General features: G+C 61.6%; 62 protein-coding genes and 1 pseudogene (1 of these 63 cut by a window edge). 23 read left to right on the top strand and 40 right to left on the bottom strand.

The genetic code is table 11. From position 1 onward, the window contains the following. Positions 1-235: the 5' end (the start) of a peptidoglycan-binding protein gene (locus ASF70_RS10970; protein WP_062579662.1), read on the bottom strand. The gene continues 947 nt to the left of window position 1, outside the view; the window shows 235 of its 1182 coding nt (coding positions 1-235); the start codon lies at positions 233-235; the stop codon falls past the left edge of the window. Further along, the gene (locus ASF70_RS10965; protein WP_244474009.1) at positions 207-1793 is read right to left on the bottom strand and encodes a HAMP domain-containing sensor histidine kinase; all 1587 of its coding nucleotides are present in this window, start codon (positions 1791-1793) and stop codon (positions 207-209) included. Before ASF70_RS10965 ends, ASF70_RS10970 begins: the two co-directional genes overlap by 29 nt. Before the next feature lie 477 nt (positions 1794-2270). Between ASF70_RS10965 and ASF70_RS10960 the strand changes: the two genes are divergently transcribed. The 3 genes from ASF70_RS10960 (at position 2271) to ASF70_RS10950 (ending at position 4463) form a co-directional block, all read left to right on the top strand. Beyond that, the gene (locus ASF70_RS10960) at positions 2271-2708 is read left to right on the top strand and encodes a DUF5330 domain-containing protein (protein WP_062453479.1); all 438 of its coding nucleotides are present in this window, start codon (positions 2271-2273) and stop codon (positions 2706-2708) included. 181 nt (positions 2709-2889) lie between these two features. Then, positions 2890-3312, top strand: a complete 423-nt coding sequence (locus ASF70_RS10955) for a SufE family protein (RefSeq protein ID WP_062579654.1) — start codon at positions 2890-2892, stop codon at positions 3310-3312. Positions 3313-3446: 134 nt separating this feature from the next. After that, a complete protein-coding gene (locus ASF70_RS10950; RefSeq protein WP_062579652.1) occupies positions 3447-4463 on the top strand; it encodes an acyltransferase in 1017 nt (338 codons plus the stop codon). Between the two features lie 5 nt (positions 4464-4468). Here the strand turns inward: ASF70_RS10950 and ASF70_RS10945 are convergent, their stop codons facing one another. From ASF70_RS10945 to ASF70_RS10890, 10 genes and pseudogenes are all read right to left on the bottom strand, one after another. After that, entirely contained in the window at positions 4469-4999 is a 531-nt protein-coding gene (locus ASF70_RS10945) for a DUF6456 domain-containing protein (RefSeq protein WP_200943536.1), read from the bottom strand. A gap of 260 nt (positions 5000-5259) precedes the next feature. Next, positions 5260-5700 carry a helix-turn-helix domain-containing protein gene (locus tag ASF70_RS24610; protein ID WP_082471862.1) on the bottom strand — a complete coding sequence of 147 codons (441 nt, stop codon included), beginning with the start codon at positions 5698-5700 and terminating at the stop codon, positions 5260-5262. Between the two features lie 210 nt (positions 5701-5910). Beyond that, the gene (locus ASF70_RS10930) at positions 5911-6342 is read right to left on the bottom strand and encodes a MucR family transcriptional regulator (protein WP_062453483.1); all 432 of its coding nucleotides are present in this window, start codon (positions 6340-6342) and stop codon (positions 5911-5913) included. A 414-nt stretch (positions 6343-6756) separates the two neighbouring features. Next, positions 6757-7101 (bottom strand): monovalent cation/H(+) antiporter subunit G, encoded by a 345-nt coding sequence (mnhG, locus tag ASF70_RS10925; RefSeq protein WP_244474029.1) that lies wholly within the window; start codon positions 7099-7101, stop codon positions 6757-6759. Next, a complete protein-coding gene (locus ASF70_RS10920; RefSeq protein ID WP_062579644.1) occupies positions 7098-7451 on the bottom strand; it encodes a cation:proton antiporter in 354 nt (117 codons plus the stop codon). Before ASF70_RS10920 ends, mnhG begins: the two co-directional genes overlap by 4 nt. Next, complete coding sequence (locus ASF70_RS10915) at positions 7448-7921, bottom strand: Na+/H+ antiporter subunit E (RefSeq protein WP_062453485.1); 474 nt, start codon at positions 7919-7921, stop codon at positions 7448-7450. Before ASF70_RS10915 ends, ASF70_RS10920 begins: the two co-directional genes overlap by 4 nt. Next, positions 7918-9534 (bottom strand): Na+/H+ antiporter subunit D, encoded by a 1617-nt coding sequence (locus ASF70_RS10910; RefSeq protein WP_062579642.1) that lies wholly within the window; start codon positions 9532-9534, stop codon positions 7918-7920. Before ASF70_RS10910 ends, ASF70_RS10915 begins: the two co-directional genes overlap by 4 nt. A 9-nt stretch (positions 9535-9543) precedes the next feature. Beyond that, complete coding sequence (locus ASF70_RS10905) at positions 9544-9921, bottom strand: Na+/H+ antiporter subunit C (RefSeq protein WP_062453487.1); 378 nt, start codon at positions 9919-9921, stop codon at positions 9544-9546. A 134-nt stretch (positions 9922-10055) separates the two neighbouring features. After that, a pseudogene (locus ASF70_RS10900) lies at positions 10056-10463 on the bottom strand (Na+/H+ antiporter subunit B); the annotation flags it as partial. A 295-nt stretch (positions 10464-10758) separates the two neighbouring features. Further along, complete coding sequence (locus ASF70_RS10890; RefSeq protein WP_082471860.1) at positions 10759-13191, bottom strand: putative monovalent cation/H+ antiporter subunit A; 2433 nt, start codon at positions 13189-13191, stop codon at positions 10759-10761. Between the two features lie 173 nt (positions 13192-13364). Here ASF70_RS10890 and msrB point away from each other — a divergent pair, with 173 nt between their 5' ends. Beyond that, a complete protein-coding gene (gene msrB, locus ASF70_RS10885; protein WP_062454782.1) occupies positions 13365-13775 on the top strand; it encodes a peptide-methionine (R)-S-oxide reductase MsrB in 411 nt (136 codons plus the stop codon). Between the two features lie 76 nt (positions 13776-13851). On the opposite strand, the gene ASF70_RS10880 is transcribed toward msrB, so the two are convergent. The 4 genes from ASF70_RS10880 to ASF70_RS10865 form a co-directional block, all read right to left on the bottom strand. Next, positions 13852-14736: an aldose 1-epimerase family protein gene (locus tag ASF70_RS10880; RefSeq protein ID WP_062579638.1), complete on the bottom strand. Its 885-nt coding sequence runs from the start codon at positions 14734-14736 to the stop codon at positions 13852-13854. 69 nt (positions 14737-14805) lie between these two features. Next, on the bottom strand, positions 14806-15216 hold the full coding sequence (locus ASF70_RS10875) for a cupin domain-containing protein (protein ID WP_062580205.1): 411 nt from the start codon (positions 15214-15216) through the stop codon (positions 14806-14808). Positions 15217-15311: 95 nt separating this feature from the next. After that, positions 15312-15812, bottom strand: a complete 501-nt coding sequence (locus ASF70_RS10870) for a GNAT family N-acetyltransferase (RefSeq protein ID WP_062579636.1) — start codon at positions 15810-15812, stop codon at positions 15312-15314. Positions 15813-15901: 89 nt separating this feature from the next. Continuing rightward, positions 15902-16567 (bottom strand): hemolysin III family protein, encoded by a 666-nt coding sequence (locus ASF70_RS10865; protein WP_062453491.1) that lies wholly within the window; start codon positions 16565-16567, stop codon positions 15902-15904. Positions 16568-16889: 322 nt separating this feature from the next. On the opposite strand from ASF70_RS10865, the gene ASF70_RS10860 reads away from it, so the two are divergent. Next, entirely contained in the window at positions 16890-17753 is an 864-nt protein-coding gene (locus ASF70_RS10860; RefSeq protein ID WP_062579634.1) for a VOC family protein, read from the top strand. A gap of 104 nt (positions 17754-17857) precedes the next feature. Then, a complete protein-coding gene (locus ASF70_RS10855) occupies positions 17858-19030 on the top strand; it encodes an AI-2E family transporter (RefSeq protein ID WP_062453493.1) in 1173 nt (390 codons plus the stop codon). Between the two features lie 23 nt (positions 19031-19053). On the opposite strand, the gene ASF70_RS10850 is transcribed toward ASF70_RS10855, so the two are convergent. After that, positions 19054-19431, bottom strand: coding sequence for a DUF930 domain-containing protein (locus ASF70_RS10850; RefSeq protein ID WP_062454786.1), 378 nt, complete (start codon positions 19429-19431; stop codon positions 19054-19056). A 405-nt stretch (positions 19432-19836) separates the two neighbouring features. Between ASF70_RS10850 and ASF70_RS10845 the strand changes: the two genes are divergently transcribed. The 3 genes from ASF70_RS10845 (at position 19837) to ASF70_RS10835 (ending at position 23074) form a co-directional block, all read left to right on the top strand. Continuing rightward, the gene (locus ASF70_RS10845) at positions 19837-21927 is read left to right on the top strand and encodes a S9 family peptidase (protein WP_062579633.1); all 2091 of its coding nucleotides are present in this window, start codon (positions 19837-19839) and stop codon (positions 21925-21927) included. Positions 21928-22225: 298 nt separating this feature from the next. Continuing rightward, positions 22226-22501 (top strand): hypothetical protein, encoded by a 276-nt coding sequence (locus tag ASF70_RS10840; RefSeq protein WP_062579631.1) that lies wholly within the window; start codon positions 22226-22228, stop codon positions 22499-22501. A 156-nt stretch (positions 22502-22657) separates the two neighbouring features. Continuing rightward, entirely contained in the window at positions 22658-23074 is a 417-nt protein-coding gene (locus ASF70_RS10835; RefSeq protein WP_062453496.1) for a helix-turn-helix domain-containing protein, read from the top strand. Between the two features lie 4 nt (positions 23075-23078). Here ASF70_RS10835 and ASF70_RS10830 read toward each other — a convergent pair whose 3' ends face one another. Beyond that, on the bottom strand, positions 23079-23396 hold the full coding sequence (locus ASF70_RS10830; RefSeq protein ID WP_062453497.1) for a type II toxin-antitoxin system RelE/ParE family toxin: 318 nt from the start codon (positions 23394-23396) through the stop codon (positions 23079-23081). 5 nt (positions 23397-23401) lie between these two features. Next, positions 23402-23689: a type II toxin-antitoxin system ParD family antitoxin gene (locus ASF70_RS10825; RefSeq protein WP_062579630.1), complete on the bottom strand. Its 288-nt coding sequence runs from the start codon at positions 23687-23689 to the stop codon at positions 23402-23404. Between the two features lie 183 nt (positions 23690-23872). On the opposite strand from ASF70_RS10825, the gene ASF70_RS10820 reads away from it, so the two are divergent. Further along, the gene (locus ASF70_RS10820; protein WP_082471858.1) at positions 23873-24454 is read left to right on the top strand and encodes a GNAT family N-acetyltransferase; all 582 of its coding nucleotides are present in this window, start codon (positions 23873-23875) and stop codon (positions 24452-24454) included. A gap of 67 nt (positions 24455-24521) precedes the next feature. Here ASF70_RS10820 and ASF70_RS10815 read toward each other — a convergent pair whose 3' ends face one another. The 5 genes from ASF70_RS10815 to ASF70_RS10795 form a co-directional block, all read right to left on the bottom strand. Next, positions 24522-24890: a type II toxin-antitoxin system PemK/MazF family toxin gene (locus tag ASF70_RS10815; protein ID WP_092661631.1), complete on the bottom strand. Its 369-nt coding sequence runs from the start codon at positions 24888-24890 to the stop codon at positions 24522-24524. Further along, on the bottom strand, positions 24887-25153 hold the full coding sequence (locus tag ASF70_RS10810; protein ID WP_062579626.1) for an AbrB/MazE/SpoVT family DNA-binding domain-containing protein: 267 nt from the start codon (positions 25151-25153) through the stop codon (positions 24887-24889). Before ASF70_RS10810 ends, ASF70_RS10815 begins: the two co-directional genes overlap by 4 nt. 61 nt (positions 25154-25214) lie before the next feature. After that, positions 25215-26129 carry a cytochrome c gene (locus ASF70_RS10805; protein ID WP_062579624.1) on the bottom strand — a complete coding sequence of 305 codons (915 nt, stop codon included), beginning with the start codon at positions 26127-26129 and terminating at the stop codon, positions 25215-25217. Positions 26130-26205: 76 nt separating this feature from the next. Continuing rightward, positions 26206-26643: a cytochrome c gene (locus tag ASF70_RS10800; RefSeq protein ID WP_062579617.1), complete on the bottom strand. Its 438-nt coding sequence runs from the start codon at positions 26641-26643 to the stop codon at positions 26206-26208. Between the two features lie 301 nt (positions 26644-26944). Continuing rightward, positions 26945-27547, bottom strand: a complete 603-nt coding sequence (locus ASF70_RS10795) for a superoxide dismutase (protein WP_062579615.1) — start codon at positions 27545-27547, stop codon at positions 26945-26947. A gap of 190 nt (positions 27548-27737) precedes the next feature. On the opposite strand from ASF70_RS10795, the gene ASF70_RS10790 reads away from it, so the two are divergent. The 4 genes from ASF70_RS10790 to ASF70_RS10775 all read left to right on the top strand — a co-directional run bounded on the left by ASF70_RS10790 (position 27738) and on the right by ASF70_RS10775 (position 30036). Continuing rightward, positions 27738-28061: a hypothetical protein gene (locus ASF70_RS10790; protein ID WP_062579613.1), complete on the top strand. Its 324-nt coding sequence runs from the start codon at positions 27738-27740 to the stop codon at positions 28059-28061. A gap of 115 nt (positions 28062-28176) precedes the next feature. Then, complete coding sequence (locus tag ASF70_RS10785) at positions 28177-28908, top strand: sulfite exporter TauE/SafE family protein (protein WP_062580201.1); 732 nt, start codon at positions 28177-28179, stop codon at positions 28906-28908. Positions 28909-28972: 64 nt separating this feature from the next. Then, entirely contained in the window at positions 28973-29254 is a 282-nt protein-coding gene (locus ASF70_RS10780; RefSeq protein ID WP_062579611.1) for a hypothetical protein, read from the top strand. A 152-nt stretch (positions 29255-29406) separates the two neighbouring features. Beyond that, positions 29407-30036 (top strand): dienelactone hydrolase family protein, encoded by a 630-nt coding sequence (locus tag ASF70_RS10775; protein ID WP_062579609.1) that lies wholly within the window; start codon positions 29407-29409, stop codon positions 30034-30036. 55 nt (positions 30037-30091) lie between these two features. Here the strand turns inward: ASF70_RS10775 and ASF70_RS10770 are convergent, their stop codons facing one another. Further along, positions 30092-30979 (bottom strand): branched-chain amino acid aminotransferase, encoded by an 888-nt coding sequence (locus ASF70_RS10770; RefSeq protein ID WP_062579607.1) that lies wholly within the window; start codon positions 30977-30979, stop codon positions 30092-30094. Positions 30980-31125: 146 nt separating this feature from the next. Then, positions 31126-31308 (bottom strand): hypothetical protein, encoded by a 183-nt coding sequence (locus tag ASF70_RS10765; protein WP_062453508.1) that lies wholly within the window; start codon positions 31306-31308, stop codon positions 31126-31128. A gap of 211 nt (positions 31309-31519) precedes the next feature. Between ASF70_RS10765 and ASF70_RS10760 the strand changes: the two genes are divergently transcribed. The 5 genes from ASF70_RS10760 to ASF70_RS10740 all read left to right on the top strand — a co-directional run bounded on the left by ASF70_RS10760 (position 31520) and on the right by ASF70_RS10740 (position 36714). Continuing rightward, positions 31520-32248 (top strand): gamma-glutamylcyclotransferase, encoded by a 729-nt coding sequence (locus ASF70_RS10760; RefSeq protein ID WP_244474008.1) that lies wholly within the window; start codon positions 31520-31522, stop codon positions 32246-32248. Positions 32249-32395: 147 nt separating this feature from the next. Then, positions 32396-32590, top strand: coding sequence for a hypothetical protein (locus tag ASF70_RS10755; protein WP_062453509.1), 195 nt, complete (start codon positions 32396-32398; stop codon positions 32588-32590). Positions 32591-32699: 109 nt separating this feature from the next. Continuing rightward, positions 32700-34214: a phospholipase D-like domain-containing protein gene (locus tag ASF70_RS10750; RefSeq protein ID WP_062579601.1), complete on the top strand. Its 1515-nt coding sequence runs from the start codon at positions 32700-32702 to the stop codon at positions 34212-34214. 168 nt (positions 34215-34382) lie between these two features. Then, complete coding sequence (locus tag ASF70_RS10745; RefSeq protein ID WP_062579599.1) at positions 34383-35207, top strand: aldo/keto reductase; 825 nt, start codon at positions 34383-34385, stop codon at positions 35205-35207. A 193-nt stretch (positions 35208-35400) separates the two neighbouring features. Next, positions 35401-36714: a hypothetical protein gene (locus ASF70_RS10740; RefSeq protein ID WP_062579597.1), complete on the top strand. Its 1314-nt coding sequence runs from the start codon at positions 35401-35403 to the stop codon at positions 36712-36714. A gap of 68 nt (positions 36715-36782) precedes the next feature. On the opposite strand, the gene ASF70_RS10735 is transcribed toward ASF70_RS10740, so the two are convergent. Then, on the bottom strand, positions 36783-37799 hold the full coding sequence (locus ASF70_RS10735) for a magnesium transporter CorA family protein (protein ID WP_062579595.1): 1017 nt from the start codon (positions 37797-37799) through the stop codon (positions 36783-36785). Between the two features lie 272 nt (positions 37800-38071). Here ASF70_RS10735 and ASF70_RS10730 point away from each other — a divergent pair, with 272 nt between their 5' ends. Then, the gene (locus ASF70_RS10730) at positions 38072-38755 is read left to right on the top strand and encodes a hypothetical protein (RefSeq protein ID WP_062579593.1); all 684 of its coding nucleotides are present in this window, start codon (positions 38072-38074) and stop codon (positions 38753-38755) included. A gap of 22 nt (positions 38756-38777) precedes the next feature. On the opposite strand, the gene ASF70_RS10725 is transcribed toward ASF70_RS10730, so the two are convergent. The 3 genes from ASF70_RS10725 to ASF70_RS10715 form a co-directional block, all read right to left on the bottom strand. Then, positions 38778-38957, bottom strand: coding sequence for a hypothetical protein (locus tag ASF70_RS10725; protein ID WP_062579592.1), 180 nt, complete (start codon positions 38955-38957; stop codon positions 38778-38780). A 78-nt stretch (positions 38958-39035) separates the two neighbouring features. Beyond that, positions 39036-39428 carry a hypothetical protein gene (locus ASF70_RS10720; RefSeq protein ID WP_062454796.1) on the bottom strand — a complete coding sequence of 131 codons (393 nt, stop codon included), beginning with the start codon at positions 39426-39428 and terminating at the stop codon, positions 39036-39038. 116 nt (positions 39429-39544) lie between these two features. Continuing rightward, the gene (locus ASF70_RS10715; protein ID WP_062453515.1) at positions 39545-40552 is read right to left on the bottom strand and encodes a YihY/virulence factor BrkB family protein; all 1008 of its coding nucleotides are present in this window, start codon (positions 40550-40552) and stop codon (positions 39545-39547) included. A gap of 132 nt (positions 40553-40684) precedes the next feature. On the opposite strand from ASF70_RS10715, the gene ASF70_RS10710 reads away from it, so the two are divergent. Further along, entirely contained in the window at positions 40685-42271 is a 1587-nt protein-coding gene (locus ASF70_RS10710; protein ID WP_062579590.1) for a helicase HerA-like C-terminal domain-containing protein, read from the top strand. A gap of 8 nt (positions 42272-42279) precedes the next feature. Further along, the gene (locus ASF70_RS10705; RefSeq protein WP_062579587.1) at positions 42280-42675 is read left to right on the top strand and encodes a cytochrome c family protein; all 396 of its coding nucleotides are present in this window, start codon (positions 42280-42282) and stop codon (positions 42673-42675) included. A 16-nt stretch (positions 42676-42691) separates the two neighbouring features. On the opposite strand, the gene ASF70_RS10700 is transcribed toward ASF70_RS10705, so the two are convergent. From ASF70_RS10700 to ASF70_RS10690, 3 genes are all read right to left on the bottom strand, one after another. Next, positions 42692-43492, bottom strand: a complete 801-nt coding sequence (locus ASF70_RS10700) for a hypothetical protein (RefSeq protein ID WP_062579585.1) — start codon at positions 43490-43492, stop codon at positions 42692-42694. A gap of 71 nt (positions 43493-43563) precedes the next feature. Next, positions 43564-44388 (bottom strand): VOC family protein, encoded by an 825-nt coding sequence (locus ASF70_RS10695; RefSeq protein WP_062579583.1) that lies wholly within the window; start codon positions 44386-44388, stop codon positions 43564-43566. 46 nt (positions 44389-44434) lie between these two features. After that, positions 44435-45187 (bottom strand): thioredoxin family protein, encoded by a 753-nt coding sequence (locus ASF70_RS10690; RefSeq protein WP_062579581.1) that lies wholly within the window; start codon positions 45185-45187, stop codon positions 44435-44437. Between the two features lie 54 nt (positions 45188-45241). On the opposite strand from ASF70_RS10690, the gene ASF70_RS10685 reads away from it, so the two are divergent. Further along, positions 45242-45688: a MarR family winged helix-turn-helix transcriptional regulator gene (locus ASF70_RS10685; protein WP_062580199.1), complete on the top strand. Its 447-nt coding sequence runs from the start codon at positions 45242-45244 to the stop codon at positions 45686-45688. A 110-nt stretch (positions 45689-45798) separates the two neighbouring features. Here ASF70_RS10685 and ASF70_RS10680 read toward each other — a convergent pair whose 3' ends face one another. The 7 genes from ASF70_RS10680 to ASF70_RS10650 form a co-directional block, all read right to left on the bottom strand. Continuing rightward, positions 45799-46221, bottom strand: a complete 423-nt coding sequence (locus ASF70_RS10680) for an organic hydroperoxide resistance protein (RefSeq protein ID WP_062453520.1) — start codon at positions 46219-46221, stop codon at positions 45799-45801. A gap of 267 nt (positions 46222-46488) precedes the next feature. Further along, positions 46489-47214 (bottom strand): L,D-transpeptidase, encoded by a 726-nt coding sequence (locus ASF70_RS10675; protein WP_062579579.1) that lies wholly within the window; start codon positions 47212-47214, stop codon positions 46489-46491. 285 nt (positions 47215-47499) lie between these two features. Further along, complete coding sequence (locus ASF70_RS10670; RefSeq protein ID WP_062579578.1) at positions 47500-48324, bottom strand: L,D-transpeptidase; 825 nt, start codon at positions 48322-48324, stop codon at positions 47500-47502. Positions 48325-48406: 82 nt separating this feature from the next. Then, a complete protein-coding gene (locus ASF70_RS10665; RefSeq protein WP_062579576.1) occupies positions 48407-49315 on the bottom strand; it encodes a prolyl oligopeptidase family serine peptidase in 909 nt (302 codons plus the stop codon). An 87-nt stretch (positions 49316-49402) separates the two neighbouring features. Continuing rightward, positions 49403-51040 (bottom strand): cisplatin damage response ATP-dependent DNA ligase, encoded by a 1638-nt coding sequence (locus ASF70_RS10660; protein WP_062579574.1) that lies wholly within the window; start codon positions 51038-51040, stop codon positions 49403-49405. 500 nt (positions 51041-51540) lie between these two features. Then, positions 51541-52551 carry a ligase-associated DNA damage response exonuclease gene (locus ASF70_RS10655; RefSeq protein ID WP_062579571.1) on the bottom strand — a complete coding sequence of 337 codons (1011 nt, stop codon included), beginning with the start codon at positions 52549-52551 and terminating at the stop codon, positions 51541-51543. A gap of 40 nt (positions 52552-52591) precedes the next feature. Then, the gene (locus ASF70_RS10650) at positions 52592-54130 is read right to left on the bottom strand and encodes an MDR family MFS transporter (protein ID WP_062579570.1); all 1539 of its coding nucleotides are present in this window, start codon (positions 54128-54130) and stop codon (positions 52592-52594) included. Between the last annotated feature and the right edge of the window lie 18 nt (positions 54131-54148).

Genomic DNA, 54148 nt, shown 5'->3' with positions numbered 1-54148 from the left:
TGGCAAGGAAGGGCGACGGATGTCCGCCCGGCTGATACCAGAGCGCATTGGCGGCGACGAAACTGAACAGAACGACAAAGCCTGCCGCGCCCAACACAGGACGCGGATGGCGTGTCAGGACGCCGCCCACGACGCCACCAACAATTCCCCCCGTCGCGGTCACCGCGCGAAGGGCAAGCGCCGGCCGTTTTGCCGGTTTGCGCCTCTCAGGCGATTTTCGCTTTCGCGGGGCCATCGGTAAAATCCTCTTCGTCCATCATGGTCGTAAGTATTTCGGGGGCGATGTGGGCTTGCTGCCTATTCGTGCCTGGCTTGTTGGATATCATGAGGCGCGGCGGAAATTCCACCCTCTCCTCACCGTCATCCACGGCTGCGCCTTCGATGCCGGATCCATCGGCTGGCAGGGCGATCGTGACGACGGTCCCCTCGCCGAGACGGCTTTCGATCGTGAAGCGGCCGCCGTGCAGGGCGATCAGGCCCTTGACCAGCGACAGGCCGAGGCCCGTGCCTTCATACTGGCGGCTCAAATCGTTTTCGATCTGCGTAAACGGCTGGCCAATCGTCGCAAGCTTGTCTGCGGCGATGCCGATACCGGTATCGCTGACCGTGATCACCAGCTTGCCGGCCACAACGGTGGCATCGATCGATACGACGCCGCCAGCCGGCGTGAACTTGATGGCGTTGCCGGCAAGGTTGATCAGGACCTGCTGCAGCGCGCGACGGTCGGCCACCACTTCGGCAAGGTTGCGGTTGGTGCGCGCCGTCAGCGTGACGCCCTTTTCGCGAGCCGAGTGATCGAGCATCGCACGGCAGGCTTCGACCGCTTCGCTGATATGGAAGGGTTCGGCGAGCAGCTCGTAACGGCCGGCCTCGATCTTCGACATGTCGAGCATGGTTGTGACGACCGACAGGAGGTGGCCGCCCGACTGGCGGATGAGGCCGACATATTCACGCTGGCGGTCATTGGCGAGCTTGCCGAAATATTCGCCGGCCAGAACATCGGAAAAGCCGAGGATCGCATTGAGCGGGGTGCGCAGCTCGTGGCTGACGGCGGCGAGGAAGCGCGACTTCGCCTCATGGGCCGACTGCGCCTCGATCGTGCGATTTTCGGCTTCGACCCGCAGGCGCTCTTCGGCACTGCGATCGAGCGCCTGGACGAAGATCTGGACCAGATCGCCTTCGCCGTCGCGGATGGCCGACATGTCGAACGACATATGCAGGAACTGCCGGCCGCCGACGGCGCTGAAGGGACGTTCGACACGGATGTCGACGATTGCGTTGCGGCCACCCTGGCGCAGCGTATCGACGGCCTGAAGAAGCGCCAGACGATCGGACACATGGACGATTTCGGCCAGCATTTCGCCAAGGCCGGCTTTGAGCTTGTCCGGAAACGCGGCGTGGTCGCGACCGCCAAGCTTGACCACCCGTCCCTGCGGATCGACGATGAGGGCGAGGCCGGGGCAGGCATGAAAGGCGATATCATCGACGGCTGGCGCGTTGGCGACCGGCCGGGCGACATTGCGGGGCCATGCAAAGGCAAGCGCTGCGAGAATCAGGAAGAGCGCCGAAACGACGGTTGCGCCAAGCGGCAGAGCCAGTGCCGGCTTCATAAAGACGGAGAGAAGAGCCGGCACGGCAACGAAGGCGACGCCACCGCAAAAGGCAAGCCGGCGCAGCGACGCGACGGCCGCGGCAGAGACGGTTTCGCCCTCGCCGATGCGTCGCAGCCAACGGGATGCAGCCCCGTCAACCAGCAGAACCGCCCTCTCGGCAATGTCACTCAATACGCGCACGCAAAACCTACTCAGTCTCATATTCGAGGCTTCACAATAGGGCTCGTGCGCTTAAGGAAACTATAAAGACAGGCTTCCGCAGCCCCGTCCAGGGCCCCGTTTTCCGGCTTTGGCACACATCCACGGCTTGTTTTCTGATTGTGGTTAACAGGGCGTAAGCGTCGGAATTGGTTTGATTTTTCCTGATACATTAACCATTGGGGCAGATCCGCGGACCGACAACCCTTGGCGCGTAGGCGGGCCGCCCCATTTATGCTTAATCCGGTTTGTTAAAATTGTCCGGAAGCATCCGTCCACCCCGCCGCCCGAGCAAGGAAAGGTCGTATTTTAATCGAATTTGCCGAAAACCCGAGCGAACCCGTCAAAGCGATGTTCGCTCCCCGCGGCTAGATTGACGCCAAGACCGGAACAGGCAAGCCAGACGACTGGAGCTTAGCCGGCACGCCCGAAAACGGGCAAAACAGGTGGACCAAGACGATGTGGTTTCTGATCAAGGGAAGTGTGTTCTTCGCAGCCGTTCTGGTGGTGCTGTCCTATTTCAGCGCCGAGCCGGCCTCCGATGACGCCAACATTTCGCCGCTCCAGGTGGCCGATGCGGTGTCTGCCGCAAGCGGCGCCTATCAGTATATCAGTGCGATCTGCAGCGAACGTCCCGAAGTCTGCGAGAAGGGCGCCGACACGCTTGCCGTGCTTGGTGTCCGCGCCAAGGAAGGTGCCCGTGTCGCCTACGAGCTTCTCGACAAGCAGTTCGGCGACGGCCAGCCGAAGCTTGCCATGAAGGCCGACCCAGAAGCCACCCCGATGCCATCAGGTTCGCTTTCCGACATCAGCATCGAGACCCCCCGCGGCGAGCAGGTTGCGACCGGCACGATCCCCCGCAACATTCCGGTGCCGATCAAGCGCCCGACGCTCTGACCGCTTCTCCAACGAATTTCAAAGCTTGCACCGGGTCTCGTGCCACGGTTCCCGGTGCCGGACTGCCTTAACTCTCATCAGCCTGTTGCTGACGCCGTGAGGACCAACATCCTCACGGCGATTTTTTGCTTTAATCGAGGCCCGGACCGCCTATATGAAGGCGCAAACGGGACCGCACGCCATGGCCAGCATCGAACAGATCATCGACGATTTCGCCTATCTCGAAGAGTGGGAGGATCGCTATCGCTATGTGATCGAGCTCGGCAAGGCCATGCCCGACCTTTCCGACGACAAGAAGACTGCGGAAAACAAGGTACAGGGCTGTGCCAGCCAGGTCTGGGTCGTCAGCCACGGCAGCGATGACAGCGCCGACCCCGTAATGACGTTCGAGGGCGACAGCGATGCGCATATCGTGCGCGGGCTCGTCGCGATCGTGCTGTCGGTCTATTCCGGCAAGCATGCGTCTGAAATCGCCTCCACGGATGCCATCGAGGTGTTCGACAAGATTGGCCTTGTGGAGCATCTTTCGGCACAGCGCGCGAATGGCCTGCGCTCGATGGTCAAGCGCATCCGTCAGGAAGCGGTGAAAATGCAGGCCGCCTGATCAAGACACGGATTTCCGGTATTAACCCTGTCGCACGATAGTAGTCCCGCTCACTCGGACGTGAAGGACTGCCGATCCTCGTTGTTATACTAATGCTCTACTCGCTTGTTTAAAAGCAACCACAGGGCAGCAGGATGCAGGACCAGGCAAACCGTATCGCATACCTGGACGGATGGCGCGGCATCGCGATCCTGTTCGTGATCGCCGACCATTTCTCAGGCGGGCTCCTGCCCTTCGGTTCACTCGGCGTCGAACTCTTCTTCGTCTTGAGCGGACGGCTGATGGCCGATATTCTGCTCGTCCGCAAGACCGACATTCCGACCTTCTTCCAGCGTCGGTTCTCCCGCATCTATCCGGCGCTCCTGGTGTTTGCCACGGCGATGCTCGCCGTCTCCGTCGTCGGCGGGCTTGCGGGCGCGCCGCTGCATCTCCTGCTGGAGCCTTCCGCCTTTCTTGCGGCGATCACCTTCACCACGAACTATTACGAGGCCTGGACCCACACGTCGTCGGTGCTGGGGCATGTCTGGTCGCTGTCGGTCGAGGAACACAGTTATGTTCTGCTCGCCCTTCTCGTCGTCGTCGTCATCCGCAATGCGAGGGCTGCGGCTTTCGTCAGCCTGGCAATTGCCATCGCCGCAATGGCAAACGGTGCGATCCGCACCAGTCTTGCCGAACCGGGCGCCATGAGCGTGTACTGGCTGAGCGATGTGCGGATGGCCTCGATCTTTGCATCGGTGGCGCTGTTCGTGCTCATCGACAAGGTTCGCGTCCCGGCTGCAGCTCCCATTGTCGCCGCCATCCTGGGTCTGTCGCTGTGGATCCTGCCGGCGCCGGATATGGCCCGCTATACGGTCGGGACTCTGCTTCTCGCCTTTGCCATCAACACGATCGATTTGGCGCCAAAGGCAGCGCTCGGCGCCCTGTCGTTCCAGCCGCTCGCCATGATCGGCATCTGGTCCTATTCGCTCTATCTGTGGAAGCAGCCCTTCTACAAGGTGGCCGAGATCGCTCCCTGGTGGGCGACGCCTATCCTTGTCGCCGCGATGTTTGTGGCAACGCTTGTGAGCTTCTACGGGGTGGAGCAGCCGGCCCGGAAATACATCAACGGCCTCAACCTGTTTCGCAGGCGCCAAGCCATAGCTGTGGTCTGACGTCGTCAGAGGATCGGCCGGTAATCGTCTGCTCCCCAACTGTGGCTGCGGCGGCGGGGATCCGGCCGCGGCGGATCGTAGTGCCGGCCGAGAGCAAGAAGTGCGGTGCGCAGCATCAGCTTGGCGGAGCGTGCCGGCCATTGCCGCTCCCGTTCGACCAGTTCCAGCCCTTTCGAAAAGCAGCAGACGTCGACGGCGACGCCCGACAGTTCCGGTCCCATCGCCTCCACGGCCGCACCAAACCGGCGTCGTGCGTCGATGGCGCTGCCGGCCACATCCGCCTGCCCGCCGCGGCCGCCATCAGCACGGCTGGACAGGCGCGGCTCCCACGAGGCGGTGATCTTCGGCTGCAACTGGCCGCGGGTGAAATCGGCAAGCAGCCGCTCGCCCGCCTCGACGGCGGCTGATGGCAGGAAGGCCGACCCGTCCCTGTCCTTCAGCCTTGCGACAGTGCCGAGCGGCGATTCGGCGAGATTGCGGCGGACCCGTCTGGCGTGTGCCCTCCACCACCAGCCCGACCTGTTCGATCTCGCCATGCTGAGCGGCAAACCCCTCCTCCTCCCGCTCCACCATCACCCGGCGCAGATAGGACATGGCCTCAGCCGACGCCGAAAGCCGGCCATCCTGCTGGACAGCAAGGCCGAGCGACACGGCCTGGTGCACGAGGTCGCGACCATGCGCCGTCTCGACATCCGAGATCGCGCCGTCGTTTTTCAAAAGCTGGCGCAGCAAGCGCACAAGACGCAGACGCTCTTTGCTCTTTTCATCCTTCATCGACCCGTCTCCTCTTTCAGCTTCAGCCCTCATCCGCTTCACCGAAGACGGAGGTGACCATCCGTTCGACGGCGGAAACGAAATCGTCAAAGGCCGGGTTGTCGCGACGGTCCTCGACCAGATGGCAGGCATGGGCGACGGTCGAGCGCTCCCGGCCGAAGCTTGCGGCGATGTCATCGACCGAGATCGACAGCGCCACGTGGCAGACATACATGGCGATCTGGCGGGAATGGGCGGCAAGCCTTCGGCGGTCGCGCCGGACCATGACCCGGTCTCCGAAGAGGAACACCATTTCGGAGACGAGCTGAAACACGATCAGGCATGTGGGTTTCGGCTTTCGACCGATTCGAAGCGTTACCCCGGAAGGCGCGGATGCGCCGGCGGCCATCCGTGCGGTGGAACGGCCGGAAACGCTGAGGCTGGGCGAAACGGGTATTGCCCCGGCGGACGGTTCGGCAGGCATGACAGCTCCTCCACTTCTAGGAATTAATTCACATACGGTAGCGGAGGAAGAGACGGATGGAAATACGAAATGCACCCTAGAGGCCGCCATCCGAGCTAAGCATCAGGAATCTAATTATGATTTTTTTCCTATCTCTAGACAACAAAAAACCGGGCATGCGCCCGGTTCTCTTGATTGGCAGTGTTACAACTGCCGTCTGTCAGAGGCTGATCAAGCCTTGGCGCGCTTGCGGCGCTGGCCGAGGCCCATTTCCTTTGCAAGACGCGAGCGGGCTTCCGCATAGGCGGGAGCGACCATCGGATAGTCGGACGGCAGGCCCCACTTTTCGCGGTATTCTTCCGGCGTCATGTTGTAATGGGTCATGAGGTGTCGCTTCAGCGACTTGAACTTCATGCCGTCTTCCAGGCAGATCAGGTAATCGTCCTCGATGGACTTCTTGATCGGGACCGGCGGCTTCGGCTTTTCAACCACGGCCACGACGGGCGTCGGCGATGCCGTGCCACTCAGTGCCGTATGAACGTCGGCAATCAGTCCTGAAAGGTCGCCGACCGGAACGACGTGGTTGCTCACATAGGCAGCCACGATATCTGCTGTCAGTTCCACCAGCAGGTCCGGGCCTTTGCCCAATGCGATTTCTGTCATTTTCGTCTCCTGTTCGTAATTCGCGGACGGTTGCGAGAGCCGACCAACACCCGCATCCTGCAGAACCACGATGGCATTCCACTGCCCGCGCACTGTCCGAAGACTGAAACCTACCCCTAAGTTTCGCGCGCAAAGCCGATCATAAATACCACCGGACATTGTTTACTTCGGACAATTCCCGCATAGGCACACAATTCTGAGACGTATTGTGCGTTTTACACGAGAAATAATCCGCAAGAGAACAATTTCAGGGTTCTACTGCACCTGAATTAGCATCCGGACCCCCAAAATCCAACTGCGAAATCTAGTAATGCCGATCGAATTCTGATGGTAAAGCCGGGGGAAGACCTGATAACTGATAGTGTATCGAAAAAAGACGCCTTTATGACGGGCTTATAGCTCGAATTGCGGCCTCTATATTGATTCTTCGTGCGCTTTCATCTCATCGTGGAGCGAATGTTCGCTCATCGGATAGCCGGCGCGGCGGGCAGCGACGGCCAGAAGATGCGCCGAAACCGGGGCCGTCAGGACGAAGAACAGAAAGCCTGCAATTGCGCGGGCAAGGACCGGCAGATCCTCGGCATAGACCCCGACAGCGAGCAGCAGCAGACCCGAACCGACCGTGCCGGCCTTCGAGGCTGCGTGCATGCGGGTATAGAGATCCGGCAGCCGGTTGATGCCGATTGCGGCAATCAGCGAAAAGCAGGCGCCGGCAAGGACGAGGACGGAGACGACAAGCGAAACGACGAGATCCATCAGCGTTTCCTCCTTTGCACGCGTGTCTTGCCGGATGTCGCTGGATCTTTCGCGGCATCGGTGACGCGCGGCATGATGAAGCGGGCAAAGGCGACGGTCGACAGGAAGCCGACGAGGCCGAGCGCGATGGCAATATCGATATAGAGGTTGAAGCCGGTTCGGATGGCAATCAGCGCGATAAAGCCGATGACGATGCCGACCAGCATGTCGAGGGCAAGCACACGGTCCGGCAGCGTCGGCCCCGCCACCACCCGCCGGATGGTCAACAGGAACGCGACCGACAGGACCGCCATGGCAATCCAGGTGGAGACAGACAGGATCGTCGCGGCCAGGGACGGATCGGACACGGTCATTCGAATGCCTCCAGGATCTTGCGCTCGAAACCGTCAGCGATTTCCCGCTTGGTCGCGTCGATATCGGAGGCGTCAAGCGCGTGCACGAAGAGGAACTTGCGGTCGGCCGAAACATCCACCGACAGGGTGCCCGGCGTGAGCGTGATGAGGTTGGCAAGCAGCGTGATCTCGAAATCGCGGCTGACCGTCAATGGAAAGGCGAAAATTCCGGGTTTGACGTCGAGCCTCGGCCTCGTGACAAGGACCGCGACCTTCCAGGCCGACATCGCCAGTTCCCTGATAAACAGGACGAGGAGCGAGAGCATCCGGCCTATCCGCATCTTACGGCTGGCGCGGTCGATCTCGCCACGCACGACCCAGAGCGCGAGCGCTGCGACGGCAAAGCCGAACACAAGGTTGAGGATGGTGGCGCTGCCCGTGATCGCCACCCAGATGACGGCAAAGACGCAAGCGCGGATGAATGACGTCATCTTATGCCTCCCGACGGCAGGGCGTCCGGAAAGACCGAACGGATATAGGCGGACGGGCCGGCAAGTCCCTCGGCGGCCGATTGCGTCAGCGACAGAAGATGTTCCGGAAACAGGCCGAACCCGGCGGCCAGGAGAACAAGCGCGCCAAGCGGTAGCGAAAGACGCCAGTCGCCGCGAACTGCGGTCTGTCGCTCAAGGCCGGCTTCCGGTTCGAGCCCCTGCCGCCAGTAGGCGAGAAGCACGATCCGGCCAAGCGTGAGGGTGACGAGAAAGGAAGAGACGAGAATGGCGGCGGCAAGCCACCATGCGTTGATGTCCATCGCGGCTTTCAGAAGCATGATCTTCGGCCACAGACCCGACAGCGGCGGCAGGCCGGCGACGGCGAGGAACACAAGAAGTGACACCGCCGTGAAACCCGGCGACGACCGGTAGAGCCCGCCGAGCGTATGCAGCGACCAGCGGTTTGCTTGGTTTTCGTCCCCGGAAAGCAGGCTTGCGCGGCGGGCCGCCTCGCCGACCACGAGATAGAGCGCCGTCATCGCCACCATCGAATGCAGCGCATAAAAGATGGCGCCGGAAATGGCGGCCGGAGACCCGATCGCCACGCCCGCCAGCATGTTGCCGATGCCGGCGATGACAAGGTAGCCGGCAAGTTTGCGGATATCGCTCTGCGCCAGCGCACCCAGGGCACCCGTTATCAGTGTCAGAATGGCGAGTGTGGCAATGGCGGGGCTCAGCACCTCTCGCTCCACCGGCAGAAGCATGACCGTGACGCGGATCAGCGCGTAGATGCCAACCTTGGTGAGGAGCGCGCCGAACAGCGCCGACACGACGATGCGCGGCGTGTGATAGGAGGCGGGCAGCCAGAAGTTGAGCGGAAAGGCTGCCGCCTTCATGGCAAAGGCAAAGGTAAACAGCGCCGTCAGCGTGACGAGCGGTGCCGTGCCCGAGAGGTCGCCGGCCTTCAGCGCAATATCGGCCATGTTGAGCGTGCCGAACAGCGAATAAAGATACCCGACCGAGATCAGGAACAGCGTCGTGGCGATCAGGTTCAGGACCGCGTATTTGAGCGCGCCATCGATCTGTTCGGGTCGTGATCCCAGGATCAGAAGGCCGAACGAGGAAATCAGCAGGACCTCGAACCAGACATAGAGGTTGAAGATGTCGCCGGTGAGGAAGGCACCCGAGACGCCCGCCATCAGCAGCATCAGGAAGGGATAAAAACCGTAGCGCCGTCCGGAGCCATCGATATCCCTGAGCGCGAAGATGCCGGCGGCGAGTGCCACAAGCGAGGCCGTCAGTGCCATCGTGGCACCGAACAGATCGGCCGTGAAGGCGATGCCGAACGGTGGCAGCCAGCGGCCCATGACCATCGTCACCGGGCCGTTTTCGATCACCCGCAAAAGCAGGCTTCCATTGACGAGGACGAGCAGAAGCAGCGCTGCAATGGCGATCCCGCCGTGGAGGCGGACGGACTTGCGCACCATCAGGAGGACTGCGCCGGCGCCGATCATCAGCACGACGGGCAGGATCACCAGCCAGTCGCCGAGCGGCGGCGGTGTGAGGACCAGGGCGGCTGCGAGATCAACGGGGGATGTTGCGGGGGATGCCATCAAACGTCCTCAATATCCCATCGGCGGCGATGGTTCGTCGCGGGGTTCCGCCAGTCGCATCTCGTCGGAATTGTCGCTGCCGAGATCCTGAAAAGCGCGGTAGGTGAGCACGAGGAGAAAAGCGAAGAACGAAAACGAAATCACGATAGCCGTCAGGATCAGCGCCTGCGGCAGCGGGTTGGCGGCGGTATGGGACAGCGTGTCTGCGCCCGCCGGAATGATCGCCGGGACCGAGCGCGTCAGGCCGCCGGCGGTAAACAGCAGCAGGTTGACGCCATTGCCGAGCAGCACGACGCCAAGGAGAATACGGACGGTGAATTTCGACAGCATGAGATAGATCGCGGCCGAAAAGAAGAGGCCGATCAGGATCGCGAGCGGCGTTTCCATCAGCGTTTTCCTCCCGATTTGCGGCGCTTCTTCTTTGTCACCGGATCTGGCGCGCCCTCTCTTGCGGACGCAGCCGTTTCGGCGCGCCGCGACGTCGTGCCGCGCAGTGCCGGAGCGGGAAACTCAGGACCGGGTTCCTGTTCCAGCGCCAGCACGATCGAGGTGATGGCGCCGAGCACGACGAGGTAAACGCCGAGATCGAAGGATATGACCGTCGACAGCGGAATGTCCGTGCCGAACAGGCTCGGCGTGATCCACAGCCCGGTCATGAAGGGCACGCCGGCAAAGATCGACACGAGGCCCGACAGCATGGCGATCAGAAGGCCCGCCCCGGCGATTGCCATCGGATGAAAGCGCAAGGCCCGGCGCACCGCACCGGTGCCGAATGCAATCCCGTAGATCGCCAGACCCGACACAGCGATCAGACCGCCGATAAATCCGCCGCCCGGCTCGTTATGGCCGCGCAACAGAACAAAGACCGAAAAGAGCAGCGTCAGTGCAGTGACGACCGGCGCGACGGTGCGAAGAATGATGGTGTTCATGGCAGGGCCACCTGTTCGAAGCTTTCTGTCACCCGCCGCTCGTTCCTGTGGTTCAGACTTGCCGTATTCCCGTGGCCCAGCCGTCCAGCACGACTGCGCTTCACCCTGCCAGCGCGACGTTGCTCCACACTCCCCTCATTCCTGTGCTCGTCACAGGCATCCAGCGCACCCAAGTCCTTGGGTGCGGGAGAGGTGGTCGCGCGAGACGCGTCATTCACGGCGCGGACGCGCCGCGGCTGGGTTCCTGTGACAAGCACAGGAATGAGGGACGTTGGGGGAAGTGTCCGGGCTTTGATCATCGGTCTGGTCTCCCGGTCGATGGTTTGGCCTGCGGGGCTTTGGCCGCTGTCTTTCCAATGGGGATAGCGGTCGCCGTCCGTTTCGCACCCCCTGCCCCAAGTTCGGTCTTCGTCCCCGCCCGGACCCGGACGAGCGCCAGAACCGCGAGCCCGGTGATCATGACGACGGCGATTTCGCCCAGCGTGTCAACGCCGCGGAAGTCGACGATGATGACGTTCACGACGTTGGCGCCGTGGGCGATGACCTTGGAATAGGCGTTGAAGAAATCCGTCAGCGCGTTGTCGAACGGCGTCTCCACGGATTTCAGCAGCAGCAGCGTAAAGCCGGTGCCGCAGGCGAGCGCTATCGTGCCGTCGAACAGGCGCTGGAGGAGCGGCCGGTGATCGGACGGCGTCAGACGGAGGCGCGTCATGACCAGCGCCAGAATGACGACCGAGAGCGTTTCGACCATGAACTGGGTGAACGACAGATCCGGCGCGCCAAACAGGAGGAAGAGAACGGCGATGGCAAAGCCCTGGATGCCGAGCGCGACGATTGCCGTCAGCCGGTCGGCCGCGCGCAGGACCGCCGCAACACCGATCACGGCAATGCCGAGAAACACCCATTCGTGCAGGGCAACGGTCTGCGGGAACGCCGGCATGGCAGGGAATTCGTTGAACAGGAAGGGCGGCACCAGCAGGGTAAGCGCCAAAAGGATGAAGGTGGCGGTGACATAGATTTCCAGCCGGCCGGGCTGGAGAATGCGGGTCAAGACGACTGACAGGCGGATGAGGCCTTGAACCGCATGGTCGAAACCGCGATCGGGCCCGGGACCGAGCGCATCGAACAGTCTTCGCATCAACCCGCGTGCCGTCTCCAACTGCAACAGGACCAGACCCGCAAGAATCAGGGTGAGGACCGAGAGGAGAAGCGGCAGGCCGAGATGCGGTACGGTGGAGATGTCGATGACCGTGTTTTCATGCAGCACGGCGCTTGCCATGGGCGTCGAAAAATACTGGTGCGCGGTGCCCGAGAAAACGCCCGCTAAAAGTCCGAGCAGCGCGAGAACGACGGGGCCGAGCCACAGACCCCATGGCCCTTCATGGACGGGCCCAAGATCCGGGCGGTTTGGACCGAGAAAAGGCTTGAAACCGATAGCCAGCGCCAGCGCTCCCATCAGCGCGTTGCCGATGACGGCGAGGCAGAGAAAGAAGATCGCTCGCGGATTGCCGTCGACGAGCGCCAGATAGATCTCTTCCTTGGCGAGAAATCCGAAGAACAGCGGCAGGCCGGCCATGGAGAGGGCCGCAAGCGCTGCCGCTGCAAAGGTGACGGGCATCGCCTTGCGCAGGCCGCCGAGTTTCGAGATCTCGCGCGTGCCCGTCTCGTGGTCGATGGCGCCGGCCACCATGAACAGCGCGCCTTTGAACAGCGAATGGGCGATGAGATAAAGCACCGCGGCCTCGATCGCATGGTCGGAGCCGAACCCGGTCAGCATCACCATGAGGCCGAGCGAGGCCATCGTCGTGTAGGCGAGCATCATCTTGAGGTCGGTCTGCCTCAACCCGAGAAGCGCGCCGGAGATCAGCGTGATGCCGCCGAAGAAGGGAAGCAGGATTTCCCAGGCGGGCGTATCGCCGAGAACCGGCTGCAGCCGCATCAGGAGATAGACGCCGGCCTTTACCATGGTTGCCGAATGCAGATAGGCCGAGACGGGCGTCGGCGCCTGCATGGCGTTGGGCAGCCAGAAATGGAACGGAAACTGAGCCGATTTGGTAAAGCAGCCGGCGAGAACCAGAAGAAGAATGGCGAAATACTGCGGGCTGGCGCTGAGCGGCAGGCCCGAATGCAGAAGAAGCGACAGCTGGGTGATGCCGGTGACGTTCCAGAGGAGAACAAGGCCGGCCAGAAGCGCCAACCCGCCGCCGCCGGTGACGACCAGCGCCTGCAGCGCAGCCCTTCGTGCCTCTGCCCGGTCGTGATCGAAGCCGATCAGCAGGAAGGAGGCGATCGAGGTCAGTTCCCAATAGACGAACAGCATGAGAAAGCTGTCGGAGACGACCAATCCCAGCATGGCACCCATGAAGAACAGGATGAAGGCGAGGAAGCGGCCCTGCTGTGGGTGGCCCTTCATGTAGGCGCCGGAATACAGCACGATCAGCGTGCCGATGCCGGTGATCAGCAGCGCGAAGGTGAGCGACAGGCCGTCGAGAAACCAGGAGAAGGACAGGTTGAAACTCGGCACCCAGACATAGCCGCCCGTGGCAGATTCTCCGGCGGCAATTTCCGGAAGGAAGCTCAGGAGATGAAGGCAGGCCAAGGCGGGTGCAAGTGCGAGAACAAGCGCTGCGCGATGGCCCATCAGGCGCGAGAGCATGGGGGCAAGAAGTGCTGCAAGAAACGGCAGCATGAGTGCCGCGAAGGTCAATGCCGGCGTGGTGGCGGCCATGGTCCCCTCCCGTTGAGTATCCTCGCAAATCCCTGCCGAGCGGCAGCGCCCCACGGTTTCTAAGGGAAACCCGTCTGTCCCTCAAGCATTGACGGGCAAGAAACACGGCACCGTGACCTTTATCGACAGGCTGAACGCACCTATCTATGGCTTACAATGAAAGGATGGTTCAGATGTCCGACGTCATCACCAAGAAAGTCCAGAAGACAGATGCAGAATGGCGCGAAGAGCTGACGCCCGAGCAGTATCAGATCCTGCGCCAGGCGGGCACGGAGCGTCCCTTTACCGGGCCGTACTGGAACGCCAAGGATAAAGGCATCTACAGCTGCGCCGGTTGCGGCACGGATCTGTTCGTGTCGGATACCAAGTTCGACAGCGGCTGCGGCTGGCCGAGCTACTTCGAGGCCGTCAGCCCCGATGCGGTGACCGAACTGCGTGATACCACGCACGGCATGGTGCGCACCGAAGTCCGCTGCGCCACCTGCAACGGCCATCTCGGCCACGTCTTCCCAGACGGCCCGCCACCGACCGGCCTGCGCTACTGCATCAACGGCCACTCGATGAATTTCCGCCCGGCAGATTAGTCAGCGGGACGGATGTCACCAAAGTACCGACTTGAAATTGACAGCGGCCCCATCCGGGCCGCTGTTTTCGTTTGGCTTACCCCGGCAACTCGACCGTGAACGCAAATCGCGCGGTTTGCCCGGCGGGCAGCGTGACGGTGTAGGGACGCGATTCGAGATCGGCACTGGTCCCGTTCTGGGCGGCCGTTCCGTGCCAGGGCTCGATGCAGAGGAAAGGGCCGTTGAGCTTTTGCCAGAGCGCGAGGTTTGGCAGGTTGTCGAAGGAAAACTTCAGCTCCGGGCCGCCTTCCGCCGCATAGGTCAGGCCCGTTCCGGCACCTTCTGCGAAAATCATCGCGTCTTCATCGAACATGTCGTGCGACAGCGTCAGCTTGCCGGACGTGAACGGCGAGGCAAGTGGCGTGGGGTCGATCAGCCCGCCGGACAGGCGCGTCATCGCCGGTTCGCCACCGTTGTCGAGCGTAATCGTATGGGCGTGGCCTTCTCCACCCGGCAGCGGCCAGAGGAAGGCGGTGTGGAAACCGAGGCCGAACGGCATGGGCCGGTCGCTGCGGTTTTCCACCTCCGCCGAAATCGTGAGTTTCGAACCGTCGACCGAATGGGTGACGGCGAGGAGGAAATCGAACGGGTAGACGCTGCGGGTGGTATCGGATGATGCAAGCTCGAAGCGGCAGCTGGTCTCCTCGGACGCGGCGAGCGTGAAGGTCGAGCGGCGGGCAAAACCGTGCTGCGCCATAGGATAGGGTTTGCCTTCGATCACCACGGTATCGGAGGGCGCCTTGCCGACGATCGGGAAAAGGATCGGCGAGCGGCCGGCCCAGAAGGCGGGATCGCCGTTCCAGAGAAAGTTGCGGCCATCCGCCGTCTTCAGCGACTGCATTTCCGCACCGAGGGGTGAGATTTCAACGGAGATACGATCGTTGGCGATGCGGGTCACGGTATCATCTGATGCAGCGGACATGCGGCTCTCCTGGCAAATTTCAGGCTTGAGGCGCAGGATTGCCTGCCCTGCGCGTCGGTTAGATGACGATCAGACCGTTTCCGGGGGAATCGCATATTGATCGTCGCTGACAGCCTCCATCCAGTCGGCGGTCTTGCCGTCGAGCGCTTCCCCGATGGCAATATGGGTCATGGCCGTCTGCGACGATGCGCCGTGCCAGTGCTTTTCGCCCGGCGGAAACCAGACGACGTCACCGGCGCGGATTACCCGGACCGGGCCGCCCCAGGTCTGGGTGAGGCCGGAACCCGAGGTAACAACCAGCGTCTGGCCGAGCGGATGGGTGTGCCAGTTGGTGCGGGCGCCGGGTTCGAACGTGACCGATGCGGCAACGACGCGGGCCGGCGCTGGCGCCGTATTCAGCGGATCGAGGCGGACTGTGCCGGTGAAATACTCTGCCGGCTGCTTCTTGGAGGCCTGCGAGCCAACACGCTTGATATCCATGGAAAGATCCTTCGTCGTCATGCGATTGATGCGAATGCGATGTCAGCCAGCATATAGACCGTTCGGACGGAAGTGCCACGAGAAAGCGAAGGACGTCAGCCCGCGACCCTGAGCTCCATGCAGGCAAGATCGAGCCAGCGGCCGAATTTGATGCCGACTTCGGAAAACGTGCCGGTCAGGCGGAAACCGAGCCTTTCATGCAGACGGATGGAGGCGGCGTTGCCCGCTTCGACGCAGGCGATCATCACATGAATGCCGTTCGACGCGGCGCGGGTGATCAGCTCGCGCATCAGCAGACGGCCGATGCCCTCGCCGCGGGCCTCGCGGTGCACATAGACGGAATGTTCCACCGTGTGCCGGAAGCCCTCGAAGGCGCGCCAGTCGCCGTAGGATGCGTAGCCTTTGACGACCCCGTCCTCGTCGGCGACCAGAACCGGAAATCCTCTCGCCTGGCGTGCCGCAAACCAGTCGCGACGGTTGGCGAGATCGACCAGCGTCTCGTTCCAGATCGCCGTCGTATTGGCTACGGCGTCGTTATAGATCTCGAGGATCGCAGGCAGGTCGGCTTCGGTGGCATCGCGGATCAAAGGGGGCACTGGCTATCGTCCATTATAGTGATTGCCCGTCCACTTTATCAGACGGCCGCAGTGTGTAAAGCGGGCTGGCGTCTTGCGCACACGATCGGTCAGGCGCTGGCCGACAGGCTAAAGCAGGTCATGACTGCACTATAGTGGACGGCAGCCGCCGCGACGACGAAGGAATGCCAGATGGCATTCTGGAAGCGCAGTCTTTCCCACACGTGGAAGATGACGCCGAGCGAATAGATCAGGCCGCCGATGACGATCAGCAAGGCGGAGATCGGTGGGAGATAGGCCGAGACAGGTTCGGCAACCATCAACCCGCTCCAGCCCATGGCCAGATAGAGAAGGATGGTCAGCCGGTCGAACCGGCCGGGGAAAAAGCATTTGATCAGGATACCGAAAATCGCTGTCGCCCAGATCGCGATCAGCATCCCGAAGATCCAAGGGTCAGAGGCGCCGCGCTGAAGGAATGGCGTATAGGTGGCGGCGATCAGGATGAAGATCGCCGAATGGTCGAACCGCCGCAGCAGCCACTTGGTCGGCGAGTGCGGCCATATGTTGTAGGTAAACGAGATCGACAGGCAAAGGATCAGCCCGATCCCGTAAATCCAGGCGGCAACGATCTCGCCATGGCTCGACCACATGGTGGCGTAAAAGATCAGGGCCGTGGCGCCGATCAGGGCGAAGACCAGTCCGATGCCATGGACAATCCCATCCGCGACGATCTCGTGAAAATCGTAGTTTCTGCCAAATTTGAAGAGATCGCTCATTACCCACCTTCCATACCGGTCCCAAGAATGGGGCCGAGCGGAAAGCTTGGCAAGACTGCGCGATTCACAATAAATTTCCGATGGTTTCAACTCTTGGTCATGAGCCTAAAACTGTGGCCGCACGAGCCGGTTCCGGATGGTGCGGGAACGGCGGCAATCAAGCCTGTACGGCTAGAGGCCGCCGCCCGAGCGTCAATAAATCGAGAACAATCTATCGCCGAACCACTCACTAGCGTGAACGATCGAGGGCGCGCATAACATGTGGAAAGATTGCGCATGGCGCGTCGTCATTTCAATCCCGTTGAAAGCTGGAGGACAGATCATGACAGAACAGCAGCAGCCGTTTGCACTCAGCCGCCCGCTGCATGTCGGGCGGGCGCATCTGGTGGTCAACGATCTTGCTCGCGTCTCCGGTTTCTACCAGACAATCATCGGGCTTTCGGTGCTTGAAAAGACGCCGAGCGGTGAGGTTCTGGGCGTCGCCGGCGTGCCGCTTCTGACGCTGACGACGGGCGGCAACGTGGCCCGCGCGCCGCGCAATGCGGCCGGCCTCTTCCACACGGCCTTTCTGGTGCCGGGCCGCCTTGAGCTTGCCCAATGGCTGGCCCATGCAGCGCATAACAATATCCAGCTCGAAGGCGCATCGGATCATCTGGTTAGCGAGGCGCTCTATCTTTCCGATCCCGAAGGCAACGGCATCGAGATCTACCGCGACCGCACGCCCACGGAATGGACCTACCATCAGGACGGCACCGTGGCGATGGCGACCGACCGGCTGAACCTTCAGGAGCTTTATAACAGCGCGCCCCAGGCGGCATTTGCCGGAATGGCTGAGGGAACAGCGCTCGGTCATATCCATCTTCAGGTCGGCGACATTCCGCAGGCGGACGCCTTTTACCGCGACGTGCTGGGCCTGAAGATCATGGCGCGGTATCCCGGTGCGAGCTTTTTCGCGACCGGCGACTACCATCACCATATCGCTGCCAACGTTTGGAACAGCCGCGGCGCGACGACCCGGCTTGAAAACATGACCGGGCTTTCCGATTACACCGTGAAGTTCAACGATCAGTCGGCCCTGGCGAACGCGCTTTCCGCACTGGAAAAGCATGAAATCGCGACAACCAAAACCGCCGAGGGCTGGGCTCTCAGAGACCCGTGGGGCATCGGCCTGACGCTTGCTGCGTAACGCGCGCTGAATTCCTGATCGTTGCGATCGTAAACCTGAGCAGTATTCCGGAACCGGAACACTGTTTTTGCGTTGATCGCGACAACGAGGACATCAGACAATTCATGGCCATGACGAGCACGCGCGCAGCCAATCCTAAAAAACGGCTGATCGACTTTGCCGCCAACCGGTCTGCGCATCGCAAGGATGCCGTCATTTCCGGCCTGGAGAGCGAAGACGCCGATGAGAGCCTCGTGCTGGGGCGCGAGGCGCTGGAAGTCGCCAAGGCCTGGGCCGTGATCGGCATTTTCGCGATCGTGTTCTTCGCCATCGTCCACATGATGTCGCTGGTGCTTATCCCTGTCACGCTTGCCGTCGTCGTCGGACTGATTCTCGGTCTGGTCGCGGACAAGCTTGGCCGCCTGGGCGTACCCAAATTCGGCATTGCGATCATCCTCTCCAGCGCTGTGTTCGCCGCGGTCTTTCTGGTCGTCAACGCGCTGGCCGAACCGTTTGCCATGATGATCCAGGAAGGTCCGAGCTTTCTGCAACGCATGATCGACCGGATGATGCCATTTCTGCAGCGTCAGGAATGGCTGAACATCTCGCCTGCCACTTTTGAAACCGGTCCGATGTCGATGCAGGCGCTGTTGGAGAATTCCGGTAACATCCTCAGCGTCGTTACCGCCAATCTGACGCCGGCCGTCGTGCAGGGCATGATCTTCTTTGCGGCGCTGCTTCTGTTTCTCTACGGCAGGCTAAGACTTCGCCGTACCCTCATCCTCGCCTTCCCGCGGCGTCACCAGAGGCTGATTGCGATCCGTGTGCTGAACGCAATCGATCAGGTTCTCGGCTATTATTTTGCGACTGCGAGCGTGCTCTATCTCGGTCTCGGCATCGTGATGATCGCAATCGCCTATTTCGGCGGCCTCAGCATGCCGCTTCTTTGGGGTCTGTTCGCATTCCTGTCGAGCTTCATCCCGTTTCTCGGGATCACGATCATGACCCTCGCGGTTGCAGCAGGTGGCATCATCACGCATGACACCCTTCTCCTTGGACTGTTGCCCGCGATCGTGTTCTTCTCGGTGCACTTGCTGATGGAAAACCTGATCTTCCCCGCGATCATGGGCCGGCAGTGGGAGATCAATCCCTTTGTCGTGTTCGTCGCCATCCTGTTCTGGACATGGATGTGGGGTGCCGTCGGCGCCATGCTGGCGCTGCCCCTGTCGCTGATCATGATGACCGTACTGTCGGAACTGTTTCCAGAAAAGAAGACCGTTCCGCATCTGCCGGGCTAAAGCCCGGCGATGTCGGCGACCCGTCAGTCGTAAAGGTAGTACTTGTCCCATTCCTCGCGCGGGATCTTCGACCCGACCTTGTAGTCGAAGGCAGTGACACTGAGCCCTTCAGCGTTGGTCTCGCACTTGAATTTCAGCTTGAACCAGTCACCGCCGCTGCGGAACGCTGCGCCGGTTGCCTTGAGGCCGTTGTCGTTCCCGACCGGGTCTGAAAACGTGTAGGCAATCACCTTATCGGGGCGGAAATCGCCTTCCTTGCGCAGGCGATCCATCGCCTCGAGATCGCAGCGCTGTTCGACTCTTTCTTCCGGTGCAAGGGCGTTCAGCTGGCGAACAATGCGGCCGTCGAGCGCGTGGGCAGGCAGGGTGGAGGCGGCGCAAATCAGGAGAGCGCCTGTCATGGATGCCCGGGCGGGCAGCAGTATCGTCATGGAATCCTATCCAAAGTGACTCGGACGGGGCGGAAACTAAAAGACGGATTCGTCGTTGACCACCTACCAGAGCGGGAATTATCCTGGCGCGTATTCTTTAGGTGGATAGGGCCGGAATTGGTATCATGCTTGGAGGACTGAACAGATGACAGCCGAACTGGCGATGGTATTCCTGATGAGTGGCATTGGGCTATCATTGGTCGTCGCCTTCATATTCTAGCAGCAGCACCGTGACCTCGCCCCTCTCGCCAAGTCCCGCGAGCCTGAGAAGAAGTAGGCTCAGGCGGCTTGCCCGCTTGCCTCATGGTCCGGCCGTCCCTATCTCTGGCACTCCCTTCATGACTTCGGAGTGCTTCCTTGGCCCCCTCCCCGAAAATGCCGTTCGAAAATCTGCCCACGCCTCCGGTCGCGGCGAAGAAGCCGGTGACGGATACCCGTCACGGCATTACCCGCACCGACGACTATGCCTGGTTCCGGGCCGACAACTGGCAGCAGATGTTCAAGGATCCGTCGATCCTCGATCCTGAGATCCGCACCCATCTGGAGGGCGAGAACGCCTATATGGAAGCGGCGATGGGCGACACGGCTGCATTGCAGAAGACGCTGTTTGCCGAAATGCGCGGTCGCATCAAGGAAGACGATTCCTCCGTGCCGATGAAGGACGGACCGTTTGCCTACGGATCGCTGTTCGTCACCGGCGGCGAGCAGCCAAAGTATTTCCGCACCCCGCGCGACGGCGGCGATCAGACGATCCTTCTCGACGGCGACAAGGAAGCGACGGGCAAGGATTATTTCCGTCTGGCCGGAATCGACCATGCGACGGACCATTCCAAGGGCATCTGGGGTTACGACGACAAGGGTTCTGAATACTTTACCCTGCGGGTGCGCGATCTTTCGACCGGCGAAGACATGTCGGACGTGCTGGAAAACACTGCCGGCGGCGGCGTCTGGGCGCCTGATGGCAAGAGCTTCTTCTATACGCTGCAGGACGAGAACCATCGTCCCTCCAAGGTCTTCCACCACATTCTCGGCACGCCGCAGTCGGACGACCGGCTAGTGTTTGAGGAAAAGGATCCGGGCTTCTTCATGGGGGTCGGCGGATCGCTGCTGGACGACGTGATCTATCTCGATATCCACGACCACGAAACCTCGGAATACCGCCTCATCCCGACCTCCGACCTCACCGCGGAACCAAAGCTGGTGGCGGCGCGCGAAGAGGGCATCGAGTATTCGATGACCGAAGGCGGCGATGTCTTTTATATCCTCACCAATGACGGCGATGCCAAGGACTTCAAGATCGTCGAGGCGCCGTTTGCGGCACCGGGCAAGGAGAACTGGAAAGAGATCGTACCGCACGAGCCCGGCCGGCTGATCATTTCGCACATGGCCTATGAGCAGCACCTGATCTGGCTGCAGCGCAACCAGGGTCTGCCGGAGATCATCATCCGCGACCGCCGGACCGGCGAGGAACATTCGATCGCCTTTGCCGAGGAAGCCTATTCGCTGGGGCTTTCCGGCGCTGCCGAATATGACAGCACCGTCATCCGCTTTTCCTATTCGTCGATGACGACGCCGACCCAGCTCTACGACTACGATATGGTGAGCCGGACGCGCACGCTTTTGAAGACGCAGGAGATCCCCTCCGGCCACAATGCCGCAGATTACGTGACCCGCCGCGTGATGGCCACGTCCCATGACGGCGAGCTGGTGCCGGTGTCGCTGCTTTACCGCAAGGACACGCCGCTTGATGGCACCGCGCCTTGCCTGCTCTACGGCTACGGCGCCTATGGGATGACCATCCCCGCATCGTTCTCCACCAACAACCTGTCACTGGCAGATCGCGGCTTCATCTATGCCATCGCCCATATCCGCGGCGGCAAGGACAAGGGTTTTGCCTGGTACGAAGAGGGCAAGATGGAAGCCAAGGAAAACACGTTCAAGGATTTCATCGCCGCTGCCGACCACCTGGTTACCGAGGGCTTTACGTCCTATGAGAACATCATTGCCGAAGGCGGCTCGGCCGGCGGTATGCTGATGGGCGCGATCGCCAACATGGCGCCGGAAAAGTTCGCGGGCATTATCGCGGCCGTTCCGTTCGTCGACGTGCTCAACACGATGCTCGACGATACGCTGCCGCTGACGCCGCCGGAATGGCCGGAATGGGGCAACCCGATCGAGAGCCTGGAAGAGTACCAGTGGATCGCCGCCTACTCGCCTTATGACAACGTGGGTGCAAAACCCTATCCGCCGATCCTTGCCATTTCCGGCCTCACCGATCCACGCGTGACCTACTGGGAACCGACCAAGTGGGTGGCGAAGCTTCGCGAATTCTCGACCGGCTCGGCACCGATCCTGCTCAAGACCAATATGGCTGCCGGCCATGGCGGAAAGTCGGGGCGTTTCCAGCGTCTGGAAGAGATCGCCTTCGAATATGCATTCGCGATCAAGGTGGCCGGGAAAGCCTGACCGGGCGGATCGCCGCAGAATCGGTCACCTCGAATGACAATCGCCGCAGCGCCTCGATCGGGTGCTGCGGCTTTTTTTGTGGGAAAAATCGTTTTGGATATGCGGAAACGCGCATATGCCCTGGCGGCGTTCGGTTTTCCCGTCAGATCGCTGATTTTTCGACAGAAATGGCGGCGGCGCGAATAAGTCCCAGGCGCGCTGTCAAGCCCCAAAACCGGCCGGATATCTCCCGGCGCAAGCTTCGCGCAAGCTTCAGGCGTTAACTCTTACTTAACCCAAGCGAGATCGAGGCGGCGCCATGAAGATCGATAGTGGCCTCAGCGGCTACAACTACCCCCAGCGGGCGGTCGACATCGATCGCAAGCAGGACGAAACCCAGCAGCGCGACACACCTGCGTCTACCCGTTCCAGCGGTTCGCTGACCGGCAGCAGCACACTGTTTGCAAGCTCGCTGGTTAGCGCCCTGTGGGCCCTCGATGCCGGCGACGACAGCGCTTCGACCTTTGCCACCAGCGGCGCCACCGCTCCCGTGCAGCAGGCCTGGGTTCAGGACATCTACCAGGAATTCTCCTGATCGCCGTTTGGGCGATCATGGCCCGTCACCGCGGTGACAATCCCCGTTCAGGGTTAACATTCCCTGAAGGCGCCCTTCAAGCCAACACGCTGATCCTTGTACCTGTGGTGAATGCGTCCTATCTCAACCTCCAGACATTAGAGGTTTGAGCCTGCCATGCTATCGATCGGCGATCTTTCCAAAAGAACCGGCGTCAAAGTGCCAACCATCCGCTATTACGAGCAGATGGGATTGCTGGCGGCTGCCACGCGATCTGAAGGGAACCAGCGGCGCTACGAGCGCAGCGATCTCGATCGGCTGGCCTTCATCCGCCACGCCCGCGATCTCGGCCTCGACATTTCCGCCATCCGTGAGCTGATCGCGCTCGGTTCGCATCCGCAACAGCCCTGCGGCGATATCGACCGGATCGCAGCGGAGCATCTTTCCGGCGTGCGCGAAAAGATCGCCAAGCTGAAGAAGCTCGAGGAGGAACTCGAGCGCATCGTGTCCCACTGCGACGGCAACCACGCGATCAAGGACTGCTACGTGATCCGCTCACTCTCGGATCACGGGCTTTGCGAGGGGGAGCATTGAGGGGTTAGAGGCGGTTGCGCAGTATGTCATCGCTCACCAGACGGCCACTGAAGAAGAGACCGAGGATGATCACCTCGGAAGAGCGCACGACAAAGGCTATGCTGACACTGCGCCGATAGCCGATGATACGGATGCCCGGGACCTCGCTCTCGCGCACTGTTCCTCGCTCCGGAAAATCAGCGAGACCATTGAGAAAAGCACGCAGTTTCGTCACATAGGTCCAGGCGACGGTCGGGCCGGCACGGTCAGCGACGTAATCGTAGAACTCTGCAACTTCACGCTCGGCTTCCGGATGCAAGATGATCGCATACCGGTTCCCCATGGACCTTATCGGCCTTCGTCGGCAGATTTCGCTTCGGCGGCAAGGCGGGCGCGGTGCCTGTCTTCCAGACGCGAGAAAGCATCGTCAATCGAAACGGGTTCGGTCCTGCCGCCGATCAGCTCGTCATACCGGCTTGGAATTTCGTTCCGAAGCCAATCCTCCAAGGGCTGCTCGTTGCTTTCAAGCATCTGGAGACCGGCATCGATGACCTCATCGGCATTCTCGTAGCGGCCGGACTCGATCTGTTTTCTGATGAAACGCTCTGCGTCCTTGCTCAACGCGATGTTCTTCATCACGGCCCTCGCTTTCAAGACAGCACTGACTGTAGCACTCCTCACGCCACCGAGACAGTCATCAACACCCGCTTGACAAGCAATTTATTACGGCGCAGAAAAGTTGTCATGATGATTACGTGCACCACCACCGCCGCAACGTATTTTTGGGCCTACCTGTAAAGGGCGGCTCGACAGTTCATCATGTCAACAAGCCGCCGTCAGGCGGCTTGGTTGTTTCTAAGGGCACCTGACGGCACGACGAGACCGAAAAGGAATGCCGGAATGCCCCCGATTTCGATTGAAGACCGCGAGATCTCACTGCCGCGCCCGGCCGTGGTGACGATCCGCGCCGCCAAGCGTCACGACCTGCCGCAGTTGAAAGAGATGATCGCAGCCCTTGCCGCGCATCACAACGATCTGGCCGACATCACCCCCGAAATGCTGGAACGCGACCTTTTCGGCGACCTGCCCTGGATCACCGCACTGGTTGCTGACGCGGGCGACGCCCTGATCGGCTACGCCATTCTGGTGCCGCTCTACCGCGCGCAGCAGGGAAGCCGCGGCATGGACCTGCACCACCTGTTCGTGCGCGACGGTCACCGTGGCCACGGCATCGGCCAGCATCTCGTCTCGCGCGCCCGCGACATTGCCCGCAATGCAGGCTGCGGCTATCTCTCGGTCAGCGCCGCCACCGGCAACTTCGCCGCCCACAAGTTCTACGAACAGATGGATTTCAAGCCACGCCCGGTGACGGGCATGCGGTATATGCAGACGTTGGTGTGAGGGTGGGACCTGGCCATACTGACCGGATGAGCGGGACAGACCATACTGTCAGTGCAGCGCAACCACGTTATTCCGACGCGGGATCGATCGCGCTGACCACACGAGCGACGATGTCATCCATCGTCGCCTCGTCCAATGTCTCGATGTATTTCGCGGTCTTGGCCAGTATTCTGGCCGGTATATCGAAGCTGCGAACCTGATTACAGACGGCGATCCCCGTCGTATCGTGGCCGGTGACAGCAACGGCCAGACCGACATCCCGGGTCAAGGCGCCACCGGTGGTGATCGGCACCGTCATGCTGACGCCCAATGCGTTGATCGCCCGCGGGGTGATCACGACGAACCGATGCCTGTTCTTCATTTCCCGGCCCGCGACAGGGTTGGGATCGATCCAGAAAACATCACCGCGATTGGGTACGTTGCTGCGGACCATCATGAAATCTCGTGGCCGACGGGGTCTCCCTCCATCGCCCAGGCCATGTCCGCATTCAGGCTGGAGACGACCTCGCCGCCTTCGAGCAACTCGCTAAGCTTATAGCGCCGCGGGGTCTTTCTGATCGGCTTTACGACGAGTTCACCGTCGTGCATTTCAAGCGACAGCTGATCGCCGACCTGCAGTTCCATCGTCTTGAGAATGGCAGGCGGAATTGTCACGACGGCTGCCCCGCCCTGCCGCCTGATCTTGGTAATAACGGTCATGGCTTACCTCGTTTGTGCTATAAATATAGCACAACAACGTCGTGCGGCAAGCACGCCAGCCTTACCTTGCCGGCACCGCCTTCAGATAGGCGGCGATGGCCTGCAGGTCGCTTTTCGGCAGATGCGCGATGTTCTTCTGAACCTCCACCATGGATCCGCCGACGCTGTCGAAATCGGGGGTAAAGCCGGTCGCGAGGTATTCGGTGATCTCGTCCTCGCTCCAGGCGCCGATGTCCTTGGAGCCGGGGGTGATGTTGGGAATGCTGCCCTGCCCTTCCGGGTTGGGACCGCCGGCCAGCCACTGTCCTTTTTCGAAGCCACCGAGCGCGTTGCGGGGCGTGTGGCACTCGCCGCAATGGCCGGGACCTTCGACCAGGAACTGGCCGCGTTTGACCTTGTCGTCGGCGGAAGCGAGTTCGACGCGCGGGCCGTCGTCGAAATAGAGGAGCTTCCAGCCGCCGACCGCAAGCCGCTGGTTGAAGGGAAAGCCCAGTTCGTGTGGCGGCGCGACATTGCTGCTGGGCGGCAGGGTCTTCATGTAGCCGTAGAGGTCGTTGACGTCGGCTGCCGACAGGCGCGCGTAGGAGCCGTAGGGAAAGGACGGGTAGAGATGCTCGCCGTTCGGGCCGACGCCTCTCGTCATCGCATCGCCGAATTGGGCAAGCGTCCAGGAACCAATGCCGGCTTTGGGATCGGGCGAGATATTGGGGACGTGGAAGGTGCCGAACGGGCTTTTCAGCGCCAGTCCGCCGGACAGGATCTTTGCGGCGTCGCCTTCGGCACCTTCAGCTGCATGACAACCGGCACAGCCGCCCGCCCAGAACAATTGTTCGCCCTTGGCAAGATCGGGCTGACCGACGCTCGACCAGTAGCCTGCCTCATGCGGCTGCGGCTTTGTCAGTGCCCAGCCGGCAACGGCACCGGCGGCGATAATGACCACGCCGATGCCCAACACTTTTGCCCATCTTGCGGCCATCGCCAACTTTCCTCCGACATTGATGCGCAACGGAACGGCTGCCTTTGCGACAGCCGTTCAAGCATGCAGGCGTGCGCTACTTCTTCAGGCGGTAGGTCTCGTGGCAGGAGCCGCAATTGGCGCCGAGCGTCCCAACGGCCTTCTGGACGCCTGCGGCATCGGTCGGCATCGAAGCGAGGATCATGTCGGCATCGGAGGCAAGCTTGTTCGCTTTGGCGCGGAAATCGGCTTCGTTCTTCCAGATCGCCGGCGATGCTTCCGAATTGGCTTCGGATCCGACAGGGAACTGGTCCGGGAAGGCCTTCATATTGGTGCTGATCGTGGTCAGCGCGGTCTTGATGGCATCGGCGTCGTAGGGTTTGTCGCCTTTGGCGATGTTGCGCATGGCTGCCGTGGAGGCGGCCACCTGCTTCATCATCTGTTCGCGCTTCTCGACCACCGCATCCTGCGCAAGGACAGCGGTGAAGCCGAGACAGAGTGCCGCGGTCGTCATGGCGATAGTTCTGAATTTCATTTCCGGCTCCGATCCCTAAAACGATGTGATGTCTGCGTCTCACATCATCAACGCATTCGCGTAATGATGATGGCAAGCTTACATGACCGAAAGAAGTCACGATTTCGTAATTTAGCGCTCGATTCTAGAAGCCGTCAAACCCAATGCAAAGTCATGTTTTTCAAGCGCTTCAGATCGATCGCGCGTTGGCGGACAGCGTCGCCTGACGATCGCCAGGCTGGATCAGACATCGGGTGATCAGAAACGCAAACACCCGGCGCCTTGCGGCACCGGGTGTCTGGTAAATCAGCAATTGTTGCGCTTACTTGGACGCGGCTTCGTAGCGTTCCAGCACGTAATCCCAGTTGATCAGGCTATCGACGAACGCCTCGAGATACTTCGGGCGGGCGTTGCGATAGTCGATGTAATAGGAATGTTCCCAGACGTCGACGCCGAGAATCGGCTCTGCGCCGTGGACCAGCGGGTTTTCGCCGTTCGGGGTCTTGGAGATGACGAGCTTGCCATCCTTCACCGAAAGCCAGGCCCAGCCGGAGCCGAACTGCGTGGTGCCGGCTGCAATGAAATCAGCCTTGAACTTGTCGTAGCCGCCGAGATCAGATGTGATCGCGGTTTCGAGCTTGCCCGGCAGCTTGTTTCCGCCGCCATCCTTCTTCATCCACTTCCAGAAATGGACGTGGTTGTAATGCTGGGCAGCATTGTTGAAGAGGCCCTGGTTGGTGCCAAAGGACTTCTTGACGACGTCCTCGACCGACAGCTCGGCCATGCCGGCTTCGGCCGCCAGCTTGTTGCCGTTGTCGACATAGGCCTTGTGGTGCTTGTCGTGGTGGTATTCCAGCGTTTCCTTCGACATGAAGGGCGCAAGGGCTTCGTAATCGTATGGAAGTTCGGGAAGTTCGAAAGCCATTGGTATACTCCTTTTGGCAAACACCGTGGGTGAAGGTCGTGCTGGAACATAGGAGCGCGAAGGGGAAGAGGCAACGGTGAACCTTCCAAAAACAACCGCTCAATCGACAAGAAATTGCTGAATTTTCCAAGCATTAGCGAGAGGAATCAATCGCTTTCGCACCGAATGCAGAAACCGGAGAAAATTGACGATGAAAAACTTTGTGGCACCGATCCTCCTCGTTTGCGCAACCACCGCCGTGACGGCCCACGCAGCTTCCGACGATGCGTGGACGACGTTTCAGGCTGACGTCGGCAAGGCGTGTGTGGCGGCCTCGAAAGACCTAATCGAGAACGGAAGGGCCGTGGTCGATCCGTTCGGAAGCCAGTCCTATGGGCTTGCGGTCGTCACCGGCAAAGCCAAAGGCGCCAAGGTCAGGATCAGCACGATCTGCGCCTACGACAAGAAGACCAAAAAGGCCGAAGTGGGTGGCGAGATCTCCGCCGACATGCTGAGGGCAAAACCTGGCAAGTAACATCCGCGACCGCGCGGGTGGCAGCGTTTGGGAACTTTTCCACCACGGCAGACTTTTCCGGGCATGAAACACTGCCGGGAGGGCTGCCGTGTTTGATTTCTTGACCTTCGACTTTCTGACGTCCGATTTCATGATCTTCGTGGCAATCGGCTTTTTCGCGCAGATCATCGATGGCGCGCTCGGCATGGCGTTCGGCGTTCTCACCACCACTAGTCTGCTTGCTTTCGGCGTGCCGCCGGCAGTCGCCAGCGCCATGACGCATGTGACCGAGTGTTTCACGACGGCTGCATCAGGCGCCTCGCATCTCTACCATCGCAACGTCGACTGGCGGCTGGTCAAACGACTGGCGCCGGCCGGCATGATCGGCGGCGCGATCGGCGCCTATCTCCTGTCCAGTATCGACGGCAAGGCGATCGAGCCGTTCGTCTCGGTCTATCTGATGCTGGTCGGATGTTACATTCTCTACAAGGCCTTCTGCCCGGCCTTCAGGCGCGACATCCATGACCGGATCGTGCCCTATGTGGGCGGTGCGGGCGGCGTGCTCGATGCCATGGGCGGCGGCGGATGGGGGCCGATCGTCACCAGTTCGCTTCTCGGCCGCGGCCATGAACCAAAGAAGGTGATCGGCTCCACGAACCTCACCGAATTTGCGGTAACGACGGTGATCTCGGCGACCTTCATCGCCACGCTCGGCTGGTCCGAACTGTCGTCGGCGCTCGGCCTCATCCTCGGCGGCGTGCTGGCGGCCCCGTTCGGAGCGCTGATCGTCAAGCGACTGCCGACCAAACCGCTGATGGTCGCCGTTTCACTGATCATCATCGGTACGGCTGCGGTGCGGATCATCTGAAGCGGCTTGGTCTAAACCGGGACAGATGATACAATCTCACCGAGAAGTCTCCCGGGAGAATCCTATGCGCCACAACCGTTCTTTTACAGTCATGCTTCCTGATGATCTGGCGGATCTCGTGGACAAGAAGGTCGCGTCCGGCGAGTTTTCTGACGAGAGCGCAGTGCTGACTGAAGGTCTTCGGCAGCTGGCCGGTCGCGACAGCGAAACCGAGGACTGGATCCGCCGCGAGGTTGTCCCGACGATCAAGGCCCATGATCCTTCGAGGGTCATTCCGATGCAGGACGTGCGCCGACGCATCGAGGCGCACATGGACTTGCGTGAACAAAGCGCTCACGATCTCTAACCTTCCAGCCCATCGCAACATCCCACATCCGCTGCCCTGCACCTGTCCCTTTGGCGGCTGGCGCGCTAGATAACGGGTATCGCGGTTTCCTCCGGGGGCCGTAGCGGAGTGTTCTCCGACGTCCGATCCTCATCTGCAAAGGTATGTCTTCCATGGCCGAAACGAAAAGCCCGAACCTTCTCGTCATCCTCTTGCACGGTGTCGGCTCCAGTGGCGACAATCTGGCGCCGCTTGGGGAGGAATGGGCGGGGACGCTTGGCGATGCCGTCTTCGTTTCGCCCGATGCGCCGGAGCCTTCAAGCTTTGGTGCCGGGTACCAGTGGTTCAGTGTTGCGGGCGTCACGCCGGAAAATCGCGGCGCGCGGATTGCGGCGGCACGGCCGGGGTTCGATGCCTTGATCAACGGTATCATCGCGGACAACGGCTTTGCCGGCAGGCTTGATCGGGTCGCGCTGGTGGGGTTCTCGCAAGGAACGATCATGGCGCTCGACGCGATCGCAAACGGACGGTTTGGCGTGGGTGCGGTGGTCGGTTTTTCCGGCCGGCTGTCTTCGCCCGAGCCGCTGTCGCCCTCCACGAAGATGCCAGTGTTTCTCGTGCATGGCACCGCCGACGACGTCATCCCGTCATGGGAAAGCGAACAGGCGGCCGACACGTTGGCGAAGCATGGTTTCGACGTGGAGACATCGATCGAGCCCGGGCTCGGACACACGATTTCCGGCGCCGGTGCCGGCCGCGCCGTGGAATTTCTGGCGAAAGTGTTCGGATACGAAGCGCTTTAACGCTGCAAAGAATGGTTGAGGGACGGCGCCTGGATCGGGTGCCGTCCCTCGTCAATCAGACGTCTTCGCCCTTGGTCGAGCGTGCCCAGTCCATGTAGAGTTCGAGCGCCTTGCGGGCGACAGGACCTTCCTGCAGGGAGCGGTCCTCGAACCGGTTCACCGGGGCGATCTTGGAATAGTTGCCGGACGTGAAGATTTCGTCGGCATTGGCGAAATCGGCAGCAGTCAGCGTGACTTCGCGCACGTCGAAGCCGGCACCGCGCAACAGGGTCAGCACGCGCGACCGGGTGATGCCGGCCAGAAACGTGCCGTTGGCGATCGGCGTCATGACCACGCCGTCCTTGACCATGAAGATGTTCGAGGATGCGGTTTCGGCGACATTGCCGTTCATGTCGAGCGCGAGCGCATTGTCGAAGCCGCGGCTTTGCGCCTCGACGATCATGCGGCCGCTGTTGGGATAAAGGCTACCGGTCTTGGCGGCCGTCATGGCGACTTCGGCGCTCGGGCGGCGGAAGGGCGACACGGTGAGCGACGAAGCCTTTGCCGTGTGCATCGGAGCTTCGAACAGGCAGAGCGCAAAGCGGGTCGATTCCGGATCGGCGGCAACCACGCTGGTGGGAAGACCGTGTTCGGCCCAGTACATCGGCTTGATGTAGATCGCCGTCTTGCCGTCGAACTTCTTGACGCCTTCCAGCGCCAGCCGCTCGATCTCTTCTGCGGCCATGACCGGCTTCATGCCCATATTGATGGCCGAGCGGTTGACGCGCTGGCAGTGCATGTTGAGATCCGGAGAGATGCCGTCGAACCAGCGGGCGCCGTCGAACACAGTCGTGCCCAGCCACATGGCGTGCGAGGTGGGTCCGATCAGCTTCGGATTTCCTTCCACCCACTCACCATCCACGTAAGTCCAGGTGGTGGAGCGAGGGGATGTGTCGACGGCCATGATATTCTCCTTCGGGTCTTCAAAGCTTGGCGGGGGTCGCTAAAATTTGGCGTGAATGAAATCCCCGGAGCCCTCAAGGTCAAGCGACAATCCGAGATGATTCATCACAAATATTGATGGCACCCCGAATTGCCGCCGTCTCATGGTCAGGGCGCTCGCTGCGGTGCGGGTGCCGGAAGAAGCGGCGAGTCCGATGGCTGGCGCGGACTGCCCGGCGCTCCCTGCAACAGGTTATCGCTACCCAGCTGACGACTGTCGTTCTGCATCAGGGTGATTGACAAAATGACGGCCACCAGCAGGCCAAGGACAATGAGAAACAACCAGCGCATGTATCGAAAACTCCCTCTCACGCAGAATAACGCGAACATTTCCGTCTGAAACGTTGCGTGATCCCTTCGACCAGAACAGTGGGGCCACTCTGCGGCAACGCAGCAAATCCTTCACAGACGCGGCCCAAAAACGTTGACAGCAGCCGTCCGGGCTTGCAGTCTTGAGCCTCACCTCCCGTTTACGCACTCATTTTTTTACAACGCAGAGGCCATGTCCAGCTCAGGCGCCCTCACCTCAACGGCTCTCAAGTCATCGTCCATGTCGCTGACGCAGGACCTGGTCGACCTGTGTTTTCGCGACGAGATGGATCCCGGCGCACCGCCGACCTGGGAGCCGCTGACGGATGCCGACTACGCCGAGATTACCGAGCGGCTGGTGGAGGATATCGGCGATGAGCCTTTGTGGATCTTTGCCTATGGCTCGCTGATCTGGAAGCCGGGCTTCGATTCGATCGCCTGCCAGCGGGCGACGGCCTATGGCTGGCATCGGTCGTTTTCGCTCCATATCGAACGGGGCCGCGGTTCGCCGGACCAGCCGGGGCTGATGATGATGCTGTCGCGCGGCGGTCGTTGCGACGGCGTGATCTACCGGGTGTCCGATTCGGAGAAACGCGAGCAGATCGACAAGGCGCTGCGCCGCGAGGTGAGCCACAAGGACAGCCTTTCGACCTTCCGTTTTCTCCCCGTGCGGACGCAAGGCGGCGAGACGATCCGGGCACTGACTTTCTGGGCCGGAGGCAAGAGCCCGCGGATCATCCGGCCGCTTCCGCCGCTGCAGGATGTGGCGCCGGTTCTGGCACGCGCCTGTGGCCATCGCGGTTCCTGTGCCGAGTATCTCTATAATACCGTCGTGCATCTGGCCGAATTCGGCATCCGCGACCGCAATCTCTGGCGGCTGCAGGAGATGGTGGCACGCGAAATCGAAGCGATGCACGCTTAAAAGCGTGATGCCGCCCGTCGGGGCCGGCAGTGCGAAATCTGGCACTCTCTCATAAAAGTTGAGGACGGCGGGCTCGATCCGTGTTTGAACGCTTTCGGGGGCGCGTGCGACCCCATCGCGATGACCGGTACCGTGCCAGCGAGACCCATGACGACTCTAGCCACCATAGTGTACCTGACGGTAGCGACCGCGTTCTTCGGGATGACGTTGGCCGAGGGTGTGACACGACGGCTTCCCTGGAGCTTCGACAGGATCATGGGACTTTTGCTGTCGTGCCTGTGGCCGCTGATCCTGATTGCGATCGCGGTCAGCAGTCATCGCGATCGCAGAAATGCAGGATGACGCGGCTGCGCATTACTCCACCGATCCTTGTATATTTCCCGTAGAAGCAGCGCGGCGCTGCCCTATATCCTCGATAACCGAAAAGACGAAGACTGGGGCGACTGGATCGATGCAAAGCATCCTCAACGAAGGCGACACGTGCTGGCGGATTGCCAAGGCGGACAGACTTTCCATCATCATCGATGCAGCCGATTTCTTTCGCTTCGCCAAGCGCACAATGACGAAGGCGAAAAAGTCGATCTACCTGATCGGCTGGGATTTCGACACGCGCATCCAGCTGGAGCCGGGCAAGAAGGATGGCAAGGCTGACAAGGCCGCGAAGAAAGAATGGCCCGACGAGCTTGGCAAGTTTCTGAACGCGCTCGCCGAGCGAAACAACGGGCTCGATATTCGCATTCTCAAATGGGATATCGGGCTGATCAATTCGATCACTCGCGGTGAAACGCCGTTTTATATTCTCAAATGGATGTTCGACAAGCGCATCCATCTGAAGCTCGACGGCGCGCATCCGGCGCTGTCGGCACATCACATGAAGCTTCTCGTCATCGACGACGAAGTGGCATTCTGCGGCGGGATCGACATGACCGTTGGGCGCTGGGACAGTCGCGATCATTCGGAAGACGAGCCGTTGCGCAAGTCGCCGATGGGGTTTGCGCAAGGTCCCTGGCACGATGCCACCACCTGCCTTTCCGGCGAGGCCGCACGGGCGCTCGGCGAAGTCGCACGGCGGCGCTGGAAACTGGCAACCGACGAGACGCTCGATCCGCCCGACGAGAATACCGCCACGGAGAACGATCCCTGGCCGGACGAGCTGGAGGTCGGGTTTCGCGACATCTCGATCGGCATCGCCCGCACCGCGCCTGAATACGAGGGGCGCAGCCAGATCGTCGAGATCGAGACGGCCAAGCTTGCGATCATCGGTTCGGTGAAAAAGACGCTTTATGTCGAGAGCCAGTATTTCGCCTCGCGCCGTATTGCAGAGGCCATGGCGGAACGGCTGAAGGAGCCCGACGGACCGGAAATCGTGCTGATCAATCCGGAGGGCTGCGAAGGCTGGCTGGAAGCCAAGGCGATGGACAGCGCCCGCATTCGGCTGATGAAGATGGTGAAGGACGCCGATGTTCATGATCGCTTCCGGATCTACTACCCTGTCAACGAGGCCCGCACGTCGATCTATGTGCATGCCAAGATGATGTTTGCCGACGACCGGATCGTGAAAATCGGCTCGGCCAATCTTAACAACCGCTCGATGGGCTACGATACGGAATGCGACCTCATCCTCGAGGCGCAGCCGGGTGAGGACACGCTGAGCGAGAAGATCGTCAGCACCCGCGACGATCTCATCGCCGAACATCTTGGGCGCGAACCGCAGGAAGTGCGTGACGCGGTTGCAGCGCATGACGGGTCGATCATCGCGGCCATCGAGGCCTTGAACCGACAGAGCGGCCGAGGTCTGCTGCCGGTCAAGATGCGGGAGCTGAGTGCCGACGAGGAATTGCTGGCTGAATCGGACATTGCCGATCCCGAGCGACCAAGCGGCGTGCGGTACCGGACATCAAACTTTCTGAAACAGCGGTTCGGTCGAGTCGCGAGACGGGCGAAACGGGCGCGCAAAGAGACCTGACGAGGTGGATTGCGCGGCCTCCAGGGCCTTCTTTCGAGCCGATTTGTCGCAGCCGGTCGGGTGATCCTGGGCCGGTCGCTGCTTGATCGCCGGATTTCACGGCCCATCTAGAGTGTGCCTCTTCTTTGCCCGGCTCCCCGTCGGGCCCCCTTTTCCAAGGAGTACATGATGCAAACCGTCAACGCCAACGGCGCCCATATCCCAGCTCTCGGTTTCGGCACGTTCCGCATGCCCGATGCGGATGTTCATCGCATTCTGCCGCAAGCCCTTAAACTCGGCTTCCGCCATGTGGACACTGCGCAGATCTACAAGAACGAGCAGGCTGTCGGCGACGTTCTTCGTCAGTCGGGCATTCCGCGCGACGACATCTTTCTCACCACGAAAGTCTGGGTCGACCGCGTCGGTCACGATGCCTTTATCGCTTCGGTGGACGGAAGCCTTGCCAAGCTGAAGACGGATCACGTCGACCTTCTGCTTCTGCACTGGCCGCAGAGCGAAATGCCGCTGGCCGACCGGATCGGCGCGCTGAACGAGCTGAGAACCGCAGGCAAGGTCAAGAATATCGGCGTTTCCAACTTTTCGACCGCGATGATGGCTGAAGCGGTGAAGTTGTCCGATGCGCCGATCGTCAACAACCAGGTGGAATATCACCCCTATCTCGACCAGACCAAGGTGCTGATGGAAGCGCGCAAGACCGGCATGTCGGTGACCGCCTATTACCTGATGGCCGATGGTGCGGTGCCGAAGGACGAGGTGTTGAAGGAGATCGGCGCGAAGTACAAAAAGACCGCCGCTCAGGTCGTGCTGCGCTGGGCCGTGCAGCAGGAGGGCGTGATCGCGCTGTCGAAGACCGCGACGGAAAGCCGGCTGCCGGAGAATTACGACATCTTCGACTTCTCGCTCTCGCCGCAGGAAATGGAAGCGGTGTTTGCGCTGTCGCGGACAGACGGACGCATCGTATCGCCGGTGCATCTCGCGCCCGAGTGGGACTGATCCGGCTTTAAGGCATCCGTCCGGACCACAGGTCTGTTGGGTCGCTTCCCACACACTCCCGCCGTGGTTTGTGTGGGATCCCGCCCAATTGCCCGGCGAGCCTCCCCCATGCGGCAGCCGAGGCCACGTCTTCTCTTGCCTCTCCCAGCCAGAACCATAGGTCTTGTCACGGGCTGGAAGAGGAGGAGTTTTCATGCATTTTAGAACGATATTGATGTCCGCGGCGGCGGTGGTTGTTACCGCCCTGACCGCCAGCGCGCAGCAAAAGCCTGCGGACCCGGCGCCCAAGGACTGCCCGAGTTCGATGCCTGTAGGGACCGAGTGCTTTGCGGGTCAGGATCTGCACGGCGCCTATTACTGGATCGCCAAGCCGAAGGACTGGAACGGCACCCTTGTCGTTCATGCCCATGGCGGGCCACGCACCGCAAAGCCTACGCCGGACGATCCGGTCGAGGATCTCGAGCGTTTCGCGGTCACCGTTCAGGAGGGCTATGCCTGGGCCGGTTCCAACTATCGCCGCGAAGGCTATGGCGTGCGGATGGCGGCGTCCGATACCGACACTCTGCGCCAGATCGCGATCGCGCTTCTCGGGGAGCCGAAGCATGTCCTGCTGCACGGCCAGTCCTGGGGCGGCAATGTGGCGGCAAAGACTGCCGAACTCTACGCACTCGACTGGCGGGGCCGCAAAAATTACGACGGCGTGGTGCTGACCAGCGGCTTGCTCGCCGGCGGCGGCCATGGCTATGACTTCCGCGCCGATCTGCGGGCCGTCTACCAGTATTACTGCAAGAACCATCCGCGCGCCGACGAAGTGCAGTATCCGGTCTGGCAGGGCCTGCCCAAGGGCGCGAAGATGTCGCGTGACGAGCTGCAGCAGCGCGTCGACGAATGCACCGGCATCTCGCTTGCGAAGGACAAGCGGTCGCCAGAGCAAGCGAAGAACCTCGCCAATATCCTCGCCGTCACCAAGGTGCCGGAAAAGACGCTGGTGGCGCATTTGAGCTGGGCGACCGGATTGTTTTCCGACATCGTCTGGCGGCGCATGGACGGAAAGAATCCGTTCGACAATTCCAACGTTCAGTACAAGGGATCGGACGACGACGCGGCGCTGAACAAGGGTGTCGAGCGGTTCAAGGCGGACCCGCAAGCGGCTCGGCTGATGGCCTATGATGCCGATCTCACCGGCCAGATCGTCGCGCCGACCATCACCCTGCACGCCAAGAACGATCCGACCGTGTTTGTCGATCACGAGGCGATCTATCGCCAAACGGTGGACAAGGCCGGCAATGGCGAGCTGCTGGTGCAGAACTTTTCGGACGAGGCGGAGCATTCCAAGCTCTCGACGCCGCAATATGCAGCGCTGTTTTCCGCCATGCTGAGCTGGATCGACAAGGGCGAGAAACCGACGCCGCAGACGGTGGCAGCCCTGTGTGAAAAGAAAGCCGAGATCTACAAGGAGCCCTGCAAGCTTCTGCCGGATTTCGTGCCGCAGATCCAGGAACGCTAGAGAGCGTCTTGCCGCCTAGATCAGTCAAGGACGGGCGGAGCGCATGCTTCGCCCGTCTTCGTTTGCGATTACAGCCAGCCCTTGCGGCGGAAGTAGAGATACGGCAGTGCCATCGAGACGATCATTAGGCAGAGGGCCAGGTGATAGCCGTAGTGCCATTGCAGTTCCGGCTGGTTGGCGAAGTTCATGCCGTAGACCGAGGCGACGAGCGTTGGCGGCAGGAACACGACGGACGCAACCGAGAAGATCTTGATGATCTGGTTCTGCTCCAGATTGATCAGCCCCAGCGTCGCATCGAGCAGGAAGTTGATCTTGCCGGACATGAAGGCCGAGTGATCGCCAAGCGAGGTGGCATCGCGCTGCAGCAGTTTCAGGCGCTGGCGCATTTCCTTGGGCAGCTTGCGATCGACACCATCGAGGGCGGCATAATAGGCGACGACGCGCGAGACGCTGACGAGGCTTTCGCGCACGACGGTGATGAACTCGCCCTTCTGGCCGATCGCCCGGATCAGTTCCTGCAGGTCGCGCGTCTTCTTGTTGACCTTGGAGGCCTTGGCCGCAAAGATATCGCGCGAGATCTGGTCGATATCGTTGCCGAGCCGCTCCAGCGTATCCGCCATGCGGTCGATGATCGCCTCGACCAGACCGGTCATGATCAGTTCGCCGGTTGCCGAATGAAGGCCGAGCCCGTTGCCCTTGCGGGCACGCGCCATGAAGGCATCGAAGGGACGCGGCTCGGAATAGCGCACGGTGACGAGAACCTGGCCCTTGACGATAAAGGTGACGGGAACCTTGTGCGGCGTGCCGGCATCCGGGCGTGTCAGCACGGTCATGGTCATGAACTCGGCGCCGTCTTCCTGGTAGAGCCGGGAGGAGAGTTCGATATCCTCCATCTCGTCCTGGGTGGGAATGGTAACCCCGAGGCGGGAGCCGACATCGCGCTCTTCCTTGGCCGTCGGGTTGATCAGGTCGTACCAGATCACAGGCGGCTGCGGAGCAACAGACGTCGCATCGGCGGCTGCACTGGCGATTACGGCGTCGGCCGCGACAAGGCGGTCGTGGTCATAGGCATGGATACGCAGCATGACGGCTCCTATTCCGGACCATTGAGGTCCCCGGAGCGCATCACCGATAAGAACGGTTCAGAGCCCCGAAGCGGCAGGTCTATCTGTTGACGTCGAACTTCGACTGTCGGGGTTCATCTCGGTTTGTCCTTTGAAAGAGCGGCACCCGAACGGGTAGCGCTTTGCGCGTGAAATGGAGCGAATACGGTGGAAAGTCAACTCCCCGGCACGCAGGATTGACCCGTCCTTTGCGCTTCTGTAGCAAAGCCGCTCCGACCAAGAGGTATCCCCCCATGCTGCCCTGGATCCAGCTCGACCGCGCAACCATTCCCGGCGCCCTGCCCGGCGAGGAAGGCGAGCTGCGTCTGAAGCAGCGCGGCCAGGAATTCTCGATCATGCTCGGCACCAACGAGCTGATGAACAGCCGTCTCAGCGGCTCGGAAGAAGCGCTGGCGACACTCGCGCAGGAGAAGATCGGCAAGAGGGCCAAGCCTTCGATGCTGATCGGCGGGCTCGGCATGGGGTTCACGCTGAGGGCAGCACTTGCCGTTCTGCCCGAGGATGCGCAGGTGACCGTGGCCGAGCTGGTACCGGCCGTGGTCGACTGGGCGCGAGGGCCGATGGCGCCTGTCTTCAAGGGCTGCCTCGACGATCCGCGCGTGACGATTTTCGAGGGCGATGTCAGCGAGTTGATCCGCTCCTCCACCACTGCCTTCGATGCGATCCTGCTCGATGTCGACAACGGGCCGGACGGGTTGACGCGGGCCTCCAACGACCGGCTCTACACGATGAGTGGTCTCTACGCTGCACGTTCGGCGCTGCGGCCCGGCGGCGTTCTCGCCGTCTGGTCGTCAGGGCCCGACGCGGGCTTCACCCGGCGGCTGAAGGAAGTGGGATTTCAGGCTGACGTGGTGAACACGCGCGCCAATGGCAAGCGCGGCGCAAAGCACGTGATCTGGCTGGCCGCCAAGGGCTGACGTTCGGCCGGCGTTGTTTTGCTCAGACGCCCGGAGGGGCGCTGCCGGCGAACTGGAAATAGAGGAATGCCAGGACCAGGCCCGCGATAATGGCGACCCAGAACAGCATGCGCTTCACACCGGGCGCCATGTTTTTGAACGGCGACTTGCGCGGTGGCTTGACCGGTTTCGGACGCTGGAACTTGATGATGTTGTCGCTCATCGCCGACCTATAGCATAGCTGATCATTTAGAAAAGCCGCCGGCAGTTGTGCCAGCGGCTTTCGGATTGCGTTTCGAAATCAGACGAACTGGCTGAGGCCAGGCACCGATGCGATGACCGTATCGACGGTTTCGTCGCCGGCGTGTTCGCGTGCGACAGCCATGGTTTCCTTGGCGAGTGCTGTGATCTCGCCCATGCCGAGGCCCTGCGACATCAGCTGCTGGCCGAGCGTCATGATGCCGCCGCCGCCGAAGCTCGACATCAGGCCGCCGAGCAGACCGCCGCCACCGGCACCTTCGCCGTTGAATTTGCCGACCAGTTCCGGTGCGCCGGGAATGGCTTCGATCATCCGCGCCACGGCAGCGTCATCCGCCTCGCGCTGCAGGAAGCCCAGCATCATGCCGATCGCCTTTTCGGCCGCATCAGGTGCAAGACCGACGCGGTCGGCAACGCGGGTAACCATCTCGTTCATCAATATCTCCTCAGTTTTGACGTTCACGTCAAGGTCATACATAGACTCGTGCCGGATGCCAACAGGCGTGTTCCAACTGGTGCCACGCAGCCCGGGTTGGCGCAACCGGCGGCTTATCAATCCTCGGCCGCAGCACCCACCGTATCGGCCATTTCAGCGCCGCGTGCCCCCATCGGCTTCGGATGGCCGGTGGTGGAATCGACCGAGGTCTGGTGCTCGAGCTCGGCATTGATCTCGGCGCCGACGACCACGATGATGACGGATACCCATGTCCAGACCATGAAGCCGATCAGTGCGCCGAGCGTGCCATAGGTGGCATTGTAATCGGCGACGTTGGCCAGATAGTAGGACACGCCGAGCGAGGCGAGAAGCCAGAAAATGGTAGAAAAGGCAGCACCCCAGGTCAGCCACTGGATCTTGGCCGGCTCGCGGCTGGGGCCGAACCGGTAGAGCGCCATGATGCCGAGCGTGACGAAGACCATCATCAACGGCCAGCGGGCGATGCGGATGATCATTTCCGACCACTGGTCGAGCCAGAAATATTTGAGCAATGCCGGGACCACGCCCATGGCAAACAGGATGACGATGGCAATCAGCATGGCGCCGAGCGTGAAGAGCAGCGACATCAGGTTGAGCTTGACGATGCCGCGCTTTTCCTGCTCGCCGTAAGCGACATTCATGGCCTCGAACAGGGCCTTCATGCCGTTGTTGGCGCTCCAGAGGGCCAAGGCCAGACCGGCAATCAGGCCGATCGACAGTGTAGCGCCGCGTTCGCTTGAAAGCGCCCGGACCTGATCGAGAAAGATGTTCAGCCCTTCGGCGGGCATGATCGTGCTCAGAAACGCGATCCGATCGGCAATCGTCACGGGATCGGCGACGAAACCGTAGATCGACACGAGCGCGCTTGCGGCGGGAAACAGCGCCAGCAGCAGGTAATAGGTGACGCCGGCGGCGATCAGCGTGATGCGATCTTCGGTTACGCCGGCATAGACGCGCCAGAACACGTCTTTGAGGCCGCGGGCCGGAATGCCCATCGGGCCATCCGCATGGCGACCCCTCTGCGCATCGCGCACGCCTTGCGCATCGAGTGTCCGAGTTCCCGCCGGTCCGGCTGTGTCCGTCATCGTCACGTATTCACCCCTCTTCTGCCGCCTCTCGCGTCAGTTTTCACTTGGCCGATTTTCAGCCGTTGCCCGGCTCTTCAGCGCATCCTATAAAAGCCATGGATTGAACGCGTTTAGGGAGCGCATAGTTGCATGGCGAATATTGATGCGGACGATCAGGCGAAACTCTTTATCGGCGGCAGTCGCAACCCTGACGACACGTTGAACAAGGCCGAATTCCTCGACATGAAGTTCGGCAACCGCCACGGGTTGGTAACGGGCGCGACCGGCACCGGCAAGACCGTGACGCTACAGGTTCTGGCCGAGGGCTTTTCGCGGGCCGGCGTTCCCGTTTTTGCATCCGACATCAAGGGCGATCTTTCCGGCGTCGCGGCCAAGGGCGAGCCCAAGGATTTCCTCGCCAAACGCGCCGAGCAGATCGGCTTTGCCGATTACGAGTTCGAACAGTTCCCGGTGATCTTCTGGGATCTCTACGGCACCAAAGGGCATAGGGTTCGCACCACGATCGCCGAGATGGGGCCGCTTTTGCTGGCCCGTCTGATGGATGCCTCCGAGCCGCAGGAAGGTGTGCTCAACATCGCCTTCAAGCTGGCCGACAAGGCCGGGCTGCCGCTGCTCGATCTCAAGGACCTCACCTCGCTCCTGAATTACATGGCCGAGAACGCGTCGGAACTATCCAAGGAATTCGGCCTCATTTCCAAGGCTTCTGTCGGCTCCATCCAGCGGGCGCTGCTGGTGCTGGAACAGCAGGGTGCGGAGCATTTCTTCGGCGAGCCGGCGCTGAAGATCACCGACATCATGCGGGTGAACCCGAATTCCGGTTACGGCCAGATCTCGATCCTTGCCGCCGACAAGCTGATGATGAACCCGCGGCTCTACGCGACCTTCCTTCTATGGCTGCTGTCGGAACTGTTCGAGGAACTGCCTGAAGTGGGCGATCCGGACAAGCCGAAGCTGGTGTTCTTCTTCGACGAGGCGCATCTTCTGTTCGACGAAGCGCCGAAGGTTCTTCTCGACCGCGTCGAGCAGGTGGTGCGGCTGATCCGCTCCAAGGGCGTCGGCGTCTATTTCGTCACCCAGAACCCGCTCGACGTACCGGAAAGCGTTCTCGCCCAGCTCGGCAACCGGGTGCAGCATGCGCTGCGCGCCTATACACCGCGCGAGCAGAAGGCAGTGAAGACCGCGGCCGACACGTTCCGGCCGAACCCGGCCTTCGATTGCGCGACCGCGATCACCCAGCTCGGCACCGGCGAGGCTCTGGTCTCGACGCTCGGTGGCAAGGGTGCGCCGTCAATGGTGGAACGGACGCTGATCCGCCCGCCATCCGGTCGGATCGGTCCGCTGACCGATGCGGAGCGACAATCGGTGATGGATCGCAGCCCGGTTCTCGGGATCTATGACGAGGATCTCGACCGCGAAAGCGCCTTCGAAATGCTGGGCGCCCGGGCAAAGCAGGCCGCCGATGCAGCCGCTGCCCGAAAGGCGCAGGATGAACTCGATCCCGCGCCGCCCGCCGGCTCCGGCGAAACCACCGGCTGGACCCTGCCCGGCTTCGGCAACAAGGACGACGACGAGCCGAAGGGCCGCAGAACCGTTGGCCGCTCGGGCTACCAGCGCGAGACGATCATCGAAGCGGCCATGAAAAGCGTGACGCGCACCGTCGCCACCCAGGTGGGCCGGGCGATCGTGCGCGGCATTCTGGGCAGTCTGAAGCGGTGACCGGGCGGATGCACAAAGCGGCAAGGACAGGGCTCTGCGCCCTCGCCCTTGTTGCGCTCGCCTTTTCCTCGACCGCGCAGGCGGCAGATGCCGGCAACGGCAAGCGGGTGTACCAGAAATGCGTCGCCTGTCATGTGGCCGACCGGGAGACCAACCGGTTCGGCCCGCATCTCAAAGGCGTCGTCGGGCGACCGGCAGCGCAAGTTCCCGACTACAAGTATTCGCAGGCGATGAAGGATGCAGGCGCAGCCGGTCTCGTCTGGGACGACGCGGCACTGTCCGCCTTTCTCTCGAGCCCCAAGAAGAAAGTGCCGGGAACCAGCATGCGCTTCTTCGGACTGTGGACTCAGGCCGAGATCGACGACGTGATCGCTTACCTCAAGACGACCGCGCAAGAAGAGTGACGGCCGGGAACGGTCGTCAGCCGTTCGGGTAAGCAGCCGAGACGGGCACGAATTCGTCGTCGCGGACGGGTGCGGCAGGGGCTGCTTGCGAGCCCGCGAGTGCCTTTTCGCGCCAGGTTTCCAGGAGCCAGGCGAGCTGGGCGAAATCGAGCCCGAAGGCATCGTGGAGGCCGGAATTGCGGCCGGTCGCATCGCGGCTCATGCGGATCAGGGCGGTTTCCGGGAGCGACAGGTCGTCGAACACGACCATCTTCATCTCCAGCTTCGGCAGAAAGCGCACGGAAATCGGCGTCATCCCGCCGTCCTTGAAGCCTTCGACATCCCGCCAGCGCCAGACTTTGCGACGCCCGAGCGTGACCATGGTGAAGCCCTCGCCATCCAGTTCCAGCCGCTGGCCGACGAGGACGCCCGCCATCATGACGGAGGCGCAGAGCGACAGGAAACCGACGCCCATCCAGAGAATGACCTGTCGCAGTGCCGGCATCGGCGGATCGGCCGGGTCGGCATCCAAAAGCAGAAACAGAAGCAGGACGGCAAAGGCTGCGCAGCCGACGGCCAGCGAAAAATAGCGGACGCGGCTGGAATAGAGGGTGACCGGACCGGGAAAGCGCGAAATCAGCGTTGCGGCATCCACCCGCCTTCGATGGAAGGTTTGCGGCCAGAGCATATGCGCAAAGACGAAGGCGCCTGCCCCGAACAGGGCCAGCACCGGCCAGCCGCCCCGGAAACCCGTCAGGATCATGACGATGCCGGACAGGGCCAGGAATGTGCTGATGCTAAAGAAAACAAGGCTCAGCGGACGGGGCAACGGATGCATGAGTGGGTCCTCCGGCCTTATGCGTGAAGGTGCAATTAGGCCTGACGAGGACAGGTTCAAGGTTTCGGGGATCAAGAGCGCTTCGGAGCGACGAGGCAGAAGAAGGCGCCCTGCGGATCGGTGGCCTGGACGATCCAGCTTCCGCCGGGCACTTGCATCGGCCCGAACACGACACTACCGCCGCCGGCCGTGATCCGCTCGATGGCCGCGTCAATCGCCGCGACGTTGAAGTAATAGGACCAGCACGGCGCAGGCACCGTGTCCGGTTTCGTCATCATGCCGCCGATCGCCCGGCCGGGATGGCCGTCATAGGCAAAGATGCGGTAGACGCCCCTCTCGCCCATGTCCATGTCATGGTCCTTCGCCCAACCGAACACGCTTCCATAGAATTCGAAAGCCTCCTCGCCGTTGCCCGCCATCAGCTCGCACCAGCCGAGATTGCCGGGATCGGCGGGGCCGAGCTGGCGGGGCGGGTTTGCCGGCGGGATCGGCGTCATGATGCAGAGAACCGCCCCATGCGGATCGGCCACAACAGCAAACCGGCCGACGCCCGGGATATCCTCCGGGTCGCGCTGGATGCGTCCGCCAAGGGAAACGAAGTCACTTGCGGTTTCATCGACATCGTCGACGGCAACATAGCCGGTCCAGTTCGGCGGCATCTTGCCTTCAAGCTCCGGCGGAAAGTGCATCATGCCGCCGATGCCGGGGCAATTCTCGCCCTCGCCCATTTCGAACAGGTAATAGGACGGCATATCAGGCATGGCGAGTTCGCGGACATTCCAGCCGACCACCGAGGCGTAGAACCTGCCCGCCGCTGACGTGTCTGACGTGATCAGTTCGCACCAGATGAATTTTCCATGCGTGTCCGAACGGGATTTCGAAACGATCTGCAGCATGCCCATCTCCCTCTTGTGTGTGTTGAACGGACCCGGCGACAAGCTCTCAATGGCAGCAGGATGACGCCTGTTGCTCGGGCTTTGCCGCATATTCGTCGTGGCGCTTGAGGAAACTCATCGTCTTGTCCTCGTTGCGGCCGAGCGGCGCGCGGTCGAGCAGCATCAGCGTGCCGATCACCTCCTCCGGGCCGCGGGCATAGGTGGAATAGGTATGGAAGATCTCGCCGGCCTCATTCCTGTAGAAGGCTGACAGGCCCGGAAGCTCCTCGAAACCTTCGCTCGCGGGCATGGCGCGGAAATTGTAGTTGATCGTCTCGCCCTGCATCTCTTCTTGCGTGAAGGAAACGCGATAGTCGTGGTTGAAATCTGTGGCGTAGGACGAGACCCAGGGAAACTGCCAGTTCATGCGGGCCTTGTAGGCCTCGATTTGCTCCAACGTGCCGCGCGAGACGGCGACCAGCGTGACGTCGTGATGATTGAGATGGGCAAGCGTGCCGTCGAAATGGTCGGCCATGAAGGAGCAACCGACACAGCCTTCGCTCCAGTCGGGTCCGAACATGAAGTGATAGATCAGCAGCTGGCTGCGACCGGCAAAAAGATCGGACAAGGTCTTGCCGCCCTGCGGCGTGTCGAAGACGTAGTCCTTGTCCACCCGCACCCAGGGCAAGGCGCGGCGGGCGGCGCGGACCTTGTCACGCAGCCGCGTTTCCTCCTTCTCGAGCGCCAGAAGCTCGAGCCGCGCCTTTAGCCACTCGTCTTTCGACAGGACGGCATTTGTCGGGAATGCGCTGACATCCATAAGAACCTCCCCTTTCTTGACAGAATAGGTTGATATCAACATAATATTTCCATGCTGTCAAATCCCGATTCGGTTCCGTTTTCCACCACGCTTCATGTCCGCGACACCTGTCTTTGCCTGCATGTGCAACGGGCAGCGCGGGCCTTAGCGCGGACCTTCGATACGGCGCTGAAGCCGGTTGGATTGAACAATGGCCAGTTCTCGCTGATGATGTCGCTCAACCGGCCGCAGCCGGCGACGATGAAATCCGTCTGCGATCTGCTTGCCATGGACCGCACGACGCTGACTGCGGCCCTGAAAGTTTTGCACGCGCGTGGCTGGATCGGCAGCGCCGTTGACCCGAAGGACAAGCGCGGACGGCTCCTGACACTGACGGAGGATGGCCGCGCGGTTCTGGCGAAAGCCCTGCCGATCTGGGAAGCGACGCATGCAGAGCTTGATGCCGCGCTGCCCGGCGGCAATGCGGACCAGCTGCGGGACTCGTTGAAGGTTGTGAGCTGAACGGGGTCGGCTGTAACTTGCGCAAACAAAAAGCGGCCGAAGCCGCTTTTTGCCGTCGCGCGCGGGCAGTCCGAGAACCGAACTGCCCGCCGGACCATTGTTTTAAAGCTTTACTCGACGGTCACCTGAACTTCGGTCGAGGTGCGCATCGCGTGGCTGTAAGGGCAGACGATATGGGCCTTGGCGACCAGATCTTCGAGCTGGGCGCGTTCGATGCCGGGGGCGTTGACCGACAGCGAGACTTCGATGCCGAAGCCGCCACCATCTTCGCGCGGGCCGATGCCGACCGTTGCGGTGACCTTGGCCTCATCAGGGATCTTCACCTTTTCCTTGGCAGCGACGGCTTTCAGCGCGCCGAGGAAGCAGGCGGAATAGCCAACTGCAAACAGCTGTTCCGGATTGGTGCCGGTAGCGCCATCGCCGCCGAGTTCCTTCGGAACCGTCAGCGTGACGTCGAGCACGCCGTTGTCGGAAGCACCGTGGCCGGAGCGGCCACCGGTTGCGGAACCCTTGGTCGTGTAAAGAATGGGCATGGAGTAACTCCCTTGGTGATAGGTATTGCCGGCTCATCGCGCGCACATTCGATGGCACGAAACTTGAACCGGCATTAGTCCAGCGACATGGTCGCTAGGCAAGAGATAGGGCACGATGGCCCGAAGTCAGGGTCGGGGCGGGAGATAGTGAACGGGGAACGGGGAGAGAAGTCAGCCGATGGCGCCATTGCCGAGGGATGGATGGTTACCGGATGCAAAAAAGGCTGCGGTCTCCCGCAGCCTTTTCGTCGTAGATCAAGAAGATGCTTACTGCCAGACGACGACGCGGGCCTTGTTGGGGACGCGCTCATAGAGGTCGATGATGTCCTGGTTCATCAGGCGGACGCAGCCCGAGGAGACGGCTTTGCCGATCGAGTTCCATTCCGGCGAACCGTGCAGGCGGTAGAGCGTGTCCTGGCCGTTCTGGAAGATGTAGAGCGCGCGGGCGCCGAGCGGGTTTGTGAGGCCCGGAGGCATGCCGCCGTTTGCGATTGAATACTTGACCAGTTGCGGCTGACGCGCGACCATTTCGTCCGGCGGGGTCCATTTCGGCCACTTCTGACGCCACTGGATGACGCCCTCGCCGCTCCAGGCAAAGCCATCGCGACCGATGCCGACGCCGTAGCGCATGGCCGAACCGCCGGGCTCGACCAGATAGAGGAAGCGCGACGGGGTATCGACGACGATCGTGCCCGGGCGTTCGCCTGTCGGATCGACAACGCGCTGGCGATAGTAGCGCGGATTGATCCGCTCATAGGGGATGGCCGGGATGAGATAGCCACCATCTTCGACGGCGCCGTACATCATCGCGGCTTCGGGATCGCCGCCAACCGGCGGAAGGCCGTCGTTGCGGAGGGCGACGCCGTCACGGTAGGTGATGATGTTGCCGGAAGGGCCCGGCGCAGTGGAAGCGCAGCTCGCGAGCGTCGAGGCAGCGCCGACACCCAGCATGGACAGGAAGCCCCGTCGGGAGAAAGAAGAGTTGGAAATCATGTTCGGAAAGTCACCCTAGAGGAACGCGTCACTGCAAAAGCAAATTTTAACGGCAATCGAACCGATTGGTTCCCTGCCTGATGTTTTGCTCCACTATCACATAACGCGGCCAGCTTCATCGACCATTCACGAGGTTGACACACACCATCACAGGGATGCGACACAGCCTGTGTCCCCTGCGCAACAGCGTAATCACTTCACTGTGTGTGAGGGCAGATACGAGACATGAGGGATTGACGCGCGACATGCAAGCTTGCCGTGGGCAGTTTTGCCACGCGTCAACGGTCAGAGTACGAAGATCGGAGTGCCGTTCGGGACGCGGTCGAACAGGTCGATGACATCCTGGTTGAGCATGCGGACGCAGCCGGATGAGGTTGCCCTGCCGACGGACTGCCAGTCCGGCGTGCCGTGAACGCGATAGAGCGTGTCCTTGCCGTCCTTGTAGATATAGAGCGCGCGGGCACCGAGCGGGTTGTTCAGGCCGGGATCGGCGCCGCCGGCTGCTGCCGCGAACTGGCGCAGTTCCGGCTGGCGCGAGACCATTTCCCCTGATGGCGTCCAGCGCGGCCATTTCGCCTTGCGCTGGATGACGCCGCGGCCGGACCAGGCAAAGCCCGCCTTGCCGAGACCGACGCCGTAGCGGATCGCCTTGCCGCCGGGCTGCACGAGATAGAGGAAGTTGGCACGGGTATCGACCACCAGCGTGCCGGGTGCTTCATTGGTCTGGTAGGACACATCCTGGCGTAGAAAACGGTTGTCGATGCGCGAATAGGGAATGGCCGGCAGCGTGTGGCCGTCGTCGCGGATCACCTCATACATGACCCGGTGCACGGGGTTGGAGACCGGCATGCCGTAGGTCTGGTGGAACTGCGTCTGATAAAGTTGACGCTTTTGCGGAATAGCCTCCTTCTGGGGAAGAGGCTGCGGCTGGACCGGCTCGTTGTAGGCCGGCTGATAGAAGACCGGCGTGGTTTCGCGGGCAAACACGGCCGGGTCCATGCGGGTCGTATCGGTGACGAACGGCACCTGGCAACCGCTGAGCGCCGTCGTCGCCACAAGAACGGCCGCAAGACCGGAGGTCCGGCTGAGCGATAAGGCTTTGTTTTGCATGGCAGTCCCGCTTCGGCATTGATGACGTCGGCGGCAATCTGTCAGGTAGCGCTTTCGCGAGGCTGGAGCGGTGGCCGCTGGATCACGTGAACTGGTTGAAGAAGCGGATGCTCTCGACAACGGCACCGGGGACGACGCCGCTGTGATTGCCGGGCAGCAGCTTTTTGTCGATCGTCACACCGGCAGACCGGGCACGATCGATCAGCAGCTGGTGGTCGGCATCAAAAGGGCGCTCTTCCGACCCGCGCAGAAGCAGTGTCGGGCATTTGAGGCTCGGCCCGAAACAGGCGGACGAGCGCATCACGAACTCTTTCGGATCGACCGCATCGAAGGGCACTTCGTTCGAGTATCGAGTAAAGAAGCGCCAGGAATTGACGCCGGCGGAAATCGGCACTGCGGCTCTGAACCGGCGCGTCATGCCGGATAGAAGCGACAGCGTGCCGCCATTGCTGTGGCCGGCGATAAACAGCCGGCTGCGATCGATGCCGGGCAGGTTTTCCAGATAGGTCGCGGCTGCCAGAGCATCGGACGTTTCGTCGTAGAAACCGGAGAAATTGCCGGCCTGGCCGTTTTCGCCGCGAAAGGACGGATGCAGGACCACGAAGCCCGCTTCCCAGTAAGCTTTCATCAGCTCCCAGTGGCCATCACCGGTGGCATTGCCGCCGTGCAGGAAAAGCACCGTCGGTTTCAGCTTGCCCGAGGCTTCGTAATGGGAAAGCCAGGCGATCAGTTCGAGCGAGCCATCCGGACCGCCGCGATACATAACCTTTTGCGCACCCGGCGGGGTCCCGAGCGGCGGCGAGGCTTCGGGTGCCGGACCGTGCTTCAGAAGATGGGTGCGGAAGCGGCGCCTGGCTTCGGCATAATCTTCCTTTTCCAGCGGCAGGGTTTCGGGGACGGGAAAGGGCGCGGCCAGGGCCTGGGGTGCAGCAAGGGAACCAAGTGCACCGAGTGCCAGACCGGTCATCAGCATGCGGCGGGTGATTGACATGGAACGACCGTCTATCAGGATATGAGTAGTCTCAGATATCGGGGTTGAGCGTAAACCCGACGGTTCAGAACGCAAGCGGGCCGGCGGTCACATCTTCGCGTCCGCCGTTTTGGCATCGATCATCGCGGTCAGTGTTTCCAGCCGGTCGGCATCGCGCGGCAGCTTGTCCATCCGCAGCCGTGCAATGCGGGGAAAGCGCATGGCGACGCCGGATTTGTGCCGCGTCGAGCGGTTGATGCCCTCGAACGCGACTTCCAGCACGAAGCCGAAATCCTTGTCGGCGCGCACCGCCCTTACCGGACCGAAACGCTCGACCGTGTTGTCGCGCACGAACTTGTCCAGCACTTCCAGTTCCGCATCGGTAAAGCCGAAATAGGCTTTGCCGACGGGCACGAGATGATCGCCATCCGGGCCATCCGTCCACACGCCGAAGGTGAAATCGGAGTAGTAGCTGGAGCGCTTGCCATGGCCGCGCTGGGCATAGAGCATGACCGCATCGACATTATAGGGATCGCGTTTCCACTTGAACCATGGGCCTTTCAGCCGGCCGGCCTGATAGACGCTGTCGCGGCGCTTGATCATGACGCCTTCGATGACCGGATCCGGCGGATCGCGGCGCAGGGCTTCGAGCTCATCCCAGGTGCTGAACGGCACGAGATCGGACAGGTCGAACCGGTCATGCGGGGCGTGGCCGATCACCTCGGAGAGGCGCTCGCGGCGCTCGAGAAAACCTTTTGCGCGCACGTCCGCCTCGCCGTCGAACAGGATATCGTAGGCGCGCACGAAGGCGGGGTAGTCCTCCAGCATCTTGGCGTTCACAGTCTTGCGGTTGAGGCGCTGCTGCAGGTCGGAAAAGGTGCGGGTGGGATTGTTGGATCGCATCGTGCCGCCGACGAGAAGCTCGCCGTCGATGACGCCATCGAAATTGATCTGCTCGACGATATCGGGAAAGGCACCGGTGATATCATCGCCGGAGCGGGAATAGAGCTTCTTCGTACCGCCATGGGCCGACATCTGGACGCGGATTCCATCCCATTTCCATTCGGCGGCATAATCGGCAGGATCGAGCTTTTCGAGATCGCCGCTTTCGACCGGATTGGCGAGCATGACCGAATGAAAGATCGCCGGCGTCGCCAGAACCGGCTTGTCGGCGTGGCCCTCCAGCCAGGCAAACAGCGACACATAGGGCGGCTCAAGCCCGTGCCACAGCGTTTCGATCTCGGTCACATCCTTGCCCGACATTTCCGACAGCGCCTGCTTTGCAAGCCGCGCCGAAACGCCGATGCGCAGCGACCCAGTGACGAGCTTCAGGAAGGCGAAACGGCCGGAAGGATCGAGGTGATCGAGCAGGTCGCGGACGGCTGAGCGCACCTCGGTGCGGCCGAGCGAATTCATGCGGGCGACGACGTCAGACAGACGCGGCTGCTCGGCATCGGTCGTGTCGTCCTTTTCGAGGCCATCCCAGACGAGCGCAATGGTTTCGGCGAGATCGCCGACATAGTCGTAGGAATACTGAAACAGAACCGCATCCATGCGCTCCAGCACCAGCTCGCGCAGCATGGCGGGCTTGACGCTTTTGAGATCCAGCGCGCTCGCCAGCGCTGCCAGCCCATAGCCGCGATCGGGATCGGGCGTGGTGCGGAAGTAATCGACCAGCAGGGTGATCTTGCCGTTGCGCGAGGGGGTGAGAACGAGGCGATCGAGGAGTGTGGCGAAGGGTTTCATGGGCGCAGCACTCTTCGAAAAACCCCCTCTGGCCTGCCGGCCATCTTCCCCACAAGGGGGGAGAAAACCAGCGGCACGGAACTGGCCCTGTTGTGCGACAGCGGCGCGACAGGCTCTAGCCCTCCCCCTTGTGGGGAGGGTGGGGAGGGTTGGGAGGGGCCTTTTTTCAGCAGCAAATGCATCATCGATCCCCCTCTGGCCTGCCGGCCATCTCCCCCGCAAGGGGGGAGAAAACCAGCGGCACGGAACTGGCCCTGTTGTGCGACAGCGGCGCGACGGGCTCTAGCCCTCCCCCTTGTGGGGAGGGTTGGGAGGGGTCTTTCTTCAACAATCCACGCATCATTCATTCCCCTCTGGCCTGCCGGCCATCTCCCCCGCAAGGGGGGAGAAGATCTGGGGCACGGCACAGCCCCTGGTGTGCGACAGGGGCGCGACGGGCTCTAGCCCTCCCCCTTGTGGGGAGGGTTGGGAGGGGTCTTTTTGCAGCAATCCACGCATCATCAATCCCCCTCGTCCTCATAGCCGACCAGGTGCAGCGGCCGCGCTGGAATGCCCTTCAGTTCGCACCAGCGCACCAGCGCTTCCTCGCGGCCATGGGTGACCCAGACTTCGGAGGGAGCGACCTCGTTGATGGTTTCCAGGAGTTCGGGCCAGTCGCAGTGGTCGGAAATGACCAGCGGCAGCTCGACGCCGCTTTGTTTGGCGCGTTGGCGCACCATCATCCAGCCGGAGGCGAAGGCGATCAGGGGTTCGTTGAAGCGGCGGGCCCAGCGATCCTGAAAGGCCGAGGGCGGGCCGACGACGACGGCGCCCTTGAACAGGTCGGGGCTGCTCTTGTCGATCGTGGCGGGGCGGATTTCGCCGAGCGCGATGCCCTGGCTTTCGTAATAGTCGCAGAGTTTGGCGAGCGCGCCGTGGATATAGATCGGTTCGTCATAGCCGCTGTCGCGGATCAGGCGGATCACCCGCTGCGCCTTCCCCAGGGCGTAGGCGCCGACCATGTGGCTGCGGTCGGGAAACTGCTTGAGCGACGTCAAGAGCTTGCCGATTTCCTCGCGCGGGTGGGGATGGTGGAAGACCGGCAGGCCGAAGGTTGCCTCGGTGATGAAGACATCGCAGGAGACGGGCACGAAGGGTGCGCAAGTCGGATCCACACCGCGCTTGTAATCGCCTGACACGACGATGCGCAGATCCTTGTGCTCAAGCGCGATCTGGGCGGAGCCGAGCACATGGCCGGCTGGATGGAAGCTGACATTGACGCCGCCGACATCGATCACCTCGCCCCACGCAGCCTCCTGTTCGGAGGTGCAGAAGTCGTCGCCGTAGCGGATCTTCATGATATCAAGCGTCTGGCGGGTGGCCAGCACATGGGTGTGGCCGGCGCGGGCATGGTCGGAATGGCCATGGGTGATCAGCGCCCGCTCGACGGGTCGCACCGGATCGACATGGAAGCCGCCGACGGGGCAGAACAGGCCGGCCGGTGTGGGATGAAGCAGTGCCTCGGGTTTCATAGGACGAGAGATAGGCGGGGAAAGCCCGCTTGGAAGAGCCTTACGGGGTGGGCAGCTTGTTTTGTTGTGCGGCGGCCGAGACTTGCGCTGTCGGCAGGCGTTTCGGCTTGAGGAAAAGGGCGGCGATCAGGCCGATGGCGGCGATCACGGCGGCGGCGAAGAAGAGCGGCGTGAAGGCGGAGAAGTAGACGGAGGCCACCGCCTCACGCGAGGCCTGCGGCAACTGATCGAGCACTTTCGGGGTAAGCGCGCCGATATCGGCAACGCCTGGAATGGCCACGCCGCTGCCCTTGACCGACGAGCCGATGATAGCGCCGTAGAGCGAGATGGCGATCGAGGCGCCGCCCATTCGCATCAGCGTCACGGCACCGGTGGCGGCACCCATGTCTTCGCGCGGGGCGGAATTCTGGACGCCGATGATCGGTGCCTGCTGGCCGAAGCCGACGGCAAGACCCTGGAGCATCAGCAGAATGGCAACGAGCCAGAGCGGCGTAGCTGACGTCACCTGCGACAGAAGCAGAAGAGCGCCGATGCTCATGACCAGGCCCAACACGGCGAACGGCTTGTAGCGGCCGGTGATGGAAATCAACCTTCCCGCCGACATGGAGCCAACGACGATGCCGCCGGTGAGGCCGATGAAGAACAGGCCGGCCTGCGATGGCGACAGGCCCGTCGTCGTCTGCAGGAAGAGCGCGTAATAGTTGACCATGCCGATGCCGACGGCGCCGGAGCAGAGCGTGATGATGAGAAACAGCGAGAAGGTGCTGTCCCTGAATAGTTTCAAGGGCACGATCGGTTCGGGGACGCGGCTTTCGACGAAGACCCAGAGGCCGGCGCAGGCCATGCCGAAGCCGAGAAGGACCAGCGATTCGAATGCCATCAGCGAGCCGAACAGCTGGTGGCTATCGGCAAAGGTGACGAGGCTTGCGATCGTCAGTGCCAGAACGACGGCGCCGGCATAATCGATCTTCGGCTTGCGCTGCGGGCGGCGATAGGGAAGCAGCAGGGCGAGGCCTGTCACGACGATGACCCCGAGCGGCAGGTTGATCAGGAAGATCGAGCGCCAGCCGAACAGATCGCTGAGCGTGCCGCCGAGAACAGGGCCGATGCTGCCGGCCGCCATGATCATAAGGCTCGAATAGCTCTGGTACTTTGCCCGCTCGCGCGGTTCGAAGAGATCGGCATTGATCGAGAAGATCGAAACCATGATGCCGCCGCCGCCAAGCCCCTGGAAGACGCGCGCCGCAATCAGCGAATTCATCGACCAGGCGAAGCCGCACAGAACCGAGCCGAGCGTGAAGAGAACGATGGCAAACAGCATCACATATTTGCGGCCGAACAGATCGCCCAGCTTGCCGTAGATCGGCATGACCGAGCTCATGGCCAGGAGAAAGGCCGAGGACACCCAGCCGAAACTTTCCATCTGGCCGAACTCGCCGACGATGGTGGGAAGTGCTGTGGAGACGATGTGATTGTCGAGCGCCGCCATGAACAGCGCTGCCATCAGGAACCAGAAAACGAACAGACGCTGTCGTTTGTCGGCAACAAGCGGGGTCTGGGCCGGGCGTGACATATCCATGGCATACTTCCTGAGAGG

Source organism: Rhizobium sp. Leaf321 (assembly GCF_001423215.1).
GTDB classification, from domain to species: Bacteria; Pseudomonadota; Alphaproteobacteria; order Rhizobiales; family Rhizobiaceae; genus Neorhizobium; species Neorhizobium soli.
This window is presented reverse-complemented; position numbering and strand designations above follow the sequence as displayed.

Bases quoted from the DNA above. Each gene is read 5' to 3' on its own strand.
- ASF70_RS10960 (WP_062453479.1), top strand. From the start codon at position 2,271: ATGTGGTTTCTGATCAAGGGAAGTGTGTTCTTCGCAGCCGTTCTGGTG.
- ASF70_RS10955 (WP_062579654.1), top strand. From the start codon at position 2,890: ATGGCCAGCATCGAACAGATCATCGACGATTTCGCCTATCTCGAAGAG.
- ASF70_RS10950 (WP_062579652.1), top strand. From the start codon at position 3,447: ATGCAGGACCAGGCAAACCGTATCGCATACCTGGACGGATGGCGCGGC.
- ASF70_RS10945 (WP_200943536.1), bottom strand. From the start codon at position 4,999: ATGGCGAGATCGAACAGGTCGGGCTGGTGGTGGAGGGCACACGCCAGA.
- ASF70_RS24610 (WP_082471862.1), bottom strand. From the start codon at position 5,700: ATGCCTGCCGAACCGTCCGCCGGGGCAATACCCGTTTCGCCCAGCCTC.
- ASF70_RS10930 (WP_062453483.1), bottom strand. From the start codon at position 6,342: ATGACAGAAATCGCATTGGGCAAAGGCCCGGACCTGCTGGTGGAACTG.
- ASF70_RS10920 (WP_062579644.1), bottom strand. From the start codon at position 7,451: ATGACCGTGTCCGATCCGTCCCTGGCCGCGACGATCCTGTCTGTCTCC.
- ASF70_RS10915 (WP_062453485.1), bottom strand. From the start codon at position 7,921: ATGACGTCATTCATCCGCGCTTGCGTCTTTGCCGTCATCTGGGTGGCG.
- ASF70_RS10910 (WP_062579642.1), bottom strand. From the start codon at position 9,534: ATGGCATCCCCCGCAACATCCCCCGTTGATCTCGCAGCCGCCCTGGTC.
- ASF70_RS10905 (WP_062453487.1), bottom strand. From the start codon at position 9,921: ATGGAAACGCCGCTCGCGATCCTGATCGGCCTCTTCTTTTCGGCCGCG.
- ASF70_RS10890 (WP_082471860.1), bottom strand. From the start codon at position 13,191: ATGGCCGCCACCACGCCGGCATTGACCTTCGCGGCACTCATGCTGCCG.
- msrB (WP_062454782.1), top strand. From the start codon at position 13,365: ATGTCCGACGTCATCACCAAGAAAGTCCAGAAGACAGATGCAGAATGG.
- ASF70_RS10880 (WP_062579638.1), bottom strand. From the start codon at position 14,736: ATGTCCGCTGCATCAGATGATACCGTGACCCGCATCGCCAACGATCGT.
- ASF70_RS10875 (WP_062580205.1), bottom strand. From the start codon at position 15,216: ATGGATATCAAGCGTGTTGGCTCGCAGGCCTCCAAGAAGCAGCCGGCA.
- ASF70_RS10865 (WP_062453491.1), bottom strand. From the start codon at position 16,567: ATGAGCGATCTCTTCAAATTTGGCAGAAACTACGATTTTCACGAGATC.
- ASF70_RS10860 (WP_062579634.1), top strand. From the start codon at position 16,890: ATGACAGAACAGCAGCAGCCGTTTGCACTCAGCCGCCCGCTGCATGTC.
- ASF70_RS10855 (WP_062453493.1), top strand. From the start codon at position 17,858: ATGGCCATGACGAGCACGCGCGCAGCCAATCCTAAAAAACGGCTGATC.
- ASF70_RS10850 (WP_062454786.1), bottom strand. From the start codon at position 19,431: ATGACAGGCGCTCTCCTGATTTGCGCCGCCTCCACCCTGCCTGCCCAC.
- ASF70_RS10845 (WP_062579633.1), top strand. From the start codon at position 19,837: ATGCCGTTCGAAAATCTGCCCACGCCTCCGGTCGCGGCGAAGAAGCCG.
- ASF70_RS10840 (WP_062579631.1), top strand. From the start codon at position 22,226: ATGAAGATCGATAGTGGCCTCAGCGGCTACAACTACCCCCAGCGGGCG.
- ASF70_RS10835 (WP_062453496.1), top strand. From the start codon at position 22,658: ATGCTATCGATCGGCGATCTTTCCAAAAGAACCGGCGTCAAAGTGCCA.
- ASF70_RS10830 (WP_062453497.1), bottom strand. From the start codon at position 23,396: ATGGGGAACCGGTATGCGATCATCTTGCATCCGGAAGCCGAGCGTGAA.
- ASF70_RS10825 (WP_062579630.1), bottom strand. From the start codon at position 23,689: ATGAAGAACATCGCGTTGAGCAAGGACGCAGAGCGTTTCATCAGAAAA.
- ASF70_RS10820 (WP_082471858.1), top strand. From the start codon at position 23,873: ATGTCAACAAGCCGCCGTCAGGCGGCTTGGTTGTTTCTAAGGGCACCT.
- ASF70_RS10815 (WP_092661631.1), bottom strand. From the start codon at position 24,890: ATGATGGTCCGCAGCAACGTACCCAATCGCGGTGATGTTTTCTGGATC.
- ASF70_RS10810 (WP_062579626.1), bottom strand. From the start codon at position 25,153: ATGACCGTTATTACCAAGATCAGGCGGCAGGGCGGGGCAGCCGTCGTG.
- ASF70_RS10805 (WP_062579624.1), bottom strand. From the start codon at position 26,129: ATGGCCGCAAGATGGGCAAAAGTGTTGGGCATCGGCGTGGTCATTATC.
- ASF70_RS10800 (WP_062579617.1), bottom strand. From the start codon at position 26,643: ATGAAATTCAGAACTATCGCCATGACGACCGCGGCACTCTGTCTCGGC.
- ASF70_RS10795 (WP_062579615.1), bottom strand. From the start codon at position 27,547: ATGGCTTTCGAACTTCCCGAACTTCCATACGATTACGAAGCCCTTGCG.
- ASF70_RS10790 (WP_062579613.1), top strand. From the start codon at position 27,738: ATGAAAAACTTTGTGGCACCGATCCTCCTCGTTTGCGCAACCACCGCC.
- ASF70_RS10780 (WP_062579611.1), top strand. From the start codon at position 28,973: ATGCGCCACAACCGTTCTTTTACAGTCATGCTTCCTGATGATCTGGCG.
- ASF70_RS10775 (WP_062579609.1), top strand. From the start codon at position 29,407: ATGGCCGAAACGAAAAGCCCGAACCTTCTCGTCATCCTCTTGCACGGT.
- ASF70_RS10770 (WP_062579607.1), bottom strand. From the start codon at position 30,979: ATGGCCGTCGACACATCCCCTCGCTCCACCACCTGGACTTACGTGGAT.
- ASF70_RS10765 (WP_062453508.1), bottom strand. From the start codon at position 31,308: ATGCGCTGGTTGTTTCTCATTGTCCTTGGCCTGCTGGTGGCCGTCATT.
- ASF70_RS10760 (WP_244474008.1), top strand. From the start codon at position 31,520: ATGTCCAGCTCAGGCGCCCTCACCTCAACGGCTCTCAAGTCATCGTCC.
- ASF70_RS10755 (WP_062453509.1), top strand. From the start codon at position 32,396: ATGACGACTCTAGCCACCATAGTGTACCTGACGGTAGCGACCGCGTTC.
- ASF70_RS10750 (WP_062579601.1), top strand. From the start codon at position 32,700: ATGCAAAGCATCCTCAACGAAGGCGACACGTGCTGGCGGATTGCCAAG.
- ASF70_RS10745 (WP_062579599.1), top strand. From the start codon at position 34,383: ATGCAAACCGTCAACGCCAACGGCGCCCATATCCCAGCTCTCGGTTTC.
- ASF70_RS10740 (WP_062579597.1), top strand. From the start codon at position 35,401: ATGCATTTTAGAACGATATTGATGTCCGCGGCGGCGGTGGTTGTTACC.
- ASF70_RS10735 (WP_062579595.1), bottom strand. From the start codon at position 37,799: ATGCTGCGTATCCATGCCTATGACCACGACCGCCTTGTCGCGGCCGAC.
- ASF70_RS10730 (WP_062579593.1), top strand. From the start codon at position 38,072: ATGCTGCCCTGGATCCAGCTCGACCGCGCAACCATTCCCGGCGCCCTG.
- ASF70_RS10725 (WP_062579592.1), bottom strand. From the start codon at position 38,957: ATGAGCGACAACATCATCAAGTTCCAGCGTCCGAAACCGGTCAAGCCA.
- ASF70_RS10720 (WP_062454796.1), bottom strand. From the start codon at position 39,428: ATGAACGAGATGGTTACCCGCGTTGCCGACCGCGTCGGTCTTGCACCT.
- ASF70_RS10715 (WP_062453515.1), bottom strand. From the start codon at position 40,552: ATGACGGACACAGCCGGACCGGCGGGAACTCGGACACTCGATGCGCAA.
- ASF70_RS10710 (WP_062579590.1), top strand. From the start codon at position 40,685: ATGGCGAATATTGATGCGGACGATCAGGCGAAACTCTTTATCGGCGGC.
- ASF70_RS10705 (WP_062579587.1), top strand. From the start codon at position 42,280: ATGCACAAAGCGGCAAGGACAGGGCTCTGCGCCCTCGCCCTTGTTGCG.
- ASF70_RS10700 (WP_062579585.1), bottom strand. From the start codon at position 43,492: ATGCATCCGTTGCCCCGTCCGCTGAGCCTTGTTTTCTTTAGCATCAGC.
- ASF70_RS10695 (WP_062579583.1), bottom strand. From the start codon at position 44,388: ATGCTGCAGATCGTTTCGAAATCCCGTTCGGACACGCATGGAAAATTC.
- ASF70_RS10690 (WP_062579581.1), bottom strand. From the start codon at position 45,187: ATGGATGTCAGCGCATTCCCGACAAATGCCGTCCTGTCGAAAGACGAG.
- ASF70_RS10680 (WP_062453520.1), bottom strand. From the start codon at position 46,221: ATGCCCATTCTTTACACGACCAAGGGTTCCGCAACCGGTGGCCGCTCC.
- ASF70_RS10675 (WP_062579579.1), bottom strand. From the start codon at position 47,214: ATGATTTCCAACTCTTCTTTCTCCCGACGGGGCTTCCTGTCCATGCTG.
- ASF70_RS10670 (WP_062579578.1), bottom strand. From the start codon at position 48,324: ATGCAAAACAAAGCCTTATCGCTCAGCCGGACCTCCGGTCTTGCGGCC.
- ASF70_RS10665 (WP_062579576.1), bottom strand. From the start codon at position 49,315: ATGTCAATCACCCGCCGCATGCTGATGACCGGTCTGGCACTCGGTGCA.
- ASF70_RS10660 (WP_062579574.1), bottom strand. From the start codon at position 51,040: ATGAAACCCTTCGCCACACTCCTCGATCGCCTCGTTCTCACCCCCTCG.
- ASF70_RS10655 (WP_062579571.1), bottom strand. From the start codon at position 52,551: ATGAAACCCGAGGCACTGCTTCATCCCACACCGGCCGGCCTGTTCTGC.
- ASF70_RS10650 (WP_062579570.1), bottom strand. From the start codon at position 54,130: ATGGATATGTCACGCCCGGCCCAGACCCCGCTTGTTGCCGACAAACGA.